Origin of the sequence: Allobosea sp. BK604 (genome assembly GCF_004341515.1) — a bacterium.
GTDB lineage: Bacteria > Pseudomonadota > Alphaproteobacteria > Rhizobiales > Beijerinckiaceae > Allobosea.
Window position 1 is genome coordinate 1 of sequence record NZ_SLZF01000008.1, and the last position, 55,495, is coordinate 55,495.

The 55,495-nt window shown below is 66.2% G+C and carries 54 protein-coding genes (1 of these 54 cut by a window edge); 28 read left to right on the forward strand and 26 right to left on the reverse strand.

The features are described from left to right. Nucleotides 1-260 precede the first annotated feature (260 nt). The 3 genes from glgX to EV560_RS23240 all read right to left on the reverse strand — a co-directional run bounded on the left by glgX (nt 261) and on the right by EV560_RS23240 (nt 5,100). Nucleotides 261-2,246, reverse strand: a complete 1,986-nt coding sequence (gene glgX / locus EV560_RS23230; protein ID WP_131858212.1) for a glycogen debranching protein GlgX — start codon at nt 2,244-2,246, stop codon at nt 261-263. 50 nt (nt 2,247-2,296) lie between these two features. Further along, entirely contained in the window at nt 2,297-4,789 is a 2,493-nt protein-coding gene (locus tag EV560_RS23235; RefSeq protein ID WP_131858213.1) for a glycogen/starch/alpha-glucan phosphorylase, read from the reverse strand. A gap of 131 nt (nt 4,790-4,920) precedes the next feature. After that, on the reverse strand, nt 4,921-5,100 hold the full coding sequence (locus EV560_RS23240; RefSeq protein WP_131858214.1) for a hypothetical protein: 180 nt from the start codon (nt 5,098-5,100) through the stop codon (nt 4,921-4,923). A 162-nt stretch (nt 5,101-5,262) separates the two neighbouring features. On the opposite strand from EV560_RS23240, the gene EV560_RS23245 reads away from it, so the two are divergent. The 3 genes from EV560_RS23245 (at nt 5,263) to EV560_RS23255 (ending at nt 8,836) form a co-directional block, all read left to right on the forward strand. Further along, nucleotides 5,263-6,498: a putative DNA modification/repair radical SAM protein gene (locus EV560_RS23245; protein WP_131858215.1), complete on the forward strand. Its 1,236-nt coding sequence runs from the start codon at nt 5,263-5,265 to the stop codon at nt 6,496-6,498. Then, a complete protein-coding gene (locus EV560_RS23250) occupies nt 6,498-7,958 on the forward strand; it encodes a UdgX family uracil-DNA binding protein (protein WP_131858216.1) in 1,461 nt (486 codons plus the stop codon). The genes EV560_RS23245 and EV560_RS23250 overlap by 1 nt, the downstream gene beginning before the upstream one ends. 116 nt (nt 7,959-8,074) lie before the next feature. Then, nucleotides 8,075-8,836 carry an SDR family NAD(P)-dependent oxidoreductase gene (locus EV560_RS23255; protein WP_131858217.1) on the forward strand — a complete coding sequence of 254 codons (762 nt, stop codon included), beginning with the start codon at nt 8,075-8,077 and terminating at the stop codon, nt 8,834-8,836. Between the two features lie 47 nt (nt 8,837-8,883). Here EV560_RS23255 and EV560_RS23260 read toward each other — a convergent pair whose 3' ends face one another. The 3 genes from EV560_RS23260 to uraH form a co-directional block, all read right to left on the reverse strand. Next, a complete protein-coding gene (locus EV560_RS23260) occupies nt 8,884-9,207 on the reverse strand; it encodes a hypothetical protein (protein ID WP_131858218.1) in 324 nt (107 codons plus the stop codon). Nucleotides 9,208-9,297: 90 nt separating this feature from the next. Then, nucleotides 9,298-10,722 carry an allantoinase PuuE gene (gene puuE / locus EV560_RS23265; RefSeq protein ID WP_131858219.1) on the reverse strand — a complete coding sequence of 475 codons (1,425 nt, stop codon included), beginning with the start codon at nt 10,720-10,722 and terminating at the stop codon, nt 9,298-9,300. Between the two features lie 62 nt (nt 10,723-10,784). Further along, complete coding sequence (uraH, locus tag EV560_RS23270; protein WP_131858220.1) at nt 10,785-11,141, reverse strand: hydroxyisourate hydrolase; 357 nt, start codon at nt 11,139-11,141, stop codon at nt 10,785-10,787. A gap of 156 nt (nt 11,142-11,297) precedes the next feature. Between uraH and EV560_RS23275 the strand changes: the two genes are divergently transcribed. Continuing rightward, nucleotides 11,298-12,533 carry a urate hydroxylase PuuD gene (locus EV560_RS23275; protein ID WP_131858221.1) on the forward strand — a complete coding sequence of 412 codons (1,236 nt, stop codon included), beginning with the start codon at nt 11,298-11,300 and terminating at the stop codon, nt 12,531-12,533. A gap of 166 nt (nt 12,534-12,699) precedes the next feature. Continuing rightward, nucleotides 12,700-15,183 carry a glycosyltransferase family protein gene (locus EV560_RS23280; RefSeq protein ID WP_131858222.1) on the forward strand — a complete coding sequence of 828 codons (2,484 nt, stop codon included), beginning with the start codon at nt 12,700-12,702 and terminating at the stop codon, nt 15,181-15,183. 314 nt (nt 15,184-15,497) lie between these two features. Here EV560_RS23280 and EV560_RS23285 read toward each other — a convergent pair whose 3' ends face one another. After that, complete coding sequence (locus EV560_RS23285) at nt 15,498-16,568, reverse strand: NAD(P)/FAD-dependent oxidoreductase (RefSeq protein WP_131858223.1); 1,071 nt, start codon at nt 16,566-16,568, stop codon at nt 15,498-15,500. Nucleotides 16,569-16,681: 113 nt separating this feature from the next. Then, entirely contained in the window at nt 16,682-17,110 is a 429-nt protein-coding gene (locus EV560_RS23290) for a GlcG/HbpS family heme-binding protein (protein WP_131858224.1), read from the reverse strand. A 208-nt stretch (nt 17,111-17,318) separates the two neighbouring features. Here EV560_RS23290 and lysM point away from each other — a divergent pair, with 208 nt between their 5' ends. From lysM to EV560_RS23335, 9 genes are all read left to right on the forward strand, one after another. Beyond that, entirely contained in the window at nt 17,319-17,771 is a 453-nt protein-coding gene (gene lysM, locus EV560_RS23295) for a peptidoglycan-binding protein LysM (protein WP_131858225.1), read from the forward strand. 157 nt (nt 17,772-17,928) lie between these two features. Then, nucleotides 17,929-18,981 carry a TRAP transporter substrate-binding protein gene (locus EV560_RS23300; RefSeq protein WP_131858226.1) on the forward strand — a complete coding sequence of 351 codons (1,053 nt, stop codon included), beginning with the start codon at nt 17,929-17,931 and terminating at the stop codon, nt 18,979-18,981. Nucleotides 18,982-18,991: 10 nt separating this feature from the next. After that, a complete protein-coding gene (locus tag EV560_RS23305; RefSeq protein ID WP_131858227.1) occupies nt 18,992-19,495 on the forward strand; it encodes a TRAP transporter small permease in 504 nt (167 codons plus the stop codon). Further along, nucleotides 19,492-20,811: a TRAP transporter large permease gene (locus tag EV560_RS23310; protein ID WP_131858228.1), complete on the forward strand. Its 1,320-nt coding sequence runs from the start codon at nt 19,492-19,494 to the stop codon at nt 20,809-20,811. The genes EV560_RS23305 and EV560_RS23310 overlap by 4 nt, the downstream gene beginning before the upstream one ends. A 21-nt stretch (nt 20,812-20,832) precedes the next feature. Continuing rightward, nucleotides 20,833-21,147, forward strand: coding sequence for a rhodanese-like domain-containing protein (locus EV560_RS23315; protein WP_131858229.1), 315 nt, complete (start codon nt 20,833-20,835; stop codon nt 21,145-21,147). An 86-nt stretch (nt 21,148-21,233) separates the two neighbouring features. Then, entirely contained in the window at nt 21,234-22,184 is a 951-nt protein-coding gene (locus EV560_RS23320; RefSeq protein ID WP_131858230.1) for a YiiG family protein, read from the forward strand. 111 nt (nt 22,185-22,295) lie between these two features. Continuing rightward, nucleotides 22,296-24,605: a xanthine dehydrogenase family protein molybdopterin-binding subunit gene (locus tag EV560_RS23325; protein WP_131858231.1), complete on the forward strand. Its 2,310-nt coding sequence runs from the start codon at nt 22,296-22,298 to the stop codon at nt 24,603-24,605. Between the two features lie 138 nt (nt 24,606-24,743). After that, nucleotides 24,744-25,178: a c-type cytochrome gene (locus tag EV560_RS23330; protein ID WP_131858232.1), complete on the forward strand. Its 435-nt coding sequence runs from the start codon at nt 24,744-24,746 to the stop codon at nt 25,176-25,178. An 81-nt stretch (nt 25,179-25,259) separates the two neighbouring features. Beyond that, nucleotides 25,260-26,201: a cytochrome c gene (locus EV560_RS23335; protein ID WP_131858233.1), complete on the forward strand. Its 942-nt coding sequence runs from the start codon at nt 25,260-25,262 to the stop codon at nt 26,199-26,201. A 27-nt stretch (nt 26,202-26,228) separates the two neighbouring features. On the opposite strand, the gene EV560_RS23340 is transcribed toward EV560_RS23335, so the two are convergent. Together EV560_RS23340 and EV560_RS23345 are read right to left on the reverse strand one after the other, a co-directional pair. Further along, nucleotides 26,229-27,023 (reverse strand): SGNH/GDSL hydrolase family protein, encoded by a 795-nt coding sequence (locus EV560_RS23340; RefSeq protein WP_131858234.1) that lies wholly within the window; start codon nt 27,021-27,023, stop codon nt 26,229-26,231. Next, the gene (locus EV560_RS23345; RefSeq protein ID WP_131858235.1) at nt 27,020-27,289 is read right to left on the reverse strand and encodes a hypothetical protein; all 270 of its coding nucleotides are present in this window, start codon (nt 27,287-27,289) and stop codon (nt 27,020-27,022) included. The genes EV560_RS23340 and EV560_RS23345 overlap by 4 nt, the downstream gene beginning before the upstream one ends. Before the next feature lie 165 nt (nt 27,290-27,454). On the opposite strand from EV560_RS23345, the gene EV560_RS23350 reads away from it, so the two are divergent. Both EV560_RS23350 and EV560_RS23355 read left to right on the forward strand, forming a co-directional pair. After that, entirely contained in the window at nt 27,455-28,165 is a 711-nt protein-coding gene (locus EV560_RS23350; protein WP_131858236.1) for a response regulator, read from the forward strand. Further along, entirely contained in the window at nt 28,162-29,517 is a 1,356-nt protein-coding gene (locus EV560_RS23355) for a sensor histidine kinase (RefSeq protein ID WP_131858237.1), read from the forward strand. The genes EV560_RS23350 and EV560_RS23355 overlap by 4 nt, the downstream gene beginning before the upstream one ends. Nucleotides 29,518-29,544: 27 nt before the next feature. On the opposite strand, the gene EV560_RS23360 is transcribed toward EV560_RS23355, so the two are convergent. The 7 genes from EV560_RS23360 to EV560_RS23390 all read right to left on the reverse strand — a co-directional run bounded on the left by EV560_RS23360 (nt 29,545) and on the right by EV560_RS23390 (nt 33,619). After that, nucleotides 29,545-29,808 carry a hypothetical protein gene (locus EV560_RS23360; RefSeq protein WP_131858238.1) on the reverse strand — a complete coding sequence of 88 codons (264 nt, stop codon included), beginning with the start codon at nt 29,806-29,808 and terminating at the stop codon, nt 29,545-29,547. A 27-nt stretch (nt 29,809-29,835) separates the two neighbouring features. Continuing rightward, a complete protein-coding gene (locus tag EV560_RS23365) occupies nt 29,836-30,213 on the reverse strand; it encodes a DUF6481 family protein (RefSeq protein ID WP_131858239.1) in 378 nt (125 codons plus the stop codon). 23 nt (nt 30,214-30,236) lie between these two features. After that, entirely contained in the window at nt 30,237-30,500 is a 264-nt protein-coding gene (gene rpsU / locus EV560_RS23370; protein WP_131858240.1) for a 30S ribosomal protein S21, read from the reverse strand. 144 nt (nt 30,501-30,644) lie between these two features. Continuing rightward, entirely contained in the window at nt 30,645-30,854 is a 210-nt protein-coding gene (locus EV560_RS23375) for a cold-shock protein (RefSeq protein WP_131858241.1), read from the reverse strand. A gap of 202 nt (nt 30,855-31,056) precedes the next feature. Beyond that, complete coding sequence (locus EV560_RS23380) at nt 31,057-31,677, reverse strand: helix-turn-helix domain-containing protein (protein ID WP_131858242.1); 621 nt, start codon at nt 31,675-31,677, stop codon at nt 31,057-31,059. A 95-nt stretch (nt 31,678-31,772) separates the two neighbouring features. Further along, entirely contained in the window at nt 31,773-32,702 is a 930-nt protein-coding gene (locus EV560_RS23385) for a DMT family transporter (RefSeq protein ID WP_131858243.1), read from the reverse strand. 137 nt (nt 32,703-32,839) lie between these two features. Next, a complete protein-coding gene (locus tag EV560_RS23390; protein ID WP_131858244.1) occupies nt 32,840-33,619 on the reverse strand; it encodes an SDR family oxidoreductase in 780 nt (259 codons plus the stop codon). Between the two features lie 124 nt (nt 33,620-33,743). Here EV560_RS23390 and EV560_RS23395 point away from each other — a divergent pair, with 124 nt between their 5' ends. Together EV560_RS23395 and EV560_RS23400 are read left to right on the forward strand one after the other, a co-directional pair. Next, on the forward strand, nt 33,744-34,577 hold the full coding sequence (locus tag EV560_RS23395) for a UDP-2,3-diacylglucosamine diphosphatase (protein ID WP_131858245.1): 834 nt from the start codon (nt 33,744-33,746) through the stop codon (nt 34,575-34,577). Further along, nucleotides 34,577-35,659 (forward strand): glycosyltransferase family 4 protein, encoded by a 1,083-nt coding sequence (locus EV560_RS23400; RefSeq protein WP_131858246.1) that lies wholly within the window; start codon nt 34,577-34,579, stop codon nt 35,657-35,659. Before EV560_RS23395 ends, EV560_RS23400 begins: the two co-directional genes overlap by 1 nt. On the opposite strand, the gene EV560_RS23405 is transcribed toward EV560_RS23400, so the two are convergent. After that, complete coding sequence (locus tag EV560_RS23405) at nt 35,598-37,385, reverse strand: cation:proton antiporter domain-containing protein (protein WP_131858247.1); 1,788 nt, start codon at nt 37,383-37,385, stop codon at nt 35,598-35,600. The genes EV560_RS23400 and EV560_RS23405 overlap by 62 nt on opposite strands. A gap of 162 nt (nt 37,386-37,547) precedes the next feature. On the opposite strand from EV560_RS23405, the gene EV560_RS23410 reads away from it, so the two are divergent. Next, a complete protein-coding gene (locus tag EV560_RS23410; RefSeq protein ID WP_131858248.1) occupies nt 37,548-38,393 on the forward strand; it encodes an AAA family ATPase in 846 nt (281 codons plus the stop codon). On the opposite strand, the gene EV560_RS23415 is transcribed toward EV560_RS23410, so the two are convergent. Then, nucleotides 38,368-39,006 carry a hypothetical protein gene (locus EV560_RS23415; RefSeq protein ID WP_131858249.1) on the reverse strand — a complete coding sequence of 213 codons (639 nt, stop codon included), beginning with the start codon at nt 39,004-39,006 and terminating at the stop codon, nt 38,368-38,370. The two genes, EV560_RS23410 and EV560_RS23415, sit on opposite strands and share 26 nt — an antisense overlap. Before the next feature lie 85 nt (nt 39,007-39,091). Here EV560_RS23415 and EV560_RS23420 point away from each other — a divergent pair, with 85 nt between their 5' ends. Together EV560_RS23420 and EV560_RS23425 are read left to right on the forward strand one after the other, a co-directional pair. Beyond that, nucleotides 39,092-39,658 carry a DUF2975 domain-containing protein gene (locus EV560_RS23420; RefSeq protein ID WP_131858250.1) on the forward strand — a complete coding sequence of 189 codons (567 nt, stop codon included), beginning with the start codon at nt 39,092-39,094 and terminating at the stop codon, nt 39,656-39,658. A 12-nt stretch (nt 39,659-39,670) separates the two neighbouring features. Beyond that, nucleotides 39,671-39,913, forward strand: a complete 243-nt coding sequence (locus tag EV560_RS23425) for a helix-turn-helix domain-containing protein (protein WP_131858251.1) — start codon at nt 39,671-39,673, stop codon at nt 39,911-39,913. A 68-nt stretch (nt 39,914-39,981) separates the two neighbouring features. Here the strand turns inward: EV560_RS23425 and EV560_RS23430 are convergent, their stop codons facing one another. Beyond that, the gene (locus EV560_RS23430) at nt 39,982-41,238 is read right to left on the reverse strand and encodes an ABA4-like family protein (protein WP_131858252.1); all 1,257 of its coding nucleotides are present in this window, start codon (nt 41,236-41,238) and stop codon (nt 39,982-39,984) included. A gap of 123 nt (nt 41,239-41,361) precedes the next feature. Here EV560_RS23430 and EV560_RS23435 point away from each other — a divergent pair, with 123 nt between their 5' ends. From EV560_RS23435 to EV560_RS23465, 7 genes are all read left to right on the forward strand, one after another. Further along, nucleotides 41,362-42,027, forward strand: a complete 666-nt coding sequence (locus tag EV560_RS23435; protein WP_131858253.1) for a TetR/AcrR family transcriptional regulator — start codon at nt 41,362-41,364, stop codon at nt 42,025-42,027. Between the two features lie 39 nt (nt 42,028-42,066). Further along, entirely contained in the window at nt 42,067-42,594 is a 528-nt protein-coding gene (locus EV560_RS23440; protein WP_131858254.1) for a SixA phosphatase family protein, read from the forward strand. A 109-nt stretch (nt 42,595-42,703) separates the two neighbouring features. Next, nucleotides 42,704-44,146 carry a YcjX family GTP-binding protein gene (locus EV560_RS23445; protein ID WP_131858255.1) on the forward strand — a complete coding sequence of 481 codons (1,443 nt, stop codon included), beginning with the start codon at nt 42,704-42,706 and terminating at the stop codon, nt 44,144-44,146. Between the two features lie 16 nt (nt 44,147-44,162). Then, nucleotides 44,163-45,173 (forward strand): YcjF family protein, encoded by a 1,011-nt coding sequence (locus EV560_RS23450; RefSeq protein WP_131858256.1) that lies wholly within the window; start codon nt 44,163-44,165, stop codon nt 45,171-45,173. Nucleotides 45,174-45,351: 178 nt separating this feature from the next. Continuing rightward, nucleotides 45,352-46,728: a flagellar hook protein FlgE gene (locus EV560_RS23455; protein ID WP_131858257.1), complete on the forward strand. Its 1,377-nt coding sequence runs from the start codon at nt 45,352-45,354 to the stop codon at nt 46,726-46,728. A gap of 149 nt (nt 46,729-46,877) precedes the next feature. Next, nucleotides 46,878-48,722 (forward strand): flagellar hook-associated protein FlgK, encoded by a 1,845-nt coding sequence (gene flgK, locus EV560_RS23460; protein WP_131858258.1) that lies wholly within the window; start codon nt 46,878-46,880, stop codon nt 48,720-48,722. A 4-nt stretch (nt 48,723-48,726) separates the two neighbouring features. After that, nucleotides 48,727-50,244, forward strand: a complete 1,518-nt coding sequence (locus EV560_RS23465; protein WP_131858259.1) for a flagellar biosynthesis protein FlgL — start codon at nt 48,727-48,729, stop codon at nt 50,242-50,244. A 174-nt stretch (nt 50,245-50,418) separates the two neighbouring features. Here EV560_RS23465 and flaF read toward each other — a convergent pair whose 3' ends face one another. The 6 genes from flaF to EV560_RS23500 all read right to left on the reverse strand — a co-directional run. After that, nucleotides 50,419-50,790 (reverse strand): flagellar biosynthesis regulator FlaF, encoded by a 372-nt coding sequence (gene flaF, locus EV560_RS23470; RefSeq protein ID WP_131858260.1) that lies wholly within the window; start codon nt 50,788-50,790, stop codon nt 50,419-50,421. After that, the gene (gene flbT / locus EV560_RS23475) at nt 50,774-51,166 is read right to left on the reverse strand and encodes a flagellar biosynthesis repressor FlbT (protein WP_131858261.1); all 393 of its coding nucleotides are present in this window, start codon (nt 51,164-51,166) and stop codon (nt 50,774-50,776) included. The genes flaF and flbT overlap by 17 nt, the downstream gene beginning before the upstream one ends. A 52-nt stretch (nt 51,167-51,218) precedes the next feature. After that, on the reverse strand, nt 51,219-52,550 hold the full coding sequence (locus EV560_RS23480; RefSeq protein ID WP_131858262.1) for a flagellin N-terminal helical domain-containing protein: 1,332 nt from the start codon (nt 52,548-52,550) through the stop codon (nt 51,219-51,221). Between the two features lie 318 nt (nt 52,551-52,868). Next, entirely contained in the window at nt 52,869-54,185 is a 1,317-nt protein-coding gene (locus EV560_RS23485; protein ID WP_131858263.1) for a flagellin N-terminal helical domain-containing protein, read from the reverse strand. A gap of 243 nt (nt 54,186-54,428) precedes the next feature. Then, entirely contained in the window at nt 54,429-54,890 is a 462-nt protein-coding gene (locus tag EV560_RS23490; RefSeq protein WP_131858264.1) for a hypothetical protein, read from the reverse strand. Nucleotides 54,891-55,072: 182 nt separating this feature from the next. Beyond that, nucleotides 55,073-55,495: the 3' portion of a hypothetical protein gene (locus tag EV560_RS23500; RefSeq protein ID WP_131858265.1), read on the reverse strand. The gene runs 66 nt beyond the window's last position; 423 of the gene's 489 nt are visible here — the last part of the coding sequence; the start codon falls outside the window, past its right edge — the gene reads right to left on this strand; its stop codon occupies nt 55,073-55,075.

Below are 55,495 nucleotides of genomic sequence, written 5' to 3' on the forward strand. Positions count from 1 at the left end.
CGTGGCCCGGGATGGCCGTTCCGGGCCACGGCGTCCCCTCAAGGGCTCAAGGGGACCACCAACACCCTCGCACAAATCAAAGAGACAATTGCGAGCGCAGCGAAGCAATCCAGATTCGTAGAGCTCTACATCCTCATGGATTGCCTCGCTTCGCTCGCAGTGACGGGAGCTGTGAGTAGGTCACGGCTAGAGCCTCGGACAGTCCACCCCTCCCGGCGCTCTCCTGACAGGAAGGGCTCCCGCGCCTGCTCATCGAAGCTCTAAGTTTCTGCGGGGACCTCCAACAGCAAGCTGACGGAACGACCTTGAAGTCCCAACCGGCCAACAACCCGCTCGCCCCCAGCCTTCGGCTCCGAAGACGATAGCAGGCGCTGCCAAGCCCCGCCTTTAGCCGGCTCGGGCAGGATGAATTCCGCGTCCTGGCGCGACCGATTGACCAAAATCAGCATCGCCTCGTCCGGCCCGGCGAGCAGCATCCCGAACGTGTCGAGCCCGTACCAATCGCTATCGCGCAGGGACCGTCCATCCGGGTGCAGCCAGGTCACGTCCGGCCGCGCGCCGGCTTCGCCGGCCTGCCCGGTCAGGAAGCGATCCGCGCGCAGCAGGCCATTCTCGCGCCGCAGTGCCGCCAGCTTCGCGACATAGGCGACCAGGCCCTGGTCCGCTTGCTCCCAATCGAGCCAGAAGGCCGTGTTGTCCTGGGCGTAGGCGTTGTTGTTGCCGAACTGGGTCCGGCCGAGTTCGTCTCCTGCTTGAAGCATCGGCGTGCCCCGTGAGAGCAGGAGCGTCGCAAGCAGGGCGCGGATGTCGGCGGCGCGGCGGGCATTGATCGCGGCGTCGCCGGTCGGTCCTTCGAGGCCGCAATTCCACGAATGCCCGTCATTGTCGCCGTCGCGGTTGCCCTCGCCATTGGCCTCGTTGTGCTTGCCCGCATAGCTGACGAGATCGGCGAGGGTGAAGCCGTCATGGGCGGCGATGAAATTGACGCTGGCCCGTGGGCCGCGATGGCGTGCGGCATAGAGGTCGGAGGAACCGGCGAGCCGCGTCGCGAGAGCGCCGGCCATGCCCTGGTCTCCGCGCCAGAACCGCCTGACATCGTCGCGGTAGCGGCCGTTCCACTCGGCGAAAGGCGCCGGGAATTCGCCGAGCCGATAGCCGCCCGGGCCGATATCCCAGGGCTCGGCGATGAGCAGCGCGCCGGCGAGGTCCGGGTCCTGAAGCATTGCTCCGAAGAGCGGCGCGTCGGGCGTGAAGCCCGCCTCGGTGCGGCCCAGCACGGTGCCGAGATCGAAACGGAAGCCGGAGACACCGCAGGCGCGCCAGTGCCGGAGCGCATCCGTCGCCATCTGGACGACCGGGACGCGGTCGAGCGCCAGCGTGTTGCCGCAGCCGGTGTCGTTGACCAATCGGCCGGGATCGTCCGCAGCGTGGCGGTAATAGACGGCGTTGTCGAGGCCCCGCAGGCAGATCGTCGCGCCGAACGCGTCGCTCTCGGCGGTGTGGTTGAGGACGATGTCGAGGATGATCGCGACGCCGGCTTCGGCATAGCGGGCGCAGAGCGCGCGCAGATCGGCCTCACCCCCGGGCGCAAGCCGCGGATCTGGCGCGAAGAAGTTCAGCGGGTTGTAGCCCCAGGCGTTGCTCAGGCCGAGCGGCGGCAAATGGCGCTCGTCCATCCAGGCCGTGATCGGCATCAGCTCGACATGGCTGATGCCGAGTTGCTGGAGATGATCGATGATCTCCTGCTCGCCGAGCGCTGCGAGCGTGCCGCGCAGCCCCTCCGGAATCGCCGGATGGCGCATAGTGAAGGATTTGACGTTCAGCTCGTAGACGAAGGCCGGTTCAGCTTCTCGGCCGGGTCGCGTCAACTCGGCCTCGGCTGCGGTCACGATGCTGCGCGGCACGAAATGGGCGCTGTCGCTGCCGGCCGAGGGCGGGCTCGCCAGGATCGGATCCCAGCGGAAGGGCCGGTCGATCCGCTTCGCATAGGGGTCGACCAGCAGCTTGCCCGGATCGAAGCGATGGCCCTGGCGGGGATCGAACGGACCAGCGGCGCGCAGGCCATAGCGCAGGCCTGGCCCGGCGCCGGGCAGGAAGCCGTGATGGATGTCGCCGCTGCGTCGGGGCAACGGCAGCCGCGCGGTCTCGCGCTCACCGGCCTCGTCGAACAGGCAGAGGTCCACCCGCTCGCCATTGCGGGAGAAGACGGCGAACTCGACGCCGCCCTCGACCGCCGTCGCGCCCATGCGGTCAGGCAGAGGGCAGGGTTCGAGCGCCGGTTTTAGCGGCAAGGCGCTCAGCCCTTCGCGGCGTAGCCGGCCGGCACGTGCCAGATGCGCTCGGCATATTCGCGGATGGCGCGATCGGCGCTGAACCAGCCGCAATGGGCGGTGTTGGTCAGCGAAATCTTCCACCATTTCGCCTGGTCGCCCCAGAGCGTGTCGACGCGGCGTTGCGCCAGCCGGTAGCTCTCGAAATCGTTGAGCACCATGAACCAGTCATTGGCGCGCAGGCTGTCGATCAGCCCGGCATAGCGGCCCGGATCGCGCGGCGAATAGGAGCCGCCTGCCACCGCATCGAGCACACCCTCGAGATGCGGGGTCGCCTCGATGACCTCGCGGGTTGGACGCGGGTTGCGCCGGGCTTCCTCGACCTGCTCCGCCGTCTTGCCGAAGATGAAGATGTTCTTTTCGCCGACACGCTCGCCGATCTCGATATTGGCGCCGTCGAGCGTGCCGATCGTGATCGCGCCATTGAGCGCGAATTTCATGTTGCCGGTGCCCGAGGCCTCCATGCCGGCGGTCGAGATCTGTTCGGAGAGGTCGGCTGCCGGGATGATCACCTCGGCGAGGCTGACATTGTAGTTCGGCAGGAAGACCACCTTCAGCCTGTCGCGCGTGGTGATGTCGTTGTTCACGACGCTGGCGACGTCGTTGATCAGGTTGATGATCAGCTTCGCGGTGCCGTAATTCGAGGCGGCCTTGCCGGCGAAAATCTTCAGGCGCGGCGCCCAGTCGCGGTAGGGCTCGGCGCGCATCGCATCATAGAGGGCGATCGTCTCCAGGATGTTGAGCAATTGCCGCTTGTACTCGTGGATGCGCTTGATCTGGACGTCGAACAAGGCGGCGGGGTCGACGACGACGCCGGTCTCCTGGCGGATGACCTGGGCGAGCCTGCGCTTGTTCTCCTGGCGGATGGCGGCGGCGCGCTCCTGCACGGATGCGTCGCCAACCTTTGAGGTGAGCCCCCTGATCTTCTCGATATCGTCGCTGATATCCTCACCGCAGACATCGGAGATGAGCTGGGTCAGGCCGGGATTGGCGCCGAGCAGCCAGCGCCGCGGCGTGATGCCATTGGTGACATTGGTAATGCGGCCGGGGAAGACGGCATTGAGCGGGGCGAAGACCGTCTCCTGCATCAGGGCCGAGTGCAGCGCCGAGACGCCGTTGACCGTATGCGAGCCGATGAAGGCGAGATGGGCCATGCGCACGCGCCGCCCATGCGATTCATCGATGATCGAGAGCTTGGAGAGATCGGCATTCTCGCCGCCGGCCGAGCGGCGCACGCCGTCGAGGAAGCGGGCGTTGATGCCGAAGATGATCTGCATGTGGCGCGGCAGCAGCCGCTCCATCAGCGCGACCGGCCAGGTCTCGAGCGCTTCCGGAAGCAGGGTGTGGTTGGTGTAGGAGATGGCGCCCTGCGTAAGCGGCCAGGCCTCCTCCCATTGCAACCCGTGCTGGTCGATCAGGAGGCGCATCAGCTCGGCGACGGCAAGCGCCGGATGGGTGTCGTTGAGCTGGATCGCGACCTTGTCGGGCAACGAGGACAAGGTGCCGAACTGGCGGTAATGCCGGCGCACCAGGTCCTGCAGCGAGGCGGAGGTGAAGAAATATTCCTGCCGGAGGCGCAGCTCCTGTCCGGCCGGCGTGCTGTCATTCGGATAGAGCACCTTCGAGATCGCCTCGGCGCGGTTGCGCTCGGCGACGGCGCCGATCAGGTCGCCCTGGTTGAAGGCGTCGAGCGAAAGCGGATGCATCGCCCGCGCCCGCCAGAGCCTGAGCGTGGTGGCGTCGTGGCCGCGCCAGCCCAGGATCGGCGTATCGTAGGCGACGGCGAAGACGGTCTCGCCCGGCGTCCAGACGACCTCGCCTGGCGTATCGGTGCTGACCACCGTACCGCCGAAGCCGATCTTGTAAGCGCTCTCGCGGCGCTCGAATTCCCAGGGATTGCGGAAGGAGAGCCAGTCTTCCGGCACCTCGACCTGCTTGCCGCCATCGATGCGCTGCTTAAACAGGCCGTGGTCGTAGCGGATGCCATAGCCCAGGGCCGGCACGCCGGTGGAGGCCATCGCCTCCATATAGCAGGCGGCCAGCCTGCCGAGGCCGCCATTGCCGAGCGCGGCATCGGGTTCCAGTGTCTCGATGGCGGTGAGATCGACGCCGAGCTCGCGCATGGCCTGCGTCATCGGGCCGGTCAGGCCGAGATTGTTCAGCGCATCGGCAAAGGAACGGCCGATCAGGAACTCGAGCGAGAGATAATAGACGCGCTTGCGGCCGGTCTCGTAGCTCTCGCGCGTGGTGCGATGCCAGACATCGACGATATGGTCGCGCGCGGCGAGAATACCGGCGGTGAGCCAGTCATGCGCCTGCGCGACTGTGGGGTTCTTGCCGAGCGAATAGGCCAGCTTCCGGACGATCTCGGCCTTGAGCTGCTCGACCAAGGTGGCTGAAAAGGCTGCGCCCGTGGCCTGAGGCTTGAAGCTGGATTCGTTCACGCTGCGGCATCCCATCCGTTTCGGTGCCGGAAGTGTCCAGCCAACACTTCCGGCTGTCCAGTCGAAATGCTGTGCGCCCCGGCCGGCAAGACTGCCTTCGGCATAGGCGGCGTCATTCGGCCGTCACATGGCCGGATCGGCGCCATCTAATTGTTCTGCGTGCGATTTTCCTCGCGTGCATTCTGGACGAGCTGCTTTGCCCCCTCGGCGGCGGAATTGGTGAAGCTGACCAGATTCGTCCAGAGATTGCGGGTGTAGACGCCCTGATGGACGACGGCGTCGTAGCCGATCGCCAGCACGGCGAGGACGAGAAGAATTCGGAACATGGTGAAACCTCCTTGAAATGCCGGAATTGAAACGTCCGCTTCCAGGCGCGGTTCCGAAGTTCCGCTATGGCACGCCGGCGCGGCAAAACGTCATGGCCTCGGCGCTGGCCTCGCCGGCAAAGCGATGGTATGAGAACGTATCATGAACAAATTGGAAGGCCGATGGCTCAACTCACCGTTCAGGAGAAGCTGGAGATCTTGAGCGACGCCGCGAAATACGACGCGTCCTGCGCTTCCAGCAACACGACCAAGCGCAATTCGCTCGGCGGCAAGGGCATCGGCTCCACGACCGGCTCTGGCATCTGCCATTCCTACGCGCCGGATGGGCGCTGCATCTCGCTGCTCAAGATCCTGCTGACGAATTTCTGCAGTTTCGATTGCGCGTTCTGCATCAACCGCTCGTCGAGCAATGTCAGGCGGGCGCGATTCAGTGTCGAGGAGGTCGTCGAACTCACGCTCAATTTCTACAAGCGCAATTATATCGAGGGGCTGTTCCTCTCCTCAGGGATTATCCGCTCGCCGGATTATACGATGGGCGAACTGGTGCGGGTGGCCGAAAGCCTGCGTCGCATCCATGATTTCCGTGGCTATATCCATCTCAAGCTCATTCCGGGCGCGAGCCAGGAGCTGACGGCGCGGGCCGGGCTTTTCGCCGACCGCGTCTCGATGAATGTCGAGCTGCCGAGCGAGGCCTCGCTCCAGCGCTTCGCACCGGAGAAGCGGGCGCGCGAGATCGGTGCCGCCATGGGCAAGCTCAAGCTCAGCATCGAGGAGAGCAAGGAAGAGGGCGCCAGGAGCAGGCATGCGCCCGCCTTCTCACCGGCCGGGCAAAGCACGCAAATGATCGTCGGTGCGGACGGGGCGAGCGACGCCGCGATCCTGACGCGCAGCGCGCAGCTCTATGCGGCCTTCGATCTGCGGCGGGTCTATTATTCGGCCTTCAGCCCGATCCCGGATTCGTCGTCGCAACTGCCGCTGGTCGACCCGCCGCTGATGCGCGAGCACCGGCTCTACCAGGCCGACTGGCTGACGCGCTTCTACGGTTTCGAGGTCGGCGAGATACTCGACCGCGATGCCGGCGAGATGCTTGATCTTGCTGTCGATCCCAAGCTCGCCTGGGCGCTGCGGCATCGCGAGCGCTTCCCGGTCGATGTGAACCGGGCCCCACGCGAGGCGCTGCTGCGCGTGCCAGGCCTTGGAACGCGCAGCGTCGAGCGTATCCTCGCGATGCGGCCGCTGCGGCGCTTGCGGCTGGCGGATATCGGCAGGCTGGCGCGCTCGCTCGGCACGCTCCGGCACTTCATCGTCGCGTCGGATTGGCGGCCGGGTGCGCTTCTCGACAGCGATCGGCTGCGGCAGCATCTGATGCCGAAGCCGCAGCAATTGGCGCTGTTCTGATGGTGGTCGCGCGGCTCGCCCATCCCGCCGATTTCGAGGGCTGGCGCGAGCAGGCGCGTGCGCTGGCACAGCGCTGGGTCCTTCCGGAGGACATTGCCTGGCATGTGGCGGGCGAGGGCCCCGATCTCTTTGCCGCCATGCCGCGACGCGACCGTGAGGATCTGCGCGCCGTCTCGGTGCCGCGCGCCTTTCCGGACTTGGCAGAATCCGTGATCTGCCATTCCGACCCCGGGCGTTTCGCGCTGCTCTATCGGCTGCTCTGGCGCCTGCAGGCGGAGCGCGACCTGCTGAAGGTCGTGACAGATCCCGACATATACCGGGCCGAGGCGATGGCGCGCTCGGTGCGGCGCGACATCCACAAGATGACGGCCTTCGTCCGCTTCCGGGAGGTCGCGGACGAGGAAGGCGCGGTGACATATGTCGCCTGGTTCGAGCCGGAACATCACATCGTCGAGCGCGCGGCGTCCTTCTTCGTCGAGCGCTTCACGGGGATGCGCTGGTCGATCCTGACGCCGCGCCGCTCGCTGCACTGGGACGGCGAGACGTTGCATGTCGCCGCCGGAGCGTCGCGCCTGGAAGCACCCGGCGACGACGCCGTCGAGGCCTGCTGGCGCACCTATTATGCCAGCATCTTCAATCCGGCCCGGCTGAAGGTGAAGGCGATGAAGGCGGAGATGCCGGTGAAGTACTGGCGGAACCTTCCCGAGGCCGGGCTGATTTCCTCCCTGATCGCCGACGCGGACAAAAGGACGCAGGAGATGGTCAGGCAAGCCCCAACATTGCCGCCGGAGCGGCACGAGCGCATGGCGCGACGGGCTCCGGCCGTGTCGGCCGAGTTGCCGGAGGAGATCGGCTCGCTCGCCGAGGCGCGGATCGCGGCGGCCGATTGCCAGCGCTGCGGCCTTTATCGCTGCGCCACGCAAACGGTCTTCGGCGAGGGGCCGCAGGATGCGCCGGTGGTTTTCGTCGGCGAGCAGCCGGGCGATCAGGAGGATCTGGCCGGAAAGCCCTTCGTCGGCCCGGCCGGCAAGCTGTTCGACCGGGCGCTGGCGGAAGCCGGCCTCGACCGCTCGCGCGCCTATGTCACCAATGCGGTGAAGCACTTCAAGTTCGAGCAGCGCGGCAAGCGCCGCATCCACCAGAGGCCGAATGCCGGCGAGGTCAGGGCCTGCCGCTTCTGGGTGGCGCAGGAACTGGCTTTCATCCGCCCGCGCCTTGTCGTCGCGCTGGGCGCGACGGCGCTGCAGGCTCTGACCGGCAAGGCCGGCTCGCTCACGGTCGCGCGCGAGCTGGAGCTCAAGCTGGAGGATGGCACGGCGCTCGTCGCCACCGTCCACCCCTCCTTTCTGCTGCGTGTGCCTGACGAGGAGACCAAGGAGCGCGAGCTCAAGCGTTTCATCGCGGATCTGCAGCGCGTCGGGCAAATGGTGCCGGAGATGCGGCGCGACGAGGCGGCATGAGCCTTTGGGCGGCATGAGACCTTGCGCGGCATGAGACTTGGCGCGGCATGAGACCTTGCGCGGATTGACCCCATCGGCGTGGCATTGTCCCTTCGTCTGGACGAAGCGAGGAAAGCATGTTCGCCGATCTGAAGGGCAAGCGCGTTCTGGTCACCGGGGCCTCGTCAGGGCTCGGCGCGCATTTCACCAGGGTGTTGGCGGCGCAGGGTGCGCATGTCGTCGCCGCGGCGCGGCGCATGGAGCGGCTCGAGGCGCTGGCGGATTCCTGTGCCGAACTGCCCGGCAAGGTCGTGCCGCTGGCGCTCGATGTCGGCTCCGTCGCAGCGATCGCGGCCGGCCTGAGCGCGGCCAGGGACGCGCTCGGCGGGCTCGACATCCTCGTCAATAATGCCGGGATTGCCGAGCCGGCCCGAGCTCTCGATCTCGGCGAAGCGGACTGGGACGCCCATCTCGACGTCAACCTGAAGGGCTGCTTCTTCGCGGCTCAGGCGGCGGCGAGGATCATGGCCGGGCAGGAGGGCGGCGGCGCCATCGTCAACATCGCCTCGATCCTGGGCGAGCGTGTCGCCGCCAGTGTCGCGCCCTATGCGGTGTCGAAGGCGGGGCTGATCCAGATGACCAAGGCGCTGGCGCTGGAATGGGCGCGCCACAAGATCCGGGTCAACGCGCTGGCGCCCGGCTATATCGTCACCGATCTCAACCGCGATTTCTTCGCGAGCGATGACGGCAAGTCACTGCTCCGGCGTATTCCGATGCGCCGCGCCGGCAAACTGGAAGACCTCGACGGTCCGTTCCTGCTGCTTTGCTCGGAGGCCTCGCGCTACATGAGCGGTGCCGTGATCGCCGTCGATGGCGGGCATCTGGTGAGCGGACTGTAGGGTCTGACCTCCAGAAGAAAGATCCTGGCCCGCCCGCCAAGGCCGTTTCACACGGTCGAACGGACCAGATGGCCGGAGAGATCGACGCCGATCCTCTGGGCGGCGAGCATGTTCATCGCATCGGTATCGGCGAAGCGGTAGCCCTGCTCGATCAGGCGCGTCGTGTACTGCTTGTTGTACAGGAAGGCGACGATGAACTGCCACAGGCCGAAGGTGAACATCGTAAAGAGCAGATGCAGCGCGGCGACGGTCAGTTCGCCGCGGATCAACGGAACCCAGAAGCCAAAGAAAAGGTAGGTCCAGGAGAAGCCGACAAAGCCCTTCTTCACGAGACCTGTCCGGTCATTCTTCATCATTACTACTTGAGCCATGACATCTCTCGTCGGCAGGCGTCGCGTGACCCTGCGTTAAGACGGGAGACAATGGCGCGCAATCCCGGTTTTCGGGTTTGTGGACAGTGGTTATTGCGATTGTAGGCTGTCGTTCAGACGCAGCAGCACAATCCGCTCCACTTGCTGCAGGGCGGTCTCGAATTCCTGCTCGGGCGTGCTTTTCAGGCGCTGCTCGAAGGAGGTGACGATCTCGTCCTTGCTCAGCCCCATGACCGCGAGGATGAAGGGAATGCCGAAGCGGGCCTTGTAGGCCTCGTTCAGCGCGGTGAAACGGGCGCGCTCGTCGCTGCTCAGCCGGTCGAGCCCGGCGGAGGCCTGCTCGGCCGTCGACTCAGGCGTCAGTTCCTTCGCGGCGGCGAGCTTTCCGGCAAGGTCGGGATGGGCGAGGAGGAGGGTGCGCTGCTGGTCGTGGGAGGCGGCACGCATGGCCTTGACCATCGCCCCGTGCAGGCCTTCGGCGCTGTCTTCCGCTGCCGTCAGGCCGGCGTCGTAGGTCGCCTCGGCCACCCAGGGCGAATGCTCCCAGACCCGGCCATAAACCTCGACGAAGAGTGCCCTGGAGATCCGGGACGGCCTGTAGCCGGCGGCCGGCGGATGAAGCTTGATCCAGTGCCGGGCGATGTCGAGCCGGGTCGCGACCCAGACGTGGCTATGGCTGCGGACATAATCGAGGAAGCGCGCCAGGGCGGCGGCGCGGCCCGGCCGGCCGACGAGCCGGCAGTGCAGGCCGACCGAGAGCATCCTGGGTGCGGTCTCGCCCTCGGCATAGAGCATGTCGAACGAGTCCTTCAGATAGGAGAAGAACTGGTCGCCGGCGTTGAAGCCCTGCGGCGTGGCGAAGCGCATGTCGTTGGCATCGAGCGTATAGGGCACGGTCAGTTGCGGCCCCTTCGATCCCTCGATCCAGTAGGGCAGGTCGTCGGCATAGGCGTCGGCGGTGTAGAGGAAGCCGCCTTCCGCCATCATCAGCGGCGTCGTGTTCTCGGAGGTCCTGCCCTGGTAGAAGCCGAGCGGCCGTTCGCCGGTGATCTCGCGCTGGATGCGGATGGCCCCAGCGATGTCGGCCCTCTCCTGCTCGGACGGGACGTTGCGATAGTCGACCCATTTCAGCCCGTGAGTGGCGATCTCCCAACCGGCTTCCTGCATCGAACCGGCGATCTTGGGATAGCGCGCCAGCGCGCTCGCCACGGCGAAGACGGTGACCGGCATGTTCCGCTCGGTGAACATGCGCCAGAGCCGCCAATAGCCGGCGCGCGAGCCGTATTCGTAGATCGACTCCATGTTCATGTGGCGTTGGCCGGGCCAGGGCGCGGCGCCGACGATCTCGGAGAGGAAGGCCTCGGAGGCGGCGTCGCCATGCAGGATGTTGTTCTCGCCGCCTTCCTCGTAGTTGATCACGAATTGCACGGCGATGCGGGCATTGCCCGGCCAATGCGGGTTCGGCGGGGTGCGGCCATAGCCGGCGAGATCGCGAGGATAGGTCTTGTCGGTCATGGCGTGACGCAGGCCCTTGCAAAGTGATTCATGTGGCAGTGGCGACCGCTCGGAAATGTCGCTCAACTGCCGCGGTAGGTCGAATAGCTCCAGGGCGATGCAAGAAGCGGTACATGGTAGTGCCCACCGGGATCGGCGATGCCGAAGCGGATCGGCACGATGTCGAGGAAAGCCGGCTCGGGCAGCTCCGTGCCGAGGCCGCGAAAATAGGCGCCGACGGCGAAGGAGAGCTCATAGGTGCCGGGCGTGAGCGCATCGCCGCTGAGCAGCGGCTGGTCGGTGCGGCCATCGGCATTGGTCCTGGCCTCGGTGACGCGCCGGCGCGAGCCGTCGGGGGCCAGCAGATCGAGCGTCAGCGCGACGCCTGAAGCCGGCCTGCCGCTGACCGTGTCGAGCACATGCGTCGAGAGACGTCCCATTGGCGATCCCGGGTCTTGCGAGGATGACGGAGCCGCATCCGGAACGGCGCTTGCCTTCGCGAAAAGGCAGCCCCTAGTCTGGACGCGTCATGACAGTCCCATCCCGGATTCGCCCCTGTCAATTCCATGGCTTCGGCAAGCTGCCGGAGGCTCGCGATGCTTGACGCTTATCTCTGGGAATGGGGCAGCCTGCTTTTGCGCTGGCTGCATGTGATCACGGCGATTGCCTGGATCGGCTCATCCTTCTTCTTCATCCATCTCGACGCCTCGCTGCGGCCGGCCGACGACATCCCGCCGGGGACGGGTGGGCGGGCCTGGCAGGTCCATGGCGGCGGCTTCTACGAGATGCGGAAATACATGGTCGCGCCGGCGCGCATGCCGGAAGAGCTGACCTGGCACAAATGGCAGAGCTACTGGACCTGGATCTCGGGCTTCTTCCTGCTGGTCTGGGTCTATTACGCCCAGTCCGAGCTCTATCTGATCGATCCGGCAGTGATGCAGCTCTCGCCCTTCGCGGCGGGCGCGATCGGCATCGCGGCGCTCGTCGTGGGCTGGCTGTTCTATGATTTCATGTGCAGGTCGCCGCTCGGCAAGAACGACGTCCTCCTCGGCCTGCTCGGCTTCGGCTATGTCGTTGCGGCGAGCTGGGCGTTCTCTCAGGTCTTCTCCGGCCGCGGCGCGCTGATCCATACCGGCGCGCTGATGGCGACGATCATGACCGCCAATGTGTTCTTCAACATCATGCCCGGCCAGCGCAAGGTCATCGCCGCGCTGACGGCGGGCGAGAAGCCCGATCCGAAATACGGCAAGCAGGCCAAGCAGCGCTCGACACACAACAACTACATCACCCTGCCGGTGCTGTTCCTGATGCTGTCGAACCACTACCCGGTGACCTACGCCAATTCGGCGGTGATCCCTGCGCTGGTGGCGCTGATCATCATCGCCGGCGCGCTGATCCGGCATTTCTACAATGTCCGTCATGCCGACCATGCCAAATCGCCCTGGTGGACCTGGGCGGTGGCGATCCTGGCACTCTGGCTCGCCTTCTGGGTGGCGATGGCCTCCTCGCCGGGCGGGCGCGAGCGGCTTGGCCTGTCGCCGCGCGAGCCGGGCAGGCCGGTCCTGCTCGCCGGCATGAGCCTGCCGCCCGTCGAGGTCAGCAACATCGTCACCGGACGGTGCGCCATGTGCCACGCGCCGGAGCCGTCCTGGCCCGGGCTCCAGATCGCGCCCAAGGGCGTCTGGCTGCACGAACCTGAACGGATCGCCGCCGAAGCCCGCGCCATCCGGACGCAGGCGGTGATGACCCATGCCATGCCGCCGAACAACCTGACGGGCATGACCGAGGCCGAAAGGCATGTTCTTGCGGCCTGGCTTGCGCAGGCGCGCTGAGCTGGGAGCCTTTGCGAAGCGTTCAGGCTGTTCACAGGCTGAACACGGAAACGTGAACTCATTCAGTTTCGGTTCATATCGCGATCCCCATTGTCCGGGTCACTGACAGGGCTGGAGACAGGTTCCCAAACCGGGGCCGTCCGTGCCGAGGGACCCGGGGGTCCGCTTGAGACGCTTGGATGTAAGGGGCGCCAGCTACCTGCTGGCGGCCATCGGATTTGTTTGTGCGTGGAGCATCCTGTGCTGGCCCTGGCTGTCGGGGGCGGTGACGATTCCGTTCGACGCCAAGGCGCATTTCCAGGCGCAGATCCAGTTCCTCGCCCAGGCCCTGCATTCCGGCCAATCGCCCTTCTGGAATCACAATGTCTTCGGTGGCTCGCCGCAGGTGGCCGATCCGCAATCCTTGATCTTCTCGCCTGCGATCCTGCTGGCGCTGATCAGCCCGTCGCCGAGCTTCCGCGAGGTCGACGCCTATGTGCTAGCGCATCTGCTCTTCGGCGGCCTGGCGATGCTGATGTTCTTCCGCGACCGCGGCTGGCATCCGGCCGGAGGCCTGATCGCCGCGCTCGTCTTCGCCTTCGGCGCCTCGGCTGCCTGGCGCGTGCAGCATGTCGGGCAGATCGCCAGCCTCGCCTTCTTCGCGATCGCCTTCTGGCTGACGGCGCGGATGCTGCAGCGCGGCTCGCTGCTTTCGGGCATCTTCGCCGGCCTCGCGGCAGGCTTCATGGTGCTCGAGCCCGATCAGGTCGCGCTGCTCGGCGGCTATGTCATCATCGGCATGGTCGTCGCACATTGGATCTCGGGCGGCTGGCCGGCGATCCGCACGACCTTCGTCCCCTCGGTCGTCGCCGCCATTGCCGGCCTCGTCACGATCCTGCTGCCGCTGCTGCTGACCTGGCTCTTCGCCGAGGCGACCACGCGTCCGGAGATCGACTTCGGCGTCGCCGTGCGCGGCTCGCTCCACCCGCTCTCGCTGCTGACCGCCTTCGTCGCCGACCTGTTCGGCGCGCGCGATCCCAATGTCGAGTTCTGGGGCCCTTATAGCGCGGACGGGTCTGTCTATCTGTCGCAGAACATGGCGCAGGTCTATGTCGGCGCTCTGCCGGTCCTGCTGCTGATCGTGCCCGGCCTGACGCGGGGCTGGCTCTGGGACAAGGCGGTGCGGCCGCTCTCGTTGCTCTTCGTGTTCATGGTGCTGTTCGCGCTCGGACGCTACACGCCGGCCTTCCACGTCATCTACGAGTACCTGCCGGGGGTGAAGCAGTTCCGCCGCCCGGCCGACGCCACCTTCCTGATCGGCGCGCTCGGCGCAGTGCTCTCGGGCTATGTGCTGCACCGGCTGCTGAGCGAGGAGAGCCTCGGCTCGCTGAAGCGCGACTTCGCCATTGGCGGCGCCGTCCTGGCCTCTCTCCTCGCCTTCGCCATTGGCGTCGCGGTGACGGAGGGCCATTTCGCGGATGCCTGGTGGCCGAGCCTCTCCGCCACCCTGTGGTTCGTCGCTGCGGCGCTCGTCGTCGTCGCGCTGACCCGCTGGCGCCACGCGGTCGGCCCGGTTGCCGGCCTGCTGCTCGTCACGGGCGTCGTCGGCGCCGATCTTGGGGTGAACAATGGCCCGAACGAGTCCACCGCGCTCCCGCCGCAGATGTATGATGTGCTGCAGCCGGAAACGAAGAACGAGACCATCCGAATCCTGAAGACGCTGGTGGCGCAGCCGGAAGGCTCGCCGCGGCGCGACAGGGTCGAACTGCTCGGCATGGGCTTCGAATGGCCCAATGCCAGCATGGTCCACGGCTTCGACCATACGCTTGGCTATAACCCGCTCAGGCTCGCCGACTTCTCCGATGCGGTCGGGACGGGCGACGGCATCTCGCGCTGGGGCGAGCGCAAGTTCCCGCCGCTCTTCCCGTCCTATCGCTGCCGCCTCGCCGACCTGCTCGGCCTGCGCTACATCGCGACCCGGGTGCCGATCGACCAGGTCGACCACAAGCTGCGCGAGGGCGATCTCAAGCTCGTCGCCTTCACCGGCGATGCCTATATCTACGAGAACCCCCGTGCCCTGCCGCGCGCCCAATTCGTCGCCGGCTGGCAGCTCGCCGATTTCGAGGGCATGAAATCAGCCGGGCAATGGCCGGACAGCGATCCGCAGCAGGTCGTGCTGCTCGATACCGTGCCGCCCGATGCGGTGCCGGAAGGGCCGATGACGTCGAATGCCGACGTCAAGCTGACGCGCTACGAGAACACCGAGGTCGAGATCACGGTCACGACCGACAAGCCCGGCTTCATCGTGCTCAACGATATCTGGCATCCGTGGTGGCGAGCCGAGCTCGACGGCACGGAGGTCGAGATCCTCAAGGCGAATGTGCTGTTCCGCGCGGTGCAGGTGCCGGCGGGCACGCACAAGGTCCATTTCAGCTTCCGCCCGGTCGAGGGCGCCATCGCCGAGCTGCGCAACCGGGTCGAGGAGCCACGCATCGAGGATGCGCCGACGACCGCGCCGCCGCTGGTCGCCACCGGCCCGGGCGCCACGAGCACGAGCCCGAGTGCGGCAGAGGATGGCAGCTGGCACGAGAGCCGCGATATCCGGGACGAGCCGGAGCCGTTCGCTCAGGGCGCATCGAGCCTGCCGGTGTCGTCGGCGCTCGTGCGGTAATCCCTTCTCCTCTCGGGGAGAAGGTTGTTACACAGCAGACTGATGAGGGAAGGGTCGCGCGAGCGGCCCTTTTTCTTGTTTCGGATGAGGCACTTGCCTCATCCGTCTCGGCTTCGCCGAGCCACCTTCTCCTCCGCCAAAGTCGGGTGTTCCCGACTTTGGCCCGGATATCTGCCCATCTCGCGCAAGCCAGAGATGGGTGGGAGAAGAGTTTAGAGCATTTTCGAGCGAACTGGATGCCGGTTCGCGTGAAGAAAATGCGTTAAGACAGATAGATAGAGCATTTTCGCGTTTCGAAGAAACGCGGAAATGTTCTATGCCACGCCGAGCTTCTTCTGCAGGCTCGTCGAGGAGGTGGTGTACTGGAAAGTCAGCCGCTTCTCCGGATAGACGTAGCGGTGCACCTTCTGTGCGGCGAGCGCGCCTTCATGGAAGCCGGAGAGGATGAGCTTCAGCTTGCCCGGATAGGTGTTGATGTCGCCGATGGCGAAGATGCCGGGGATGTTGGTCTCGAACTTCTCGGTGTCGACCGGGATCAGGTTCTCGTGCAGGTTCAGGCCCCAGTCGGCGATCGGGCCGAGTTTCATCGTCAGGCCGAAGAAGGGCAGCAGGGTATCGCAGCCGACTTCGAAGGTCTCATTGGCATTGTCGCGGCAGATCGCGGCCTCGAGCGTGGTGCCGTCGCCCTTCAGGCCGGTGACCTGGCCGATCTTGAGGTCCATCTGGCCCGATGCCACCAGCGCGCGCATCTGCTCGACGGAGTGGGGCGCGGCGCGGAAATCGTCGCGGCGGTGCATCAACGTGACGCGCTTGGCGATGGGCTGCAGGTTCAGCGTCCAGTCGAGCGCGGAATCGCCGCCGCCGACGATCAGGATGTCGCGCCCGCGGAAGGCATCCATCTTGCGCACAGCGTAGAAGACGCTGCTGTTCTCATAGCCCTCGATGCCGGGGATCGGCGGCTTCTTCGGCAGGAACGAGCCGCCGCCGGCCGCGATCACGACCACCTTGGTCTCGAAGATCATGCCGGCATCGGTCCGGACGCGGAAGCGCGGCGCCTCGGCGGTGCCGATCGGCTCCAGCGATGCGATCATCTGGTTGAGATGGAAGGTCGGGCTGAACGGCTTGATCTGCTCGATCAGGTTGTCGACCAGGCCCTGGCCGGTGACGAGCGGGAAGCCGGGAATGTCGTAGATCGGCTTCTCCGGATAGAGCTCGGCGCATTGGCCGCCGACCTTGGGCAGGATGTCGACGAGATGGGCGCGGATATCGAGCAGCCCGAGCTCGAACACGGCGAACAGGCCGCAAGGCCCGGCGCCGACGATGACGACGTCGGTCTCGATGGTCTCGCCTTCGGCGACATTCTCGTTGGCGGTCTCGACACTCATTCTAAACAGTCCTCGGGGTGATTTTTGCCCCGTTGCCGCAAATCGCGCCTCGATGCAATGAGAACTGCCGGGCGCGATCAGCCTTGAGCCGGAGAAGAGAATATTCTTCTGTTTCAGGCTCCCGTGTCAGCAACAAGGCCTAGCGCGGCGATGCCCGCCGTGGCGGCCGCTTCGTCATTGTCGGAGGTGTCGCCGGAAATGCCGATGGCGCCGAGCAGGGCGCCGGCCGCGTCGCGGATCAGCACGCCGCCGGGAACCGGCACGAGCGAGCCGCCGACGGCATGCGTCGCGGCCTCGACGAAATAGGGGCGCTCCATCGCCATCTTGTGGATCGCGCGCGAGCCGATGCCGAGCGCCACCGCGCCATGGGCCTTGCCGAGCGCGATCTCGCCGCGCTTCAGGCTGGTGCCGTCCTGGGCGGCGAAGGCCTTCTGCGCGCCGCGCGAATCGAGGATCGCGACAGCCAGCGGCTTCAGCTCCTTTTCGACGGCATAGGCGAGGGTGGCGGATAGAAGCGTCTGGGCCTGGGCGAGGGTGAGCATGGCGGCATCCCGGTTGCGATGGCGTGCTTGTGCCAGTGCCGGCCCCGGCGGAAAAGGGGCCTGACGCCGAAGCTGCTATGCCGCTTTGCGACGAATGAGGCCTGAAGTCGCATCCTGCGCTATGCTGGCCGGCGTTTCGGCGTGAAATCGTCTTGAACTTGTCGCCCCGAGCGGGCTTCATGCCTGCTCCTACTCAGGAGGAAATGCGATGGGTCTCTTCAGTTTCATCAAGGAAGCTGGCGCCAAGCTCTTTGGCGGCTCTGCCAAGGCGGCGACATCCGACGATCTGCAGAAGGAACTGGCCGGCCACGGCCTGCCCTCCGACGTCAAGATCGATGTCAGCGGCGACAAGGTGAAGGTCTCCGGCAAGGCGATGTCCACCGAGGAGGCCGAGAAGATCATTCTCGCGCTCGGCAACACCTCCGGCGTGGCGCAGGTCGAATCGGACCTGATCGTCAACAAGGAGGCGCCGGCCGCCGTGTTCTATACAGTCAAGAAGGGCGACACGCTCTGGAAGATCGCGGAAGAGCATTACGGCAAGGGCCAGGGCGCCAAGTATACCGAGATCGTCAAGGCCAACACGCCGCCGGTCAAGAATCCCGACCTGATCATGCCGGGCTGGGTGCTGCGCATTCCGGGTGCGGAAGCAGCGAAAGCCTGACATTCGGCGGCGCTCGCGTCGAATGCGAGACACTTGCGTCGGCAACGATTTGACGCTCAAGTCATACGCATAACTCAGATGAGCCATTCCCGCTGGGAATGGCTCATCGCATTGCGGCAGCGGAGCTTCGGCCAACCGCTCTCCTGGGGAGGGGATCATGACTTTCGACCGCCGTACTTTCCTGACGCTCGCCGGCTCGGCTGTCGCTGCTCCGGCCGTGCTGCGTGCCACCCGCGCCAATGCGCAGGAGGTGACGCTGAAGATGCATCACTTCCTGCCGCCAGTCTCGAACGGCCATGCCAAGTTCCTGAAGCCCTGGGCCGACAAGGTCGCGGCCGAATCGAGCGGGCGCATCAAGATCGACATCTTCCCGTCGATGCAGCTCGGCGGCACGCCGCCGCAGCTCTTCGATCAGGCCAGGGACGGCGTCGCGGATCTGGTCTGGACATTGCCGGGAAATACGCCGGGCCGCTTCACCGGCATCGAGGCGTTCGAACTGCCCTTCGTGCCGAACAAGCGCGCGTTGGTGAACTCGTTGGCCCTGACCGACTATGCCGAGCAGCATCTCAAGGACGAGTTCAAGGAGGTCAAGCCGATCTGCTTCTGGGCGCATGATCACGGGCTGATCCATGCCAACAAGCAGGTGAAGACGATGGAGGACCTCAAGGGTCTGAAATTGCGCTTCCCGACCCGTCTCGCCGGCGAGGCGCTGCGTGCGCTCGGCGCCAATGCCATCGGCATGCCGATCCCGCAGGTGCCGGAATCGCTGGCGCAGCGCGTCATCGACGGCTGCGTCGTGCCCTGGGAGGTGGTGCCTTCGATCAAGGTGCAGGAACTGGTCAAGTACCACACCGAGATCCCGGGCTCGCCGACACTCTATGTCGCGACCTTCGTCCTGGCGATGAACCGGGCGAAATACGATGCGCTGCCGGCCGATCTGAAGGCGGTGCTCGACAAGAATTCCGGCCTCGCCGCTGCGGCCATGGCCGGCAAGGTCTGGGACGAGCAGGCGGTCGTCGTCTCCGAGATGGTTCGCAAGCGCGGCAACACGATCACGGTGCTGGAAGAGGCCGAAGCTGCCCGCTGGCGCAAGACCACCGAGCCGGTGATCGAGGGCTGGGTCAAGACCTGCAAGGACAAGGGCCTGGACGGCACAAAGCTGCTCGAGAGCGCCCGCGCCGCCCTGGCCAAGCACGAGAAAGCCGCCTGACGGCACGCGAATGGCTGAGCCGAAAGACCAGAGGCCGCTGTCGGGATTCGACAGGGCGGTGGAGGCGGTCGCCCTGATCGGCGGCCTGCTCCTGATTGCGCTTGCGAGCATGGTGGTGGTCAGCGTCACCTTGCGCAGCGATCTCGTCGGGGAGGCCGGCGTTCCCGGCGATTTCGAGCTGGTGCAGATGGCGACGGCGGTCGCCGCTTTCTGCTTCCTGCCCTACTGCCAGCTCAAGCGCGGAAATATCTTCGTAGACACGTTCACGCTGAGGCTGCCCGCTCGCTGGCACAACGGGATCGACGCGGTCTGGGATGTCGTCTACGGGCTGGTGATGACGCTGATCGCCTGGCGGCTCGCGGTCGGCGCCCGTGCGGCGCTCGCCAGCGGCGAGAACACGATGGTCCTCGGCTTTCCCAGCTATATCCCGATCGCGATCTGTGCCGTGCTCGCCGTGCTGGTCGCCGCCGCCGCCTTCGTCAGCGCGCGCCGGCTCGTCGGAGCCCGCACGTGAGCGGGGCCGCCCTGGCGATCATCGGCTTTGCGGCATTGCTTGCGCTGATGGCGCTGCGCCTGCCGATCGGACTGGCGATGATGCTGGTCGGCGGGCTCGGCTATATCCAGCTCAACGGGTTCGAGCCCTTCCTGAACTATATCCGGACCACGCCCTACCAGATTTTCGCCAATTACACGCTCTCGGTGATCCCGCTCTTCGTGCTGATGGGTGCCTTCGCCGAACGTTCGGGATTGGCGGCCGACCTGTTCAAGGCGGCTTCGGCCTTTGTCGGGCATCGCCGCGGCGGGCTCGGCATGGAGATGATCGGCGCCTGCACCGGTTTCGGGGCGATCTGCGGCTCCTCGGTCGCGACCACCGCGACCTTCGCGCGCGCGGCGCTGCCGCAGCTGCGCCGCTACAATTACGATCCCGGCTTCGCCTGCGGCGTCACCGCGGTCGGCGGCACGCTCGGCATCCTGATCCCGCCCTCGGTGATCCTCGTGGTCTATGCGATCTCGACCGAGCAGAACATCGCCAAGCTGTTCAAGGCGGCGCTGATCCCCGGCCTTATGGCGGCGGCGATGTATTGCATCACCATCGCGATCATGACGCGGCTCGACGGCACGCTCGGCCCGGCGCATGAGCGCATCCCGTGGCGCGCACGCTGGCGGCCGCTGCTTGGTGTCGTTCCGGCGCTGCTCGTCGCACTCATCGTGGTCGGCGGCATCTATGGCGGCGTCTTCACGCCGACCGAAGGCGCTTCGGTCGGCGCCTTCATCATGCTGCTGATCGGGCTTCTGCGGCGCACGCTCGGCTTTTCCGAGATCAAGCAGGCGATCCTGCAGACGGCCGAGACCTCGGCGATGATCTTCGCCATCCTGCTCGGGGCGGAAGTGTTCAATGCCTTCCTGGCCCTGACCCAGGTCCCGACGGCGGCGGCCGAGATGATCGCGGCCTCCGGCTGGCAGCCCTATACGGTGCTGATCGGGCTGCTCGTCTTCTATATCATCCTTGGCGGGGTGATGGACGAGCTCGCCATGATCCTGCTGACGCTGCCGGTCTTCTTCCCGATTGTGACCGCGCTCGATTTCGGCATGCTGCCTGATGATGTCGCGATCTGGTTCGGTATCCTCGTGCTGATCGTGGTCGGTATCGGCATGACCTGCCCGCCGATCGGCCTCAATGTCTTCGTCGTCGCGTCGCTGGCGCGCGACGTGCCGGTGACCCGGATCTATCGCGGCGTGCTGCCTTTCGTGCTGTCGGACATCATCCGGCTCGGCATCGTGGTGGCATTTCCGGTGCTCACTCTCTATCTGGTCAGGTTACTGGACTGAGAGAAGCGTGAGGCTCGCCCCATGACCGTGAATGACCTCGACATCGACGACATCAAGGCCGGGCTCGCCGATGACAGCATCCTGATCGTCGACGTGCGCGAGCCGCATGAATTCGCGGCCGGGCATATTCCCGGCTCGGTCTCGCGACCGCTCTCGCAATTCAATCCTGCCGACCTTCCCAATGAGCCGGGCAAGCGCATCGTGCTCTCCTGCGCTGCCGGCGTGCGTTCGCTGCGCGCGCTCGAATTCGCCCAGTCGGCGGGGCTCGATATCGACAGCCATTACCTCGGCGGCTTCAAGGACTGGGTCATGCAGGGCGAGCCGGTCGAGCATTGAGCATCGCCGGTGCGGCGCCGCCGGACGTTGCCAGGCCGTGCGCCAGGGCTGATACACTTCGCTCGAAAATGCTCCGGGGTCTCGCGATGACTGCCTCCCGCCTGCTTACCCTGTCATTGGCCGCTCTGTTGGGCACCGCCGCGGCGGCACCGGTCGCGCTTGCTCAGGTGCCATCGCAGGAGGCTCGCCGTCCGGCTGAGGATGCCGAGCTGCAGGCGGCCATCGCCAAGGCGAATGCCTATACGGCGCTCGCCAACCGCACGCTGCGCGCAATCGATTCGTGGAACCGCTACAAGAGCTGGGTCGACATGAAGCGCGGCCCGACGGGCAAGGAGCGCTATATCGATTACGGCATGTACAGCCTCTACGACGTCACCGGAGAGATCGCCAAGGCCGAGGCCGCCACCGCGAATCCCCCGGCGCAGCCGGAGCTCGACGGCTCGGTCCGGCGCTACATCAAGGCCTATCAGGAGCTCGCGCCGCTGGTCACCCGGGGCGAGCGCTACTACGATCGCAAGGACTACCGCGACGACGGCGCGGCGGAGGGGCGGGAGCTCCATGTCAGGATGGTGCCCGCGGCCGAGATTTTCCTGCGCGAGCGCGCCGCCTTCGACCAGCAGCTCAACGCCTACAAGAAGATGGTCGATGCCCGCGACCTCGCCGCAATCGAAGCTGCCGAGGGCCGCTCAGCCCGCTGGCAACTCCGCAACATCATGATCAATGCCCGCGCGGTAATGGACACGATGCCGAGCAACGAAAAGCCGATCGTCGACCTCAAGGCCTTCGACGAAGCTCTCGCGGGCTATGCCGCAGCCATTCGCGAGATGGACCGCTTCAAGGACGCCAATCCGTCGGGCGTGCCGATGATCGAGAGCTCGGCCGGTTCTTGGCTGGGTTCGCTGCGCGATTTCCGCGACAAGCTCGGCCGCGCCAAGGGTGATGTGCGCAAGGGCGCCGCCAGCGATGCCAACCGGCTGGTCTCCAGCTACAACATGATGATCAGCATGTCGGAAGGCGCTGCGCGCATGATCCGCTGAGCCGTAGCGCAACCTGCGCCCGGCGCATCGCAGCCCGCGCCCGGGCCGGGGTGACGCAACGCCTTTCCTGCTTCAGTTTTCTCATTCGACTTATCCGAAGGAAGTTTGCCGATGCGTCCGATGAAGTTCGGAATGGGCCAGCCGATGCGGCGGGTCGAGGACCAGCGCCTGACCACGGGCTCTGGCCGCTATACCGACGACACCGCCGTCGAGGGCGCGCTGCACGGCTATGTGCTGCGCTCGCAATATGCGCATGCGAAGTTTGCGATCCGCGACAAGGACGCTGCCAGCAAGATGAAGGGCGTCAAGCTTGTCCTGACCGGCGAGGATGTCGCTCATCTCGGCGGCCTGCCCTGCAAGGGGCTGATCGCCAGCATCAGCGGCGAGCCGGTGGAGCCGATGCCGGTGCCGGTGCTGCCGCTCGATATCGTGCGCCATGTCGGCGAGGCAGTCGCCTTCATCGTCGCCGAGACGCTTGATCAGGCGCGTGATGCGGCCGAGGCGATCGACATCGCCTGGGATCCGCTCCCCTCCATCACCGGCATCGAGGAGGCGCTCTCCGACGGCGCGCCGCTGGTCTGGCCGGATCGCGAAGGCAATGTCGCCTTCGAAGCCGGGCAGGGCGATGCCGAGAAGACCGAGAAGGCCTTCGCCAAGGCCGACCGCACGATCTCCGTCACGGTGGTCAACAACCGGCTCGCCTCCAACTACATGGAGACGCGCGCCTGCGTCGCCGAATACGACAAGGCCACCAAGCGCTGGACCCTGACCATGGGGAGCCAGGGCAGCCATAACATGCGCGAGATCCTGGCCGACTACATCCTCAAGGTCGATCAGTCGCGCATCCGCGTGGTCACGCCGGATGTCGGCGGCGGCTTTGGCACCAAGCTGTTCATGTATCGCGAATACCCGCTGACCATGGTCGCGGCCGAGAAGCTGAAGCGGCCGGTGCGCTGGGTCTCCGACCGCACCGAGCATTTCCTCGCCGACACGCATGGCCGCGCCAATCTGGCGACCGCGACGATGGCGCTCGACAAGAAAGGCCGCTTCCTCGGCCTCAAGGTCGATCTGCGGGCCGAGATGGGCGCCTATCTCTCGCAATACGGACCCTTCATTCCCTGGGTCGGCACGACGATGACGCCGGGCTGCTACGATATCCCGGCCGTGCATGTCCGCATCCGCGGCGTGCTGACCAACACGACCCCGGTCGACGCCTATCGCGGCGCCGGGCGCCCCGAGGCGGCCTATCTGATCGAGCGGCTCGTCGATGCGATCGCGCGCGAGCTCGGCAAGACGCCGGATGCGGTGCGCGCGCTCAACTTCATCAAGCCAGAGAATATGCCGCACAGGACGCAGACCGGCCCGGTCTACGATTCCGGTGAGTTCGAGGGCCATATGCGCCGCGCCATGGACGTGGCGGATTGGACGGGCTTCAAGACCCGGCTCAAGTCGTCGAGCAAGTCCGGCAAGATCCGCGGCATCGGCATGGCCTGCTATATCGAGGCCTGCGGCGGCGGCGGTCCGGAGAGCTCGACCGTGATCCTCGAAAAGGACGGCACGGTTACCGTGCTGATCGGCACGCAATCGAACGGGCAGGGGCATGAGACCGCCTATTCGCAGCTCGTCGCCCAGCATCTCGACATCCCGCTCGATCGCGTCCGCGTCATCCAGGGCGACACCGACCGTGTCGCGACCGGCGCCGGCACGGGTGGCTCGCGCTCGATCCCGGTGGGCGGCGCGGCGCTCGACAAGGCCTCGGGCATCCTCACCGACAACCTGAAGCAGCTCGCCTCGGAGAAGCTCGAGGCCGGCATCGGCGATCTCGAGATCGTCGAGGGTGCGGTGCGCGTCGTCGGCACGGATCGCGGCCTCGATCTCACCGCCATCGCGGCCCTGCCGGGCGCGACGCCTGAGATGCTGAAGGTGCATCAGAGCTGGCAGCCGCCGGAGGCGACCTATCCGAACGGCACGCATATTTGCGAGCTCGAGGTCGATCCTGCGACGGGTGGCACCGAGATCACGAACTATGTCGTGGTCGATGATTTCGGCGTGACGCTGAACCCGATGATGCTGGCCGGCCAGGTCCATGGCGGCGCGGCCCAGGGTATCGGCCAGGCATTGATGGAGGAGATCCGCTTCGACGATTCCGGCCAGATGCTGACCGCGACCTTCATGGACTACGCGCTGCCACGCGCGGCGGATATCCCGAATTTCCATTTCGAGACCCGCAATGTCCGCTGCGTCACCAACACGATCGGCGTGAAGGGGGCGGGCGAGGCCGGTGCGATCGGCTCCTGCCCGGCGGTGATGAACGCGATGGTCGACGCGCTCAACCGCGCTGCCGGCATCAGCGCCATCGACATGCCGGCGACGCCGAACAAGGTGTTCGGCATGCTGAAGGACGCCGGCTACCCGCTTTGACGCAAGGACGGGTTTGCTTTGCCGCAAACCCGCTCGCGAAAATGCGACTTGGCGATGTCGTGATCATGAGTTGATCTGGAAGCATTCCAAACGGCGTCGTCCGGCGCCGTATCTCAAGCCCTTGGAGTGCCCGAGCTCATGATCCGCGTTGCCTTGGTCGCCGCCTGCCTGACGATCGGCCTTTCCGCCGTCGTCGCCCAGACGAATCCGATCGTCGAGCGCCAGAACACGATGAAGTCAATCGGCGCCGCGACCCGTGACGGTGCCGCCATCGCCAAGGGCGAGGCGCCGTTCGACGCCGCCAAGGTGCAGGCGATCTTCAAGACCTATTCCGACTCCGCTAAGAAGATGGCGACGCTCTTCCCCGATGGCAGCCAGACCGGTGACAAGACCACTGCCGCGCCGAAGATCTGGGAGGACCAGGCCGGCTTCAAGGCCTCGCTCGCCAAGTTCGACAGCGAGGCCAGCGCCGCCTCGGCCGCCGCGACCGACCTCGCCAGCTTCCGCACCGGCTTCGGCAACGTGACCAAGAATTGCGGCACCTGCCACGAGACCTACCGCGTCAAGCGCTAGACCTGATACGGTTATGCACGCGCTGGCCGAACCTTTCGCGGCCAGCGCGCGTTCGTGCCAAGGTCGTGCTAGGAAAGGTCGATGCGCCGTCTGCTGATCACGCTTGTCGTCTTCATCCTGCTCGGACTTGGCGGGTTCGTCGTGCTGACCGATCCGCGCGTGGTTTCGCCCGCGCCTGAGATCGGCACCTTGCCGGCGCCCGATATCGAGAACGGCAAGGTGCTCTTCACGATCGGCGGCTGCGCGTCCTGTCATGCCACGCCCGGCCAGGACGATCGGCTGAAGCTCGGCGGCGGGCTCGCTCTCGCCTCGCCCTTCGGCACGTTCCACGCCCCGAACATCTCGCCCCATACGCGGGACGGCATCGGCAATTGGGGCGTGCAGGATTTCGTCGACGCCATGGCGACGGGCACATCGCCGCGGGGACAGCACTATTATCCGGCCTTCCCCTATACCTCCTACCGGCTGATGCCGCCCAAGGCGCTGGCCGATCTCTTTGCCTATATCCGCACCCTTCAGCCGGTCGAGGGCAGGGCCCCCGACCATCAGCTCGCCTTCCCGTTCAACATCCGTCGCCTCGTCGGCGGCTGGAAGCTGCTCTATTTTGACGGGTCGCCATTCCGGCCCGATCCGAGCAAGAGCGAGGAATGGAATCGCGGCGCCTATCTGGTGCAGGGCCCCGGCCATTGCGCCGAATGCCATTCCAGCCGCAACCGGTTCGGCGCGATCATCCAGGCGACGCGCTTCGCCGGAGGCCCCGATCCTGAAGGCAAGGGCACGGTGCCGAACATCACCCAGCATGAGGAAGACGGCATCGGCAAATGGTCGAAGGCGGAGATCGCCGAGTTGCTGAAGACCGGCTTCACGCCGAGCTTCGACAATGTCGGCGGCTCGATGGCGGCGGTCATCCGCAACACCTCGCAGCTCTCCGATGCCGACCGGCTCGCGATGGCGGAGTTCCTGAAATCCCTGCCGGCCGTGCCGAGCCCGCCGAAGCCGAAGGCGGCGCAGGCAACGAACTAGAATCGATCGCTGGCAGCCGCGCCGGACTCAGTTCCGGCTACGGGTCTGGTCCGCCGTCCTGATCGACGGGGGAGCGGAGAGCAAGGGGCAAAGATCGCGCTCGAAGCGGGCAAAGGCGCCGGCATAGTTCGTGAGATGCACGCCGTCGAAGAGCGGAACTCCGCTTGCGAACGGATCGACGAAGTTGCAGCCCGGCTCGCGGCACGCCGCCTTCAGAACGGTGCTGAAGCGACGGGCGAGGCCCGGCGAAAAGCCTTTGGCACGAGCGGGATCGAGCGGCGGCACCGCCGTGACGATGATGTGTCGGGTCTGGCCGCCGAGCAGCGCGAGCAGCGTTCCGGCCGAGCTCTCGAAGCGTGAGAGCGCCGTGTCCGGATCGCCGATGCGCCGCTTCTGGGCGTCATTGGTCCCGATCGTCAGAATGATCGCACGGGGCGGGCGCGACAGCGGCAAGTCGGCGAAGAAGCGCGCATAGGATTGGGCCGTGGCGCCGGAAAGCCCGGCATTCACCACCGGGAGCCCGCAGAGTGAACGCACGAACCAATGTTCGGCATGGGAGTCGCCCGCAACCAGAAGGTAGTCACTGTCGAATTGCCGCAAATGCGCGCCGATCGTCTGCACCCGCGCATCGCGATAGGAGGCGCTGTCGGAGGCCGGTGCGCTGCTCATCTGCCCGAAGGCCAGGCCGGCCGCGCCACCCAAGATCGCGGCGACCGATGCAACGCAAAGGACAATACCGCCGGCGAGTGCCGGGCAGGCCCGCGCGAAGGCGACGAGCTTTGCCAGCCTTCCGGCGCGTGATGGCTGTGCGAGCTGGATCACAGGCGTCCCCTCCCTTGCTCGGCCCGGCAGGCTTCGACCCGCCGGAGATCGCGCGAGGCGAAGGCGGTGTCGCGGCCGGTGACGGGGTCGCGGTAGCCGCGCAGCCAGCAGCCGCCATCGGGCAGCAGCAGGTTGTCGCGGCTGAGAAGTGCCGGGAGGAAAGCGAGCCAGAGCAGGATGGCGGCAAATGCGACGAGGAGAACACCGCTCCGGCGATGGCGGACCTTCGCGGGCCGGGTTTCTTCAAGGCGGATGGGAAAGGGCATGATGCGGACCGAGATTGACGTTGATGCCAGCTTCGGTGGGGTGTTTTGCGGAAAGACGGCCGCCGAGACGGGATTTTGTGTCGCCGGGTTTCCAATCCTGCGCCGGAAACAAAGGGAAACATGAAGATGCGAGCCCCGCTCTCCCGTTCCGGCTAAGACGGGACGATGAACCGAAGCCCTCATATCCTCCTGGTCGAGGACGACCGCGAGATCGCGACCCTGGTCTCTCGTTTCCTGCGTGGCCACGATCATCGCGTCAGCCACGTCACCAATGGCCGGGAGATGGATGCGAGCCTGCGCGCCGGGCGCTTCGACCTCGTCGTGCTCGACCTGATGCTGCCGGGGGAAGATGGGCTCAGCATCTGCCGGCGGCTGCGCGATGCCGGAACGGTGCCGATCATCATCCTCACTGCCAAGGGCGAGGAGATCGATCGGATCCTCGGCCTCGAAATGGGGGCGGACGACTACCTGGCCAAGCCGTTCAATCCGCGCGAACTGCTCGCACGGATTCGCGCCGTGCTGCGCCGCGTCTCGCCGGCGGGGGAGATCGGCAGCGATGCCGTCATTGCCTTTGCAGGCTGGACGCTCGACAAGGCGACGCGCCGGCTCTTCAATCCGGCCGGTGCGCGTGTTGCCCTGACGGGCGCGGAATTCGAATTGCTGCTCGCCCTCTGCGAGCGCCCGCGGCGTGTGCTCTCGCGCGATCAGTTGCTCGACCTGACGCAGGGCCGCTCGGCCGGGCCCTTCGAGCGCTCGGTCGACGTGCTCGTCAGCCGCCTGCGCCAGAAGATGGAGCGCAATCCGCGTGAGCCGGAGCTGATCCAGACCATTCGCTCTGGCGGCTACATGTTCTCGCCTGAGGTCGCGCCGCGATGATACGACTGCTGACGCAACTGTTGCCGGCGCGCGCGGTCACGCAGCTTGCGGTGATCGTGCTTGGGGCCTTCGTCCTGGTGAACCTGGTCACGGCCGTGATGCTTCTGGTGCTGCTGCCGCGCGAGCTGCGGCGGCCACCGGAATTCCCCTATGTCGTCGAGCTGGCGACGATCGCACGCCAGATCCATGCCGCGCGGACGGCCGAGGCGCGGGCGGTCGTCCTCGATGCCGCGCTGGCGGCACAGCCGCGGCTCTCGCGCCTGCCTTCCTCCGCGACGGCGAGCAACCGCCAGTTGCCCCCACCGGACAGTGCGATGGTCGCCGCGCTCGCAGCACAGCTGAGCGGCATAGCCGAGGTGCTGCCGCTCGACCGGCCGGATGCCGCGACGCCCGGTCCCCCCGGCATCGGCCTGCGCTTCCCGGAAGGCACGGGCATCGCGATGGCGCCGCCGGAGATGATGCGGCCGCCGGGCGGCGGCGCCATCATTGTCCAGTTGCTCGTGACGCTGGCGACCCTCGCCACCCTGATCGCCCTGCTGACGCTATGGGCGGCGCGAGCGGTGGTGTCGCCGCTGTCGCGGCTGGCCGAGGCGGCCGACCGCTTCGATCCGGACCGGGGCGGCGAGATCACGGTCGAGCGTGGACCGCTGGAGGTCAAGCGGCTGGCATCGGCCCTGAGCACCATGGCCGCACGCATCCGGCGACTGGTCGACGAGCGTACGCGGATGCTGGCTGCGGTGAGTCACGATTTGCGCACCCTGATCACGCGCCTCAGGCTGCGAGCCGAGGAAATCGCCAATCCGGGCCGGCGACGTGCCATGCTGGCGGACCTCGCCCTGATGGAGCGGATGGCCAATGACGCGCTGTCATTCCTGCGCGAGGGACGCGCTTCGGGCAATATGGTCGCGACCGACCTTCCGGCCCTGCTGCAGACGATCTGCGATGATTTCGCCGATCTGGGGCATGACGTCGTCTATGTCGGGCCGGACCGCGTCTCTGCGCTGTGCGATGCCGACCAGATGACGCGGGCCGTGACGAATCTCGTCGACAATGCGCTCAAATTCGGCGGCAAGGCCGTCGTGCGGCTCGACGACGGCGATGAAGGCAGCGTCGCCGTCAGCGTCGAGGACGACGGTCCCGGGATCGCGCCCGCGGAGCGCGACAAGGTTCTGGAGCCGTTCTACCGTAGCGATGCCGCGCGGACGCTGCGCGATGATGGAGGCTTCGGCCTTGGCCTGGCGATCGCCCGCGCCATCGCCGAGGCCCATCGCGGCCAGCTCTCACTTCGGGGACGCAGCGGTGGCGGGCTCGAGGCGCGAATCTCCTGGCCCCGGGGGGGCCGCTATCCCTGACCAGATGCCGTTTCACTCGAAAACGCCCTAGCGGGCCGGCGTATGCTTTCGCGGCCCGCGGCCTTGCTTGCCGTCCTCGGCTGCCGCGGCAGCGGCGGCTGCCTGGGCATCGGCAGCCTCCTTCGCCAGACGCAGGGCTCGCAGGCGTGCGGTCTTTTCCGCCACGGCCTTCCGCTCGACCTGCTCGGCTTCCAGAATGCGCGACATTTCCCGGGTTCGTGTCTCGGCCTTGTCGGCCACCACCTGAGCCCGGCGCTTGGCCTCATCAAGAGACAATCGCTTGTTCGGCATGATGAGCCCTCCGGTTGCGTCGTCGTCTCAGCGGCGTCTTTTACCGGCAGCGCGCATCTGCGCGTACTGAACCGCTTCGAGCAGCACCTTACGGGGGCGCTCGGCATCGCGCCTGGCCTGCTCGGCCTGGCGGGCGGCTTCACGGGCCAACTCGGCCTGGCGCTCTTCCTCTTCGAGGCGAGCACGCTCGATCAGGGCAAGGCGTTCGGCCTCAGCGCGAGCGGCAGCCTTCTCGGCTTCGCGGATGGCACGGGCCTCGGCAACGGCCTGACGCTCGGCGCGGCGCTGCTGCATGATAGGGTCGTCGGTGCCGGGTCTCGCCTTAAAACGCTCCAGCAGTGCCTTCTTGGCGTTGGCGGAGTCGGATCGGCGGTCAGCGAAGCTCTGGTGGTTCGAATGAAACAATGGGGCTTTCCTGTGTGTCTGGGTCAGATGGCGGCTGCCGGGCGCGGAGCGCGGGCGGGCCGCGGCTTGGGCTTGGGCGCTGCGATCAGGCCTTCACGCTGGGCCTGCTTGCGGGCGAGTTTGCGGGCACGTCGCACGGCCTCCGCCTTCTCGCGAACGCGCTTCTCGGAAGGCTTCTCGTAGGCCGAGCGGCGTTTCATCTCGCGGAATATGCCTTCACGCTGCATCTTCTTCTTGAGGACGCGCAGGGCCTGCTCGACATTGTTGTCACGAACGAGAATCTGCATTCAGAACTCCTTTCAGAAAACAAAAGGGCCGGGTTTTATCCCGACCCTTGGTCCGACCGCGCTATCTGTGGTCCGGAAGGAAGGGCGCCAGTACATCCGTGGTCGCCGTTCGATCCGAAGGATCACCGATGCGCAGTCATGCGATCACTCAGCCCGCAGATTGTCGGCGGACATCTTGCCCGAGCGCTTGTCCTGGACAAGCTCGAACGTGATCTTCTGGCCTTCGCGAAGATCGCGCAGGCCAGCGCGCTCGACGGCGCTGATGTGGACGAAAGCGTCCTGTCCGCCGTCATCCGGCTGAATGAAGCCGAAGCCCTTGGTGGAATTGAACCATTTGACGGTACCGGTAGCCATAGAAGTATCCTTCTCGCAAAGCGTTGCTGCGCGTGAGACGACGCCTCACACGGTTTCGATTTTGAGCAGGAAGTTCGTCAGCTGGAGCGCAATAGCAGCGCAGGGGCCAATTCGTTCGGCCTAAGATCGAACCGCTTATATGATTGATTGAGCCTGATTTGTCAATTCAATCGGTCGTGGCGATGCCAGATCGGCTCCGGAGCTACTCCATCACCGCCGCTTTGAGGATGCAGACCATCAACGCGCTGCCGGGCTGGTCGCCGACGCAGCGGACGATATGGCGCCGGTCACAGCGGTAGCGCAGGGTCTCACCCGCCTTGGCGCGCTGGATCACGTCGCCGACCTCGACCTCGAATTCGCCGGCGCTGACCGAGAGCGACTCGATCGAGCCGCGCTGGTGGCCTTCGGAATCGAGCTCGCCGCCGGGCTCGGCCTGAACCTCGTACCATTGCAGCCATTCGACCGTCTTGATCCAGCCGATGATGGCGAGGCGCAGCTTGCCGTCCTCCGAGACCAGGATCGGGGTGTCGGCGCGGGTGGTCTTCTCGATGAAGGCCTCTTCCTCGCCGCTGGAGAGAACGCGCTCGATCGAGATGTCGAGGGCCTGCGACAGGCGCCAGATCGTCGCCAGGGTCGGGTTGGTCTCGTTGCGCTCGATCTGGCTGATGATCGACTTGGCGACGCCGGACTGCTCGGCAAGCTCGGAGAGCGAGAGATTATAGGCCTTGCGCAGTCGCTGGATCGTCTTGCCGAGCTGGCCCGAGATGACCTGGGCGCCCGATTCAAGCTCGCGACCGCTGCGTTCCTTCGTCTCGATGCCCATGCGGCTGCCTGTCACTCAGTCCGTTTGTGAAAGCGAACATAATCGTTTGTCCAAGCGGACAATGCCTTGTCCGGAGCCGGGGAGCAAGCAAAGGATCAGGCGCCGCGGGAGGAGCCGACCTCTCGTGTTTCCTTCCTTAGCAGGCCGAGCTGCTGCTCACGCAGGATCACGTAAATACCGGAGGCGATGACGATGACGGCGCCGACGAAGACTGCGTTGGCAGGCCAGTCGCCGAACATGAACCAGCCGATCCCGACCGCCCAGAGCATGGTGGAGTATTCGAAGGGCGCGATCAGCGAGGCGTCGCCATAGCGATAGGCCTGCACGATCAGGATCTGGCCGAGCCCGCCGAGAATGCCGATGGTGAAGAGCAGCGCCGCATCCTTCAGGGTCGGCAGGTTCCAGCCGAACAGGCTGGTGCAGAGGCCGAGCGTGGCGGTCAGCACCATGAAATAGAAGACGATCGCGCCGGTCTTCTCCGTGCTGGTCAGGAGGCGGACCTCGACCGAGGCGAAGGCCGAACAGAAGGCGCCGCTCAGCGCCAGCATCGCGCCGATGGCCGGGCCGCCTTGGAGCCCGCGCGCCAGCGTGTCGCTGCCGAGATAGGGCGAGAGCATCAGGAGCACGCCGACGAAGCCGATCGTCACCGCCGTCCAGCGATAGATGCGCACGCGCTCCTTCAGGATCACGACGGCGAGCACCACGACCATCAGCGGCCCGGCATAGCCGAGCGCGACCGCGTCCGGCAGCGGCAGGAAGCCGAGCGCCGCGAAGCCGAGGAACATGCCGGTCGAGCCGAAGACGCCGCGCTTCATATGGCCGCGGAAATTCTGGGTCCGGAGTGCCGAGGGGAATTCCGAGCGCCAGGCCAGCCAGATGATCAGCGGGATCAGTGCGAAGAAGGAGCGGCAAAAGACGATCTGGCCGGTCGGATAGTTCGCGGAGACGGCCTTGATGCCGGCCGACATGAAGGTGAAGGCCAGGGCCGAGATGAGCTTGAGGCTGATGCCGAGGAGAGGGGACAAGGAACTGCGCGGGTTTGGGGAGATCGGTCTTGTAGAAGACCTTTGCCCTTAGACCACGCCGATTCGGGTTCTCAAAGCGTGAAGCTTGCAACCCCGACCGGCAGCGGGCGGGAGGCGGCTGCCGGTCGGAACTTGTCTCAGAACGCGCCCTTGAACACGCCGCCGTCGATCAGGAAATTCTGGCCGGTGATGTAGCCGGCATGCGCGCTGGCGATGAAGGCGCAGAGCTTGCCGAATTCCTCGGCGTTGCCGAAGCGCTTGGCCGGCACATCGGCCATGCGCGCCTTGGCCATCTCCTCGATCGGGACGTTCCTGAGCGCCGCCATCTTGGTCATCGAGCCCTTTAGCCGGTCGGTGTCGAACATGCCGGGCAGGATGTTGTTGATCGTGACATTGGCATGGGCGACCTCGCGGGAGACGCCGGCGAGGAAGGCGGTGAGGCCGGCGCGCGCGCCCGAGGAGACGTCGAGCCCGGTCAGCGGGGTCAGCACGCTCATCGAGGTGATGTTGACAATGCGGCCGAACTTGCGGGCGATCATGCCGTCGACGACGCGCTGCGTCAGCTCGATCGGCGTCGCCATGTTCTGGATCACGCCTTCAAGCAGCGCCTCGCGGGTGACGTCGCGAAAACCCTTCGGCGGCGGGCCGCCATTGTTGTTGACGAGGATGTCGGGCTCGGGCGCTGCCGCCAGCAGCGCGTCCTGGCCGGCCCTGGTCGAGACGTCGGCGACGACGGCGACGACCTTGGCGCCGTAGCTGGCACGAATCTGGCTGGCGGTCTCCTCCAGGGTCGCGCCGTCGCGACCGTTGATCACCACCGTGCAGCCGGCTTCGGCAAGCGCCTCGGCGCAGCCGCGGCCCAGACCCTTGCTGGAGGCGCAAATAATGGCCGTGCGGCCGGCAATGCCCAAATCCATTTCGTTCCCTCTCACAATGCTGCGTTCGCTCGTCACGCAAACCACGGATTCATGTCGGCGTCATCAAAGCGCAATGCAAATCAGACACACGCCGCAGGCATCGCAACAGGATGGGCCGGCGAGCATGAGCGACGACGACGACGCCAAGCAGGTTCGCAGCATCTTCATTTCCGATCTGCATCTCGGCACGCGCGGGGCGCAGGCGGATCTCGTGCTGGAATTCTTGCGCGCCTATGATGCGCCGCAGATCTACCTGGTCGGCGATATCATCGACGGCTGGCGGCTGAAGAGCGGCTGGTACTTCCCGCAGGCGCATAACGACGTCATCCAGAAGCTGCTGCGCAAGGTCCGCAAGGGCTCCAAGCTCACCTATATCACCGGCAACCACGACGAATTCCTGCGCGATTTCGCCGGCACCCAATTCGGTGGCATCACGCTGGTCGATGACTGCATCCACGAGACGGTGGACGGCAAGCGCCTGCTGATCATCCATGGCGACCTGTTCGATCTCGTTGTGCGCAACGCCAAGTGGCTCGCCCTGCTCGGCGACTGGGCGTATACGATCGCGCTCGCTTCCAACACCGTGGTCAACAAGGTGCGGCGCCTGCTGCAGCTGCCGCATTGGTCGCTCTCGGCCTGGGCCAAGCTCAAGGTCAAGAATGCGGTGAACTATATCGGCGAGTTCGAGACCTGCCTCGCGGCCGAGGCGCGCCGGCATGGCGCCGATGGCGTGGTCTGCGGCCATATCCATCACGCGGCGCATCGCCAGATCGACGGCCTGACCTATATCAACACCGGCGACTGGGTCGAAAGCTGCACGGCCGTGGTCGAGCATCACGATGGCCGCTTCGAGATCATCCACTGGCCGCAGTATCGGCTGAAGGGTCAGCCCCTGCCGGCCCCGGCCGTGCTGCCGGTACCGCGCCCCGAACCGGCCCTGGTGAGCGAGGCCGCCTGATGCGCGTCCTGATCGCGACGGACGCCTGGCGGCCCCAGATCAACGGGGTCGTCCGGTCGCTGGAGCGCATGTACGAGGCAGCGCCGTCCCATGGCGTGACGGCGCATATGCTGACCCCGGAAGGGTTCTGGCAGATCGGTCTGCCATCCTATCCCGATATCAGGCTGGCGCTGGCTACGCGCCGGGCGGTGGCGAAGCGTATCGCCGAGTTCAAGCCCGACCATATCCATATCGCGACCGAAGGGCCGATCGGCTGGCTGACGCGTGCGGTCTGCCTCGCCCAGAAGCGCACGTTCACGACCAGCTACCACACGCGCTTCCCGCAATATGTCGCGGCGCGCTGGCCGATCCCCGAGCGCTGGAGCTATCGCTTCCTGCGCCGATTCCACGGGCCGGCGGCCGGTGTGATGGTCTCGACCGCGACCGTCGAGGCCGAGCTCAGGCAGCATGGCTTCGAGCGAATCCTGCGCTGGGGCCGCGGCGTCGATCTCTCGCTGTTCCATCCGCGCCCGGCGAGCGTGCTCGACCTGCCGCGGCCGATCTTCCTCAGCGTCGGCCGGGTCGCCGTCGAGAAGAACCTCGAGGCCTTCCTGTCGCTGAGGCTGCCCGGCAGCAAGGTCGTGGTCGGCGACGGGCCGGCGCGGGCCGATCTGCAGCGCTCGTTCCCGGACGTGACCTTCCTGGGCACGCGCGAGGGCGAGGATCTGGCCTCGATCTACGCCTCCTCCGACGTGTTCGTCTTCCCGAGCCTGACCGACACGTTCGGCATCGTGCTGCTCGAGGCCGCGGCGAGCGGCCTGCCGGTGGCGGCCTTCCCCGTGCAGGGGCCGAGCGACGTCTTCGCCGGCAGCGGGGCAGCGGTGCTGGACGAGGACCTGCGCAAAGCCGCGCTCGCGGCTCTGCGCATCCCGCGCGAGACCTGCCTCGAGCTCGCGGCCGGCTATAGCTGGCAGAGCAGCGCCGACCAGTTCTACGGCCATATCTTCCGCATCGCGCAGCAGGTGCGGGCGGCCCAGAACGTCACAACCTTCGCGACCGCCCGTGGCGCGGAAGGGCCGGCGCGGGAGCGGCTGCGGGCTTGAGCTCGCGCCGGAAGACGTCGCGGCGCTCGTGCACCGAGGCGATGACGAGGCCCATCGGCACGCCAAGACCGACCAGCGCCGCCTCCGACAGTTGCAGGCTCGCCTCGATGGTCTCAGGCACCGCATCGTTGACGCCAAGTTCGTAGAGATGGCGGGCATGGGCTGCGTCGCGGGCGCGCGCCACGATGATCAGGTCCGGCTTCAGGGCGCGCGCCACGCGCACGGTCTCGTCGACCGCCTTGTTGGTATCGATCGTGACGATCAGCGCGCTCGCGTCCTCGATACCGCAAAGCTTGAGGAAATCCGGTTTCGTCGCGTCACCGAAAAAGGCCGGCCGCCCGGCGCGACGCTGGCTCGCGACCAGGGTCGGGTTCGAATCAACGGCGATATAGGGCTTCTTGTGCTCCTCCAGCATGGCGCCGACGAGACGGCCGACACGGCCGCAGCCGATGACGATGGCGCGGTCGGTCTGGTCGAGCGGCGGCAGGATCCGCGCCTCCTCGGGCAGGATGACCGGCTTCGCGAGACGGGCCGCGAGGAGACGCGCCATGCGCGCGCAGAGCGGCAGGGTCACCATGGTAAGCGAGACGGCCGCCAGCACGAGGCTGATCGCATCCTCGCCGATCAGCTTGGCGCCGGCGGCGGCGCTGAGCAGCACGAAGGCGAATTCGCCGCCGGGCCCGATCATGATCGCGGCCTCGATCGATGTCGCCGCGGAGAGCTTGAAGGCGCGGCCGAGGCCGTAGACGATCGCCGCCTTGACGGCGACGAGGCCAATGGCGATGCCGATGATGGCGAAGGGTTGGGCTGCGATCTGGGCCGGGTTGATGCCCATGCCGACCGTGAGGAAGAAGACGCCGATCAGCAGCGACTTGAACGGCTCGATGGTGACCTCGATCGCCCGGCGATATTCCGTTTCGGCCAGCAGCAGCCCGGCGATGAAGGCGCCGAGCCCCATTGAAAGCCCCGCAGTGGCGGCGATCAGGCCGGTGCCGAGCGCGGTCAGGAGCGTCGCCGCCATGAAGCTTTCGGACGAGTCGGTCGAAGCGACCAGGCGGAAGAGCGGGCGCAGCGCCCAGCGGCCGATCACGACGATTCCGGCAATGGCGGCGCAGGCCTGGAGGCCCGCCTTCGCCATGCTGGCGATGAGCGAGCCGCCATTCTGCGCGCCGAGCACGCTGATCAGGAAAAGCAGCGGGATGACCGCGATGTCCTGGCAGAGCAGCACGGCGAAGCTGGCGCGGCCGGCTGAGGAGGTCATGCGGCGGCTGGCCGAGAGCAGCTCGACCACGATCGCGGTCGAGGACAGGGCGAGGCCGAAGCCAATCAAGAGCGCTGCGGTTGCCGGCTGCCCGAGCCAGTAGGCGGCAGCGCCGATGATCGCGGCCGACAGGCCGACCTGGCCGAGCCCGAGCCCGAAGACCAGCCGGCGCATCGTCATCAGGCGCTCGAACGACATTTCGAGCCCGATGACGAAGAGCAGGAAGGCGACGCCGAGCTCGGCAGGGCCGGCCAGGGATTCCGGGTCCGCAACCGTGATGGCGCGCAGGACCGGTACCGAGGCGACGAGGCCGCCAAGGCCGTAAGGGCCGAGCAGCGCGCCGCAGGCCATGAAGGCGACGACCGAATTGATCTTGAAGCTCTTGGCGAAGGGCACGATGACCCCTGCCGTCGCCAGCACGACAGCGGCATCCTTGAAGAGCGAAGGGTCAACTGCGGCGGCCAAGGCTATCCTCGCGCTGATTCCGGAAGTGATTCAAGTTTGCGGGCCAAGGCCTTGCAGTACAAGCAATAGCTTGCCTGGGCCCGAAGAATTCTGCGCCCGAAAACCTTGCGGTGATCGCAGGCGGCCCGTAGCCTTCGCCGGCGCTTATCCGAAAGGCCCTTCATGCGTTTTGCCGGTACCGAAAACTACGTCGCCACCGAGGACCTCACCGTCGCCGTCAATGCCGCGATCCGGCTGGAGCGGCCGCTCCTGGTCAAGGGTGAGCCCGGCACCGGCAAGACCGTGCTGGCCGAGGAGATCGCCAGCGCGCTGAAGGCGCCGCTGATCACTTGGCACATCAAGTCGACCACCAAGGCGCAGCAGGGGCTCTACGAGTATGATGCGGTGAGCCGCCTGCGCGACAGCCAGCTCGGCGATCCGCGCGTCTCGGAGATCTCGAACTATATCAAGCGCGGCAAGCTCTGGGAGGCTTTCGTCTCAGCCGAGCGGCCCGTGCTCCTGATCGATGAAATCGACAAGGCCGATATCGAGTTCCCGAACGACCTGCTGCTCGAGCTCGACCGCATGGAATTCCATGTCTACGAGACCGGCGAAACGATCCGCGCGGCGCAGCGCCCGGTGATGATCATCACCTCCAACAACGAGAAGGAGCTGCCGGACGCCTTCCTGCGCCGCTGCTTCTTCCACTATATCCGCTTTCCTGACGCTGACACGATGCGAGCCATCGTCGAGGTGCATTTCCCGGGCATCAAGAAGCGGCTGATGGAGGAGGCGCTGCGGCTTTTCTTCGAGGTGCGCGACGTGCCGGGCATCAAGAAAAAGCCTTCGACCTCGGAGCTGCTCGACTGGCTCAAGCTGCTCGTCGCCGAGGATATCGGGCCGGAGGTGCTGCGCGAGCGCGACCCGCGCAAGCTGATCCCGCCGCTCCATGGAGCGCTGCTCAAGAACGAGCAGGATGTCAGCCTGTTCGAGAAGCTCGCCTTCATGGTACGGCGCGAGAGCCGCTGAGCGCGGCCGGCGCGTCGCAGGCCGGAAGCAGGCTCGCGAGATCGGGGGCGCCGCCGGTCTCCTTGATCGCCTCGCGCAGGTCGATATCGCTCGTCAGCGTGACGTAGTCGCGCGTCTCCGAGGTCTTGAGATAGGTCGACATCGGGATCGGCCTGCCGCCAAGATCGCCGGTGCGGCAGATCTTGCGGGCGTTCAGCGCCAGGCTGCCTGGATTGCCGCTGCCATCGGGGTTGAGCATGTGCTCCTCGCGGAACGCGGTGAGATTCGCCGCATCGGTCGCGCTCAGGCGGAAGACCGTGAAGCGCCGGCCCGGCCGCGTCACGCTCGGCAGTGCCGCCAGCTCGGCGGGATCGCTGACCTGCTCGAGCGCGTAGCTGCGCTCGTGCCTGCCGCCCTGCCGCGGCTGGACCGTCACCGTCATCGTCACGCCGCCGGGAAGCGGGCGGATCTCTTCGGGCAGGCTGACGCCTGCGCGCAGATCGGCGAAGCGCGTCGTCTTGAGATCGATCCGTGACAGCGCGGGCAGCGAGCTGAGCGGGACATGGCTGCAACCGGCAGCGAGACCGGTGGCGACAAGAAGCGCGGCAATGGCGGTACGGGGCGGCAAGGGCATGGCTGTCCTCAACAGGCATCGATAAACTCTTGACATTTAAAAATTCATCTATTAGTTTAATTTTGTCAATCGGAGAGCTAATTCGATGAGCGCATATGAGATACCGTCTCCCGCCGGGTCGAGCTTCGCGAGGCTGCGGCGTATCAGCGTCGCGGCGAGCCTGTTCTGCTATCTGGCGGCCGCGCTGATGCTCGTCGGTGTGGTCTGGGTCTGGACCAGCCCTGCAAGCGTGCTGGCTTACATGCAGAGCACTGTTGGCGCGGGCGCTGCGCCCGCCGTTCCGAGTGCGCGTGGATATTGGCTGGGCCTGGCATTGAGCCTGGTGCCGGCCGGCTTGTTCACGCTGGCGATGCTGCGGCTCGGCCGGCTGTTCGGCCGCTTCCGTAGGGGCATCGTGCTCGACGAAGGGAACGCGGTGGAACTCAGCCGGATCGGCTGGCTGCTCTTTGCCTTCGGCGCGGTGACGCCGATCATCCGCGCGCTGCAGAGCGTCGCGCTGACCTTCGACAATCCTACTGGCCAGAAGCAGCTCGCGATCACGCTCGATCCCGGCGTGTTCGGCGCCCTCGCGGCCGGGGCCGTGCTGGTCGCCTTCGGGCTCGTGCTGCGCGAAGCGGTGTGGCTGGCCGACGAGAATCAAAGTTTTGTCTAGTAGGACCTGGTCATGCCGATCGTGGTCGAACTCGATGTGATGTTGGCGCGCCGCAAGATGCGCTCGAAGGAACTTGCCCAGCGCATCGGCCTGACCGAGCAGCAGGTCTCGCAGCTGAAATCGGGCAAGGTGCGTGGCATGCGCTTCGATACGCTGACGCGGATCTGCGTCGTGCTCGACTGCCAACCGGGCGATCTCCTGCGGTACGAGCCGGGCGCGGAGGATCTGCTGGAGGCCGGCGACGCGGAGAGTTGAGGGGCTGGAGCCGGATCCGATCAGTTGAATCAAACTGATCGGTGAATCTGCCTCTCAACTATCGTCGCTCAACTCAGCCCGAGCAGCGGCCGCGCGCTGAGCGCCGCCATGAAGGCGCCGAGCGTCACCAGCGCATAGGCGCCCGCGAACAGGCCGACGGCAGCCGTTCCCAGCCGCGGCTGGCGGATCAGCAACCAGACCAGGAGACCGAAGGCGGGGATGATCTGCAGGGCATGCAGCCCGAGGAAATGGGCCATCCGCAGGTCGCCGCCCGTCAGCGACCAATCGAAGAGCGGCAGCGTCGCCTGTGCTGCCGGGGCGGCGCCGACGAAATGGCTGCCATTGATCGAGAGCGTCGCGCCGCTTACGAGGCCGAGAATACAGGTCAGGGCAAATCCCAGCACAAGCGACCAGCGCAGGGTCGGCGCCAGGGGGGCGGCATCGCGGCGTGCAAGGCCATAGGCGAGGGCGCCCGAGCCGAGCGTGATCATCACTGCGCCGACGCCCATGGCATTGTAGAGCGCCGAGGCGAGCCAGCTCGAGGCGTTGTAATGCGAGGCCTCGGCGCGAGAGGCGCGCCAGGCGATATACGCGACCTCCAGGAAGCCAGCCGGCACGACGCCCCAAAAGACATAGCGGCCGAGCCGCGAAGCGCGGAAGGCCTCGCTGGTCAATGGCAGCACGAGCGCAAGCGTCAGGAAATAGACGACGAGCGACGCTTCGAATTTCAGCGGCTTGAGCCAGACATTGCTGTCCTGGAACAGGCGCTGATCGACCGCATAGGCGAGGGCGGTCGGCAGCATCAGCGCGAGCATGGCGAGCCCCGCAGCAGTCAGGCGCGGATCGAGCTCGAATGCGCATGACCAGGCGGGCAGGCGGGCCTGGGCACGCGCGATCCGGTCGTCCCGGCCGATCCATAAGCTGCCCTTGAGCAGCAGGAATGCGAGGTAGCCGATCGGTCCGAACAGGAAGGTCGCGAGCAGCACCGGCACGACCAGTGGATGTGGAAGTTTCGCCTCCTGCGCCCGCCTCAGGATCCAATTGCCGAGCAGGAGATCGAAGGCGAGATAATGCAGCCAGCCGGCCAGCAGGAGTGGCCGAGAGCCGAACAGCGCCGCCAGATCGTCCAGCGAGGAGAAGCCGCCCTTGGCCTCGTGCCAATGGACGGCGATCAGGATGACATAGCCGAGCGAGAGCGTGGCCGGGATCAGCATGCCGGCCAGCAGCGCGGAGACGCCGCGCCAGCGCGGCAGCAGGATCAGGCTGAGCCAACCCAGGGCGGCGAGCTGGGACCCGCAGGTGAAGGCTGCATCGAGCGTTGGCATGGGATCGCTCCATTTGAACGCTGTCAAGTTGCGGTGGTTGGGTAAGCTGTTATCTTGACGTCGTCAAGATATATTTGACGGTGTTTAGATTGTGGGCTGGCGATGGCGAAGGCAAAGTCGAGTATGGCGCGGGGCGCCTATCATCATGGCGACCTGCGCCAGGCGATGATCGATGCCGCCGAGGCGGTGCTGGCCGAGAAGGGCGTCGCCGGCTTCACCTTGCGCGAATGCGCGCGCCGGGCCGGGGTTTCGCCGGCGGCGCCGGCGCATCATTTCGGCAATATCACCGGGCTCCTGACCGCGGTCGCGACGCTCGGCTTCGATGGGCTGGCGGATGCGATGGACCATGCCGCGGAAGCGGCGACCGAGGCTGGTGGCAACCGCCTGCGTGCCATTGGCGAAGCCTATGTCGCGACCGCGCTGGAGCGTCCCGGGCGCTTCCGCGTCGTCTTCGGGCAGCGCGGCCTGAATGCGGATGATGCCGAGTTCAAGCGCGCCGCGGCCCGCGCCTTCGGCATCCTGGTGCGGGAGACGCAGAGCGAGTTGCCGCAGGCCGAGGTCGAGCAGGACCTGTTCTCGCGCCTGCCGCCGAGCTTCGCCGGTGATCCCGACCTTCCGGAGATCCTGTTCACCTGGTCGGTGACCCATGGTTTCACCACGCTGCTGCTCGATGGGCAGCTCGATTTCCTCGCCGGGCCGGGCGGCCGCGTGGCATTGCAGAAGCTGCATTCGGAAAAGCTCGTCGCGCTGCTGCTCACGGCGTTGCGGACGCGCGAACCTGTGCGCTGAGCCCTCGCAAAATCGCAGGCACATGGTTACGTTCGAGCGATGCGACGCCTCCTGCTCCTGCGCCACGCCAAATCGAACTGGTCCACCGGGGTCACCGACCGCGAGCGTCCCTTGGCCGCGCGCGGACGCGAGGCCGCTCCGCTGATGGGCCGCTATCTCGCCGAGGAACTTCTGCTGCCCGATCTCGTGCTGATCTCGCCCGCCCGGCGCACGGCCGAGACCTGGGAACTGGTCGGGCCGATGCTGCCGGAAAAGCCCGGCACCCATGTCGAGCCACGCATTTACGAGGCCAAGCCGGAGCGGCTGCTCGATGTGGTGCAGGAGACCGAGCCGGATGTCCGGACCCTGCTGATGATCGGCCATAACCCCGGCTTCGAGGAATTGGCTGCGCAGCTGGTCGGCCATGGCGACCGCTATGCCGCGGTACGGATGGCGAAGAAGTACCCGACCTGCGGGCTCGCCGTGATCGATTTTTCCGTCGAGGATTGGCGCAACGTCGTCGCGCGCGGCGGACGGCTCGAACGTTTCGTGACGCCGGCATCGCTGGGCGAAGGGCCTGACGAGTGAGAGAGCGTTCGCGACGTCTCCTGATACGGCCGTCTGACGCTGCTGTCTGCGCTTCCGGTGCTGACGGACCCGGGCGAAGGGCTCGACGAGCGGGCGCTGTTCCCCTCGCATGAGTTCCTATTTCGACGAGGCGCGCAACGCCGCGCTCGCCTTCGGCGACAGCCTGCTCGGGCTGGCGCGGCCGCGGCTCAGGCTCGGCGTCACCGGCCTGTCGCGCTCGGGCAAGACGGTCTTCACCACGGCGCTGATCCAGAACCTGATGGAAGGCGCGCGCCTGCCGGTGCTGAAGGCGGCGGCGCAGGGGCGGATCAGCCGGGTCAGGCTGGTGCCGCAGCCCGATCCGGACGTGCCGCGCTTTCCCTACGAGGCGCATCGCGCGGCGCTATCGGGGCCGGAGCGGCGCTGGCCGGACTCGACGAAGCGGATCTCGGAGCTGCGCGTCGAGATCGATTACGAGCGGGCCGAAGGCTGGTTCAAGGGGCCGGCGACTCTGACGCTCGACATCGTCGACTATCCCGGCGAGTGGCTGCTCGATCTCGCGCTGATAGGCCTCGATTACAAAGCGTGGTCGCGACAGGCCATCGCCGATGCCCGCAAGCCGCATCGGCGTGTGGCGGCCGAGCCTTGGCTCGCCGACCTCGCCGGGCGCGATCCTGCCGGCGCGGCCGACGAGCTGGCCGCAGAGGCCGCGAGCGACCTGTTCAAGGCCTATCTGGCGCGGCTCAGGGCCGATCCGGAGGCGGTGGCGGTGACGCCACCCGGGCGCTTCCTGATGCCGGGCGATCTCGAAGGCTCGCCGGCGCTGACCTTCGCCCCGCTCGATCTTGGCCACGATACCGAGCCGGCGTCCGGCACGCTGGCCGGGCTGATGGCGGATCGGTTCGAGGCCTATAAGCGTGTGGTGGTGACGCCGTTCTTCCGCGATCATTTCGCCAGGCTCGACCGGCAGATCGTGCTGGTCGATGCGCTGGCGGCGCTCGATGCCGGACCTCCTGCGCTCGCCGATCTCGAGACCGCTCTCGGCCAGGCGCTCGCCGCTTTCCAGGTCGGGCGCAATTCCTTGCTGTCGAGCCTGTTCGCGCCGCGGATCGAGCGCGTGCTCTTCGCCGCGACCAAGGCCGACCATGTCCATCATACCAGCCATGACCGGCTGGCAACGGTGATGGCGCATCTGGTGGCGCGGGCATCCTCGCGGGCGCAAGGGGCGGGCGCCAAGGTCGAGGCGATGGCGCTTGCCGCCGTGCGGGCGACGCGCGAGGTCCGGATCAAGGAAGGCCGCGAGGACCTCCCGGCGATCGCGGGCGTGCCGGAGGCCGGCGAGCGCGTCGGCGACGAGATCTTCGACGGGATTGCGGAAGCCGCGATCTTCCCTGGCGAGTTGCCGGAGCGGCCCGAGGCGATCTTCGATGCGAATGCGCCGCGCTGGCAGATCAGGGCGCCGCGCTTCCGGCCGCCCCTGGTCGTGCCGGATGCGGGTGGGCGGACCCAGCCGCCGCCGCAGATTCGCCTCGACCGTGCGCTCGAATTCCTGATCGGCGACAGGCTGGCATGACGAGAGGAGGCCGCCCATGAGCAAGGCTCCGCGCGCCGTGCGCCTCGATACATCGGCGGCCCATGGCGAGGTCGAGTTGACGCCGCTGGACCGTGACATCGCGATCCTGCCCGAAAGCGAGCCGGTCGATCCCACCGAGCCCGCAGCCGTGCCGGTGAAGCCCAGGCGCGGCTGGAGCTGGGGCACGCTCTTCGTCGCCGGGCTCTCGGGCTTCCTGACACTCTCGATCGGCGTCTGGATCGAGCGCACGGTGACCTCGCTGATGAACGAGAGCCCGGTGCTTGGCTATGCGGCGCTGGCCTTTGCAGCCGTAGCGGCGCTCGCGCTCCTCGTCATGCTCGCCAAGGTGCTGCGCGACATCCTGCGCGAGCGGCGGGTCGAGGCCCTGCGCGAGCGGGCGACGACAGTGCTCGCCGGCGGCAGCCTCGACGAGGCCAAGGACATCGCGGGAGAGCTGAAGCGCCTCTACGCCTCCCGGCCGGAGACGGCCAAGGGCCGGGCGGAGCTCGATGACAGCCTGCCGCAACTCTTCGCGCCGCGCGACGTGCTCGCCGTGGCCGAGCGCAGCGTGATCGCGCCGCTCGATGCCGCCGCGCAGGCGCAGATCGCCTCGGCCGCAAGGCGGGTCTCGCTGGTCACGGCGGTCAGCCCGCGCGCCCTGATCGACGTCGTCTTCGTGCTCGTCGCCTGTGCCAGGCTGCTGCGCGCGATTGCAGGCATCTATGCCGGGCGGCCCGGTGCGCTCGGCCTGCTCCGCCTGGCGCGACAGGTCATGGGCCATTTGGTCGTCACCGGTGGCGTCGCGGCCGGCGACGCCCTGGTGCAGCAGGTGATTGGCCAGGGGCTCGCGGCGCGGCTTTCGGCCAAGCTTGGCGAAGGCGTGCTCAACGGCCTGCTCACGGCGAGGATCGGCCTGGCGACACTCGCCGTCTGTCGGCCGTTGCCGTTCGTCGAGGTCGAGCCGCCGACGCTCTCCGACGTGGCCGGCGACCTGGCCTCGTGGCGCGGTGGATCGGAAACGCCGTGAATGCCCCGGCAAGATTTGCCGGCCAGCGCGGAATTTGCCCGGTCGAAGCCGAGAGCTTAGATTCGGTAAACCATCTAACCTATTGAAAATTGGCCGATAGGCGCATGGCATAGCCCATGCAGAACGCTTCGCGACGTATCAGGCGGCTTAAAGGTCCGCCAGGCGAGGCGAGGGTATCATGGGCGTATTCAATGCGTTGACGACGGCGGTTTCCGGAATGCAGGCGCAGTCCTATGCGCTCGAGAACATCTCCGGCAACATCGCCAATTCGCGGACAGCCGGCTTCAAGCGGGTCGATACGAGCTTTGCCGATCTGGTGCCCGATGCGGCGCTCAACCGCCAGATCGCCGGCTCGGTCTCGGCCTATAGCCGGCCGACGAACACGATCCAGGGCGACCTCGCACCGACCGGCATCGACACCAATGTCGCGATCAACGGCGACGGCTTCTTCGTCGTCGACCAGCGCCAGAGCGGCGTCGGCGCCAACACGCAATTCACCAACCAGAACCTCTATACCCGCCGCGGCGATTTCGACTTCGACGCCAACGGCTACCTGGTCAACGGCGCCGGCTACTACCTCAAGGGTCTGAAGATCGATCAGGTCACCGGCCAGCTGATCGGCACCCAGCCGGAGGTGCTGCGCATCACGCAGGAGCAGTACCCGGCGAAGGCGACGACCTCGATCGAGTATCGCGCCAACATCCCGTCCTATCCAGCGACCGAGAGCGCCGATCCCACCGTACCGGGCTCAGAGCTGATCGACCCGGCCGACTACACGGGTTCCTCGATCACAACGATCACCGGCACCGACATGCCGACCTTCCTCAACCAGTCGATCGCCGGCGGCTCGGTGACGGTCTACGATCAGCTCGGCCAGGCGACCACGGTCGAGCTGCGCTGGGCCAAGACGACGAAGGCATCGGCTGGACCGCCGGCCGTCGCCGATACGTGGAACCTTTTCGTCGCCGAGAACACCGGCGCTACCGGCGCCGCCGTGGCCTACCGCAATGTCGGCACCAACATCACCTTCGGCGCCACGGGCCAGCTCACCAATCCAGCCGGCGGCACGATCCCGCTGCCGACGATGACGATCGCAGGCACCACGGTCACCGGCATCAACCTGACCACCGGCGGCGACGGCCTGACCCAGAACGGCGATGTCAGCGGCGAGATCGACGCCCGCAGCATCCGCCAGAACGGCTACACCGCCGGCACGCTCGACCGGACCGAGGTCTCGGAAACCGGCCAACTGATCGGCACGTTCAGCAACGGCCAGGTCGTGGCGCTGGCGCAGCTCTCGGTTGCCCGCTTCAACGCCGGCAACGCCCTGAAGCGGCTCGATGGCGGCGCCTTCCAGGAGACCATCGAATCCGGCCCGCCGATCATCGGCCTCGGCACGTCCCAGCTCATCGGCGGCAATGTCGAGCAGTCCAATACCGACATCGCCGACGAGTTCTCGAAGATGATCGTCACCCAGCAGGCCTATTCGGCCAACACCAAGGTCATCACCACGGCGCAGGACATGCTGAGCAGCGTGTTCAACATCATCCGCTGAGCTTTGGGGCATCTGCGATCCTATCGGGCCGCAGATGCCCCAGCTCTTGAATTCACGCATTTTCTTCACGCGAACCGGAATCCACTTCGCTTGAAAATGCTTTGGCCGCTAGCGGCACGATCCAGAAGGATTGGTGAGAGGAGCTCCCGATGGGCCTCGGTTCTTCCCTGAACATGGCGATCTCCGGCCTGCGCTCGACGCAGGTCGGGCTCAACATCATCTCGCAGAACGTCGCCAATGCGGATTCGCCCGGTTATATCCGGCGGACCGTCAGCACGGTCGAGACCCAGGGCGGCTATACCACCAGCAGCAATGTCCAGCGCCTGCTCGACAAGATCGTGCAGCACCAGCTCTGGCAGGAGACCGCTGGCGCCGCCTATACCTCGACCCGCGCCAATGCGATGTCAAAGGTCGACGAGCTGTTCGGCGCGCCGGGCAGCTCGACGGCACTCGACTCCGTCTACAACGCCTTCACCGGCGCCCTGCAAGCGCTCGAGGACGATCCGTCTTCCTATACCAACAGGACGGCGGTGCTCGACCGGGCCAATGAGCTGGCCAACCGGCTCAATGGGTTGTCCAAGGGGGTGCAGGACCTGCGCCGGCAGGCGGAATCCGGTATCGCGAGCGGCGTCGAGCAGGTCAACAACCTGCTGGACTCACTGACCTCGGTGAATGCCAAGATCGTCGGCAGCCCGAACGATGCGAGCTCGGCCAGCCTGCGTGACCAGCGCGACCGGATCGTCGCCGAGCTGTCGCAATATATGGACATCCGCACCAGCGAGGACGGGCGCGGCTCGCTCTCGATCGTGACGACCTCCGGCACGCAGATCTTCGACGGCCGCCCGGCAGTCACCTTCTCGTTCGACGAGCACCAGAATATCGGGCCGGAATCGCAATGGAGCGCCAATCCCGCCCAGCGCGGCGTCGGCACCATCACGATGCGCAGCGCCACCAGCGGCGGCGCGATCGACGCGATCGCCAGCAAGGTGTTCAAGTCGGGCGAGATCGCCGCGAATATCGAGCTGCGCGACAAGACGCTGGTGCAGGCCCAGGCGCAGCTCGACGAGATCGCCGCGCAGATGTCGAGCGCGCTGTCCGATCGCGAGGTCGCTGGCACGCCGGTCACCGCCGGTGCGGCGACTGGTTTCGACCTCGACCTGACCGGGCTCCAGTCCGGCAACACGATCACGCTGGACTACAAGATCCAGCCGAACGGCGAGACGCGCCGCTTCACCTTCGTCAGGGTGGAATCGGGGGCCTCGCTGCCGCTGCCCGCCTCGGCCGGCGGCGACGCCAAGAACACGGTCGTCGGCATCGACTTCTCCGGCGATGTCGCGGCGCAGATCCAGGCCGCTGTCGGCACGGGCTTCACTGTCGCCAATACCGGCACCGGCATCAGCATCCTCGATGACGGCGCCGGCAACACGCGCGACGTGCTCGGCCTCACCGCGCATCCGACCGCAACGGGTCTGAACGGTTCGGCCGAGCTGCCCTTCTTCGTCGATGGCGGCCGCAACAACGCCGCCTATACCGGCTCCTTCGAAGGCGGCTCACAGGCCGCCGGTTTCGCCGGGCGGATCAAGGTCAATCCGGCGCTGATCGCCGATCGCTCGAAGCTCGTCCAGATCGACCCGACGACGCCGCAGGGCGACGACACGCGCCCATCCCTGCTGCTCGACCGGCTGACGCAGGGCCAGCGCAGCTTCACGCGCGCGACCGGGCTCGACGGCTCGAGCGCGACGTCGACCGGCACGATCACCAGCTTCGTGCAGCGCGTCGTCTCCTCGACGGGCCAGGCGGTCGAGGCCGCGCAGCGGCTCGACGAGGGCCAGCAGGTCGCGCTCGCCACGGTGCAGAGCCGCTTCCAGGAGAGCTCGCAGGTCAATGTCGACCAGGAAATGTCGATGCTGATCGAGCTGCAGAACGCCTATGCCGCCAATGCCCGCATCATCTCCACGGTCAAGGAGATGATGGACATGCTGATGAGGATCTAGTCCGATGACGATCACATCCTATGGGACCGGCGCCTATCGTCTGGCGCAGCCGAACCAGTTCGTCTCGAACCGCACTGAACTGAACGACCTGTTGCGCCAGCTCGACACCGGCAAGCGCAGCACCACCTATGCCGGGCTCGGCATCGACCGGCGCACCAGCCTCGACATCAACGGCAAGCTCTCGTCGCTGGATTCCTATCTGACCGGCATCGACCGCGCCGACGTCAATCTCAAGCTCGCGACGCAATCGGTCGAGAATTTCTACAAGCTCACCACCGAGACCAAGAACGACGCACGGCCGGACAGCTATGTGGCCAGCTCGACCGGCCTCTCGGCACCGCAGGTCCTGGCGGAAGAGAAGTTCAAGCAGGCGCTCGACATGCTCAATGTCGATGTCGACGGGCGCTACCTGTTCTCGGGGCGTTCAAGCGATGTCGAGCCGGTGGTGGGCTACTCCCTGATCATGGACGGCGACGGAGCAGGACGTGCCGGGCTTCGGCAGCTCGTCTCCGAGCGCAAGCAGGCCGATCTCGGCACCGCCGGCCTCGGCCGCCTGACTGTGGGCGGCGCCACCACGACCGTGTCGATCGCGGAGGAGGCAGGCAACCCGAATTACGGCTTCAAGCTGAAGGGCGCCACGACGAATTCGGCGGGCATCACGCCGACCTATACCGCTGGGCCGCCGGCGGACATCGCCCTAAACGTCACCGCCCAGCCGCAGCCGGGCGAGGCCGTGCGCGTCCAGGTCGCACTGCCCGACGGCACGACGGAGGAGGTCGTGCTGACGGCGCGCGCCGCCGGCACAGATGGCGACGCTGCCAGCACGTTCGAGATCGGCGCCGATCCGACCGCGACAGCTGCCAATCTGCGCACGGCGATGACGGCGGCGCTCGGCAAGGAGGCCAAGACTTCGCTTTCGGCGGCCTCGGCCACCGTCGCCGCGGAGAATTTCTTCGCGGGCAGCCCGAGCAACCCGCCGCTGCGGGTGCCCGGCCCACCCTTCGACACCGCGACGGCCGCGCCCGCGCCGGGCACGGCTGCCAATACGGTGATCTGGTATCAGGGCGATGATGGCCCGGGGCCGGCGCGTGCGACCTCGACCGTGCAGGCCGACCAGGGACAAAGCGTCAATACCGGCGCGCGCGCCAATGAGCAGGCTTTCCAGATCGGTCTCGCCCAGCTCGCGATCTTCGCCACCGAGACCTTCCCGGCCGATGATCCGAATTCGAAGGCGGGCTACGAGGCGCTGGCCGAGCGCGTCAGCAATCGGATCGGCTATGCGGACAACGAGCAGACGCCGACCGAGATCATCGTCGAGCTCGGCAGCGCCCAGACCGCGCTCGACCAGGCGGGCGATCGGCACAAGGCCACCAAGAACTATCTGCAGACCACGCTCGACGGCGTCGAGAATGTCACTCCGGAAGAGGTCGCGGTGCAGATCCTGGCGCTGCAGACGCGCTTGCAGGCAAGCTATCAGACGACGTCGATGCTGTCGCAGCTGCACCTGACCAACTATCTCTAGAGCATTTCCGCGTTTCTTCGAATCGCGAAAATTCTCTATCTACTTGTTTTGACGCATTTTCTTCACGCGAACCGGTATCCACTTCGCTCGAAAATGCTCTAGGCGGCCGAGGCTGCCAAAACGAAAACGGCGCCGGAGACCGGCGCCGTTTTCGTTTGTAGGAAAGGCGTGCGCTCAGCGTCCGCGCAGGCCCGCCGCGATGTCGCGGTTGATGCTGACCAGCACCGCGAGCCGTTCCGGCGCGGGCGTGATCGAGACGCGGATCGTGTGATTGAAGATGAAGTTCGCCAGCCCGAGGATATTGCGCTTGATCTCGACCGGCAGCGGGTTGTCCTCGGCGGTCACCGCCGAAACCAGGATCGTCCAGAGCCGACGGTTATAGGTCAAAGCGGCATCGAGCTCGCCCGAGCGGATGGCCCAGTCATCGGCGACGGCCTGGATCTTGGCGGCAGCCTTGATCAGCAGCGAGGCTTCGAGTTCGCGAGGGGAGACGGTAGCTTGAGCCGTTTTGGCGGCGGCGGCGTAGGCGTTAAACCCTGGTTGCATTCGCGATGAGTTCCGCTTCGTAAGCGATCAGCTTCTTGGCTGCTTTCAGGGCTTTGTAGAGCTCACCGCTTAAGATGCAGTTATTGATCTCGGTCATATGCGGCAGAGAGCTGGGCGCCGCGTTCAAAAAATCGCGCACGAGCTCGAAATAGATCTCGTGCTGGTGCGTCGGATCCTGCGACAGGTACATCAGCTGGATGGCGAAGTAGATCTTCTTCGCCGGGCTGTCGGAGCTGGCTGCCGTCAGGATGTCCTTCTCGCGCAGGATCGGCGCCTCACCTTCGATGAAGAAGCGTGTGCGCTGCTCGTCGTTGCGGATGACCACCTGGCCGATGATGATGCGCTCGTTCGGCTTGAGCTCGACCTTGAGTGCCATGTCGCTGCGGCCTTCTGGCTAATAGGGTAGGGATGGCGCGCCGCCGACGAGCTCAGCCGAAGAGGCGCAGCACGCCCTGCTCGGCCTGGTTGGCGAGCGAGAGGGCGGTCTGCGAGAGCTGTTGGCGCGTGTTGAGCGCAAGCAGGCTGGCGCCTTCCTCGTTCGGGTCGGCCAGGACGAGGTTGTCGCCTCCGGTCTTGAGCGTATTGACCAGTTCCTTAGTGAAATCCTGGCGGGTCTGGGCGACCGAGAGGTTCGAGCCGAAGGTCGAGGCCAGCGACTTCAGCGAACTCAGCGCGCCGGTGAGGGCCGCGCTCGCTTTCTCGAGGTCGAGGTCGTTCTGGAAATTGACGAAGCCGGCGAGCTGAGTGTTGATCGCCTGGTCGATGCCGAGGTTCTGGGCGCTCAGTGTCGAGCCCTGGATGTCGAGCCTGGTCTGGTTGTTGCCGGTCTTCTCGTTGAAGACGATCGAGAGACGGTCGCCCTGCAGCAGGTTGATGCCGTTGAAGCTCGAATCCTTGGCCAGGTCGTCGATTTGGTCGCGAAGCGTGTTGTACTGGTCGATCAGGTTCGAACGGACTGCCGAGGTGACATTCGACGAGGTGATCGTCGTGGTAGCGACCGCCGCGTCGAGAGCGCTGAAGCCGATCGCAGTGTTGCCCGTGCCCGTGCCAGCCGCGGTCGTTGCGGCAGTGGCATCCGCGCCGACGCCAAAGCCGAAATCGACCGGCTCAGAGCCGTTGCCCTTGATGTTGAGCTGGCCCTTCTCGTCGACGAAGGCAGTGACAAGGCCCGACTTGTTGATCTCGTTGACGACGTCGCGGATGGTCGCGTTGGCGTTGTTGAAGCTTGCCGTGTAGGTCGTGGTGCCGACCGTGATCGAGATCGCAGCCACAGGCGAAGTGCTCGTGTTGAGGCCGATATCGCCCGGGGACGAGGCCGTCGCGGGATCGGCGACGGCGTCCGCGCTGGCAATCTTCTTGTCGAGCGCGATGTCCTTCAGGCTCTTATTGGCCACTGCGGCTTCTGTTGCCGTGGCGAGAGCCGTGCCGGCCTTGGTCGGACGGTTCTGGGCCGCGTCGGCCTGGGCCTGCTTGATCGTCGATTGCAGCGATTGAACCAGCTTGGTGACGCCGTCGATGCCCTTCGATGCAGCCTGAATGGTCTGGACGCCGTTCGAGATGCCGTCGAGCAGGCCAGTGAGCTGGTTGGCGCGGTCGTTCAGCGAAGCGGAGGTGAAATAGTTCACCGGATTGTCGATGGCCGAGTTGACCTTCTTGCCCGTGGCGAGGCGGTTCTGGATCACGCTCTGTTGGGCCGTGGTCTGCTGCAGCGTCAGGAGATTGTTGCGGATGCCGCTGGAAAGGATCGTGTTGCTGGCCATCTTCGGTCCCCGGAACGCGCGATTCGGCGCGACGCAAGCTGTTCTGGGGGCGATAATTCCTTGTTAAGGATAATAATCGGTTAACGCTGGCTGCGGCTCCTGGCGGCTTTATCGTCATTGCGAGCGCAGCGAAGCAATCCAGGAGGTCTCGCCCGACGGCCCTGGATTGCTTCGCTGCGCTCGCAATGACGGCGAGGGAGTCGGCGCCCCTCGTGCCAAAAAGAAGAAGGCGGCGGAGCTTGCGCTCCGCCGCCTTCTTTGCCCCCGGCCCACATTCTGTGGGCGAACCGCCTTCTGCGGCAGCCGAAGGGTGTTGGATTAGAACAGACGCAGGACTGCCTGGTCGGACTGCGACGACAGGGAGAGGGCGGTCTGTGAGAGCTGCTGACGGGTCTGCAGCGAGAGCAGGTTGGCAGCCTCTTCGTTGGCGTCGGCATTGACCAGGTTGGCGGCGCCCGTCGACAGCACGTCCGCAAGACCCTTGGTGAAGTCCTGGCGGGTGTTGGCGACGGAAAGTTGGGCGCCGAAAGTCGAGGAGAGCGACTTCAGCGAGGTCAGCGCACCGTTGAGCTGCTCAGTGGCCTTGTCCAGGTCGGCGTCGTTCTGGAAGTTGGTGAAGCCGGTGAGCTGCGTGTTGGTCGCCTGGGTAATGCCCAGGTTGTCCGAGGTCAGGCTGGTGCCCTGGATGTCGAGCTTGTTCTGGTTCTTACCGGTCTTTTCGTTGAAAACGAGCGAGACTTGGTCGCCCTGCAGCAGATTGACGCCGTTGAAGCCTGAGTCCTTGGCCAGCTCGTCGATCTGCGTGCGCAGGTCGTTGTACTGCTGAATGAGGTTCGAGCGGACGGCTGAGGTAATGCCCGGCGAGGTGACGCCGGTCGTGCGATCGCCGGCGACGAGGCCGAAGTTCGCGTTCGCCAGACCGGTCTGCGCATCGGTGATCGCGCCGGGGCCAGCGGTGGCCGCACCGATACCAACCTGAAGCGTGTCGGAACCCGTGCCCTTGACGTTGAGCTGGCCCTTCTCGTCGACGAAGGCTGTCGCGATGCCCGACTTGTTGATCTCGTTGACGAGGTCGCGGACCGTCGCGTTGGCAGAAGAGAAGGAGGCTTCGTAGGTCGTGGAGCCGGCGACGATCGAAAGACCGATGTTCACATTGGCAGTAGCGATGCCGACGTTACCGGAGCTCGAAGCGGTGGCGGTGTTGTTGGTGGTGACCGCATCGTCGTCGTTGAGCTTCTTGTCGAGCGCGATGTCCTTCAGGCTCTTGCTGGTCAGAGCCGCTTCCGCGGCGGTGGCCAGAGCCGTGCCGGCCTTGGTCGGGCGGTTCTGAGCCGCATCGGCCTGAGCCTGCTTCACCGTCGACTGCAGCGAGTTGACGAGCTTGGTGACGCCGTCGATGCCCTTCGAGGCCGCCTGAATGGTCTGGATGCCATTCGAGATGCCATCGAGCAGACCCTTGAGCTGGTCCGAGCGATTGTTCAGCGACGAAGCGGTGAAGAAGTTGACGGGGTTGTCGACCGCGGTGTTGACGCGCTTGCCGGTGGCAAGGCGGCTCTGGACGGCGGCAGCCTGGGCGGTGATGTCCTGGACGGAGGCGAGGGAGTTGCGAACGCCCGAGGAGAGAGAGACGGCCATGATGTTTTACCCTTCTGGTAAAGTTGCCTACTGGCGTCCAAGCCATTCTGGCGAGAACGAGCGGGACACTCGGCCGGCAGCCCGTAACAAGAGGTAAATTTCGGAAGGGCAATTCGCGCTAAGTGCGGCGAAGCCAGGGCATGGTTAAACCGCTCTTAAAGACCTGGACCCAAGCGGTTGAGCGCAAACGCAAACCGCCCGCACGAGGCGGGCGGTTTGCATTCAAAGCTGACGTGGCTTGTCTCAGGCTGTGCGCTCGACATAGCGGGCCGTTCCGCCTTCGGCATCGGCCTGGCGTGCGCGCTCGGTGAGCTCGCGCGAATAGAGCCTGAGCTTGAGCATCGCCTCCGTGGGCAACTGCGTAATCGTCTCGCCGGTCGACCTGTCGGTCTTCTGGTAGACGACGCTGCGCGTGCGCGGGTCGATCACCATGCGCCGCTCGATGACCTCACGCAGCGTCTGCTCGCGCTGGCGGTCGGCCTGGCGGCGGGCATCGCTTTGCTGCCTCGCTGCCGCGTCGCGCGCGGCCTGCTCGGAGCGTGCCTTGAGGTCGAGGCGAACGGCGTCGCCGGCATTGGCGGATTGGACGGTCTGTTCAGGGGGCAGATCCACGGGGATGCTGCCGCGCTGGGCGAGCGCGTCAGTGCGGGCGGCGGCTGTGAAGACGCCGACGGCAGACGCCTTGTTCGGGCTGCCGATATCCATTTGTCACTCCTTCTGGAGCTCGGGAGCGGCATCCAGCCGCCCTTGGTATCCTCGTGCTGCGGATAGGACACGCCCATCCAATCCGGCACGATACCCAGAAAATTTGAATCACCCGTAAGGAAGTTAGGTAAATATTGACGGGTCGAATGGCAGCTGCCCGCCTTTCGCGCGGGGTGCGCAGCCTACAGCTGCCGTGACACCATCAGCGGCCCGGAATTCGGGCGGGCATAGGCGGCGTTGCCCACGGTCGCGGCCGGGCCGTAGCCCGCCGCCCTCATCGGCTTGTTCGCCTCGCCGGCGAGATCGCGCACGATCGACTCCGAAACCGCGCGCGCAGTCGCGAGCACGATCTGGTTGGTCTCGATCAGGTCCTGGAAGGCGAGATGCGCTGCTTTCAGCCGCTTCACCTGGTCAGGCACGAAACGCGCGAGCGCGACCGCGTTGAGCTTCACCTGCTCGACGCCGCGCATATAGATGCCGGCGAGCTCGGTCTTGCGCTGCTCGCGCTCCATAGCATCGGGCAGGCGGCCGGCGCGGACGAGTTCGGTCTCCTCGCCGACGACATGGGAGAGCGCGCCCAGCGTCTCCAGCACCGCCTCGATCAG

Bases quoted from the DNA above. Each gene is read 5' to 3' on its own strand.
- flgK (WP_131858258.1), top strand. From the start codon at position 46,878: ATGGGCCTCGGTTCTTCCCTGAACATGGCGATCTCCGGCCTGCGCTCG.
- EV560_RS23315 (WP_131858229.1), top strand. From the start codon at position 20,833: ATGACCGTGAATGACCTCGACATCGACGACATCAAGGCCGGGCTCGCC.
- EV560_RS23325 (WP_131858231.1), top strand. From the start codon at position 22,296: ATGCGTCCGATGAAGTTCGGAATGGGCCAGCCGATGCGGCGGGTCGAG.
- EV560_RS23465 (WP_131858259.1), top strand. From the start codon at position 48,727: ATGACGATCACATCCTATGGGACCGGCGCCTATCGTCTGGCGCAGCCG.
- EV560_RS23335 (WP_131858233.1), top strand. From the start codon at position 25,260: ATGCGCCGTCTGCTGATCACGCTTGTCGTCTTCATCCTGCTCGGACTT.
- EV560_RS23240 (WP_131858214.1), bottom strand. From the start codon at position 5,100: ATGTTCCGAATTCTTCTCGTCCTCGCCGTGCTGGCGATCGGCTACGAC.
- EV560_RS23375 (WP_131858241.1), bottom strand. From the start codon at position 30,854: ATGGCTACCGGTACCGTCAAATGGTTCAATTCCACCAAGGGCTTCGGC.
- EV560_RS23255 (WP_131858217.1), top strand. From the start codon at position 8,075: ATGTTCGCCGATCTGAAGGGCAAGCGCGTTCTGGTCACCGGGGCCTCG.
- EV560_RS23320 (WP_131858230.1), top strand. From the start codon at position 21,234: ATGACTGCCTCCCGCCTGCTTACCCTGTCATTGGCCGCTCTGTTGGGC.
- flbT (WP_131858261.1), bottom strand. From the start codon at position 51,166: ATGGCACTCAAGGTCGAGCTCAAGCCGAACGAGCGCATCATCATCGGC.
- EV560_RS23235 (WP_131858213.1), bottom strand. From the start codon at position 4,789: ATGGGATGCCGCAGCGTGAACGAATCCAGCTTCAAGCCTCAGGCCACG.
- EV560_RS23410 (WP_131858248.1), top strand. From the start codon at position 37,548: ATGCGTTTTGCCGGTACCGAAAACTACGTCGCCACCGAGGACCTCACC.
- EV560_RS23480 (WP_131858262.1), bottom strand. From the start codon at position 52,550: ATGGCCAGCAACACGATCCTTTCCAGCGGCATCCGCAACAATCTCCTG.
- EV560_RS23450 (WP_131858256.1), top strand. From the start codon at position 44,163: ATGAGCAAGGCTCCGCGCGCCGTGCGCCTCGATACATCGGCGGCCCAT.
- EV560_RS23330 (WP_131858232.1), top strand. From the start codon at position 24,744: ATGATCCGCGTTGCCTTGGTCGCCGCCTGCCTGACGATCGGCCTTTCC.
- EV560_RS23485 (WP_131858263.1), bottom strand. From the start codon at position 54,185: ATGGCCGTCTCTCTCTCCTCGGGCGTTCGCAACTCCCTCGCCTCCGTC.
- EV560_RS23445 (WP_131858255.1), top strand. From the start codon at position 42,704: ATGAGTTCCTATTTCGACGAGGCGCGCAACGCCGCGCTCGCCTTCGGC.
- EV560_RS23400 (WP_131858246.1), top strand. From the start codon at position 34,577: ATGCGCGTCCTGATCGCGACGGACGCCTGGCGGCCCCAGATCAACGGG.
- EV560_RS23425 (WP_131858251.1), top strand. From the start codon at position 39,671: ATGCCGATCGTGGTCGAACTCGATGTGATGTTGGCGCGCCGCAAGATG.
- EV560_RS23455 (WP_131858257.1), top strand. From the start codon at position 45,352: ATGGGCGTATTCAATGCGTTGACGACGGCGGTTTCCGGAATGCAGGCG.
- EV560_RS23285 (WP_131858223.1), bottom strand. From the start codon at position 16,568: ATGAGTGTCGAGACCGCCAACGAGAATGTCGCCGAAGGCGAGACCATC.
- EV560_RS23350 (WP_131858236.1), top strand. From the start codon at position 27,455: ATGAACCGAAGCCCTCATATCCTCCTGGTCGAGGACGACCGCGAGATC.
- flaF (WP_131858260.1), bottom strand. From the start codon at position 50,790: ATGCAACCAGGGTTTAACGCCTACGCCGCCGCCGCCAAAACGGCTCAA.
- EV560_RS23415 (WP_131858249.1), bottom strand. From the start codon at position 39,006: ATGCCCTTGCCGCCCCGTACCGCCATTGCCGCGCTTCTTGTCGCCACC.
- EV560_RS23420 (WP_131858250.1), top strand. From the start codon at position 39,092: ATGAGCGCATATGAGATACCGTCTCCCGCCGGGTCGAGCTTCGCGAGG.
- puuE (WP_131858219.1), bottom strand. From the start codon at position 10,722: ATGACCGACAAGACCTATCCTCGCGATCTCGCCGGCTATGGCCGCACC.
- glgX (WP_131858212.1), bottom strand. From the start codon at position 2,246: ATGGGCGCGACGGCGGTCGAGGGCGGCGTCGAGTTCGCCGTCTTCTCC.
- EV560_RS23360 (WP_131858238.1), bottom strand. From the start codon at position 29,808: ATGCCGAACAAGCGATTGTCTCTTGATGAGGCCAAGCGCCGGGCTCAG.
- EV560_RS23390 (WP_131858244.1), bottom strand. From the start codon at position 33,619: ATGGATTTGGGCATTGCCGGCCGCACGGCCATTATTTGCGCCTCCAGC.
- EV560_RS23250 (WP_131858216.1), top strand. From the start codon at position 6,498: ATGGTGGTCGCGCGGCTCGCCCATCCCGCCGATTTCGAGGGCTGGCGC.
- rpsU (WP_131858240.1), bottom strand. From the start codon at position 30,500: ATGCAGATTCTCGTTCGTGACAACAATGTCGAGCAGGCCCTGCGCGTC.
- uraH (WP_131858220.1), bottom strand. From the start codon at position 11,141: ATGGGACGTCTCTCGACGCATGTGCTCGACACGGTCAGCGGCAGGCCG.
- EV560_RS23260 (WP_131858218.1), bottom strand. From the start codon at position 9,207: ATGGCTCAAGTAGTAATGATGAAGAATGACCGGACAGGTCTCGTGAAG.
- EV560_RS23435 (WP_131858253.1), top strand. From the start codon at position 41,362: ATGGCGCGGGGCGCCTATCATCATGGCGACCTGCGCCAGGCGATGATC.
- EV560_RS23430 (WP_131858252.1), bottom strand. From the start codon at position 41,238: ATGCCAACGCTCGATGCAGCCTTCACCTGCGGGTCCCAGCTCGCCGCC.
- EV560_RS23300 (WP_131858226.1), top strand. From the start codon at position 17,929: ATGACTTTCGACCGCCGTACTTTCCTGACGCTCGCCGGCTCGGCTGTC.
- EV560_RS23395 (WP_131858245.1), top strand. From the start codon at position 33,744: ATGAGCGACGACGACGACGCCAAGCAGGTTCGCAGCATCTTCATTTCC.
- EV560_RS23305 (WP_131858227.1), top strand. From the start codon at position 18,992: ATGGCTGAGCCGAAAGACCAGAGGCCGCTGTCGGGATTCGACAGGGCG.
- EV560_RS23490 (WP_131858264.1), bottom strand. From the start codon at position 54,890: ATGGATATCGGCAGCCCGAACAAGGCGTCTGCCGTCGGCGTCTTCACA.
- EV560_RS23440 (WP_131858254.1), top strand. From the start codon at position 42,067: ATGCGACGCCTCCTGCTCCTGCGCCACGCCAAATCGAACTGGTCCACC.
- EV560_RS23355 (WP_131858237.1), top strand. From the start codon at position 28,162: ATGATACGACTGCTGACGCAACTGTTGCCGGCGCGCGCGGTCACGCAG.
- lysM (WP_131858225.1), top strand. From the start codon at position 17,319: ATGGGTCTCTTCAGTTTCATCAAGGAAGCTGGCGCCAAGCTCTTTGGC.
- EV560_RS23380 (WP_131858242.1), bottom strand. From the start codon at position 31,677: ATGGGCATCGAGACGAAGGAACGCAGCGGTCGCGAGCTTGAATCGGGC.
- EV560_RS23345 (WP_131858235.1), bottom strand. From the start codon at position 27,289: ATGCCCTTTCCCATCCGCCTTGAAGAAACCCGGCCCGCGAAGGTCCGC.
- EV560_RS23290 (WP_131858224.1), bottom strand. From the start codon at position 17,110: ATGCTCACCCTCGCCCAGGCCCAGACGCTTCTATCCGCCACCCTCGCC.
- EV560_RS23245 (WP_131858215.1), top strand. From the start codon at position 5,263: ATGGCTCAACTCACCGTTCAGGAGAAGCTGGAGATCTTGAGCGACGCC.
- EV560_RS23275 (WP_131858221.1), top strand. From the start codon at position 11,298: ATGCTTGACGCTTATCTCTGGGAATGGGGCAGCCTGCTTTTGCGCTGG.